This is a genomic window from Paenarthrobacter nitroguajacolicus (genome assembly GCF_031455195.1).
GTDB classification, from domain to species: Bacteria; Actinomycetota; Actinomycetes; order Actinomycetales; family Micrococcaceae; genus Arthrobacter; species Arthrobacter nitroguajacolicus_D.
The window spans coordinates 112,542-169,318 of record NZ_JAVDSH010000002.1 but is presented as its reverse complement, the minus strand read 5'-3'; the positions used below and the strand labels follow the sequence as shown (position 1 = coordinate 169,318).

52 protein-coding genes, 1 tRNA gene and 2 riboswitches (2 of these 55 cut by a window edge) are annotated in these 56,777 nt (G+C 64.2%); of the genes, 24 read left to right on the top strand and 29 right to left on the bottom strand.

Annotation, left to right across the window (positions count from 1 at the left end; all coding sequences use genetic code 11):
• The 4 genes from sucC to J2Y68_RS04580 form a co-directional block, all read right to left on the bottom strand.
• Positions 1-871, bottom strand: partial view of an ADP-forming succinate--CoA ligase subunit beta gene (sucC, locus tag J2Y68_RS04595; protein ID WP_211712897.1) — the 5' portion only. The gene continues 299 nt to the left of window position 1, outside the view; the window shows 871 of its 1,170 coding nt (coding positions 1-871); the start codon lies at positions 869-871; its stop codon lies beyond the left edge, outside the window.
• A 253-nt stretch (positions 872-1,124) separates the two neighbouring features.
• Positions 1,125-1,823, bottom strand: a complete 699-nt coding sequence (locus J2Y68_RS04590; protein WP_309990321.1) for a hypothetical protein — start codon at positions 1,821-1,823, stop codon at positions 1,125-1,127.
• A gap of 15 nt (positions 1,824-1,838) precedes the next feature.
• Positions 1,839-4,382: a DNA helicase PcrA gene (pcrA, locus tag J2Y68_RS04585; protein ID WP_309990318.1), complete on the bottom strand. Its 2,544-nt coding sequence runs from the start codon at positions 4,380-4,382 to the stop codon at positions 1,839-1,841.
• Positions 4,383-4,461: 79 nt separating this feature from the next.
• Entirely contained in the window at positions 4,462-5,130 is a 669-nt protein-coding gene (locus J2Y68_RS04580) for a response regulator transcription factor (protein ID WP_257368885.1), read from the bottom strand.
• Positions 5,131-5,202: 72 nt separating this feature from the next.
• On the opposite strand from J2Y68_RS04580, the gene J2Y68_RS04575 reads away from it, so the two are divergent.
• Genes J2Y68_RS04575 through J2Y68_RS04565 form a run of 3 tightly spaced genes read left to right on the top strand, consistent with a single transcriptional unit; the run spans position 5,203 to position 8,227 of the window.
• Positions 5,203-6,432, top strand: a complete 1,230-nt coding sequence (locus tag J2Y68_RS04575; protein ID WP_309990314.1) for a sensor histidine kinase — start codon at positions 5,203-5,205, stop codon at positions 6,430-6,432.
• 14 nt (positions 6,433-6,446) lie between these two features.
• Positions 6,447-7,592, top strand: a complete 1,146-nt coding sequence (locus J2Y68_RS04570) for a hypothetical protein (protein WP_309990311.1) — start codon at positions 6,447-6,449, stop codon at positions 7,590-7,592.
• Positions 7,586-8,227, top strand: a complete 642-nt coding sequence (locus J2Y68_RS04565) for a response regulator transcription factor (RefSeq protein ID WP_309990308.1) — start codon at positions 7,586-7,588, stop codon at positions 8,225-8,227. Before J2Y68_RS04570 ends, J2Y68_RS04565 begins: the two co-directional genes overlap by 7 nt.
• Here the strand turns inward: J2Y68_RS04565 and wsfD are convergent.
• The 7 genes from wsfD to J2Y68_RS04530 form a co-directional block, all read right to left on the bottom strand.
• Positions 8,201-9,868 carry a glycan biosynthesis hexose transferase WsfD gene (gene wsfD, locus J2Y68_RS04560; RefSeq protein WP_309990305.1) on the bottom strand — a complete coding sequence of 556 codons (1,668 nt, stop codon included), beginning with the start codon at positions 9,866-9,868 and terminating at the stop codon, positions 8,201-8,203. The genes J2Y68_RS04565 and wsfD overlap by 27 nt on opposite strands.
• Positions 9,861-10,742: a septum formation family protein gene (locus tag J2Y68_RS04555; RefSeq protein ID WP_309990302.1), complete on the bottom strand. Its 882-nt coding sequence runs from the start codon at positions 10,740-10,742 to the stop codon at positions 9,861-9,863. The genes wsfD and J2Y68_RS04555 overlap by 8 nt, the downstream gene beginning before the upstream one ends.
• Positions 10,732-11,328: an exosortase S gene (gene xrtS / locus J2Y68_RS04550; RefSeq protein WP_309990300.1), complete on the bottom strand. Its 597-nt coding sequence runs from the start codon at positions 11,326-11,328 to the stop codon at positions 10,732-10,734. The genes J2Y68_RS04555 and xrtS overlap by 11 nt, the downstream gene beginning before the upstream one ends.
• Positions 11,328-12,689, bottom strand: coding sequence for a glycosyltransferase family 2 protein (locus J2Y68_RS04545; RefSeq protein WP_309990298.1), 1,362 nt, complete (start codon positions 12,687-12,689; stop codon positions 11,328-11,330). Before J2Y68_RS04545 ends, xrtS begins: the two co-directional genes overlap by 1 nt.
• A 92-nt stretch (positions 12,690-12,781) precedes the next feature.
• Positions 12,782-12,964, bottom strand: coding sequence for a hypothetical protein (locus tag J2Y68_RS04540; protein ID WP_159703403.1), 183 nt, complete (start codon positions 12,962-12,964; stop codon positions 12,782-12,784).
• 42 nt (positions 12,965-13,006) lie between these two features.
• A complete protein-coding gene (locus J2Y68_RS04535) occupies positions 13,007-14,323 on the bottom strand; it encodes a PVV-CTERM domain-containing choice-of-anchor G protein (RefSeq protein WP_309990296.1) in 1,317 nt (438 codons plus the stop codon).
• 144 nt (positions 14,324-14,467) lie between these two features.
• Positions 14,468-15,313 carry an inositol monophosphatase family protein gene (locus J2Y68_RS04530; protein WP_309990294.1) on the bottom strand — a complete coding sequence of 282 codons (846 nt, stop codon included), beginning with the start codon at positions 15,311-15,313 and terminating at the stop codon, positions 14,468-14,470.
• Between the two features lie 33 nt (positions 15,314-15,346).
• Between J2Y68_RS04530 and J2Y68_RS04525 the strand changes: the two genes are divergently transcribed.
• On the top strand, positions 15,347-15,973 hold the full coding sequence (locus tag J2Y68_RS04525) for a hypothetical protein (RefSeq protein WP_309990291.1): 627 nt from the start codon (positions 15,347-15,349) through the stop codon (positions 15,971-15,973).
• A 66-nt stretch (positions 15,974-16,039) separates the two neighbouring features.
• On the opposite strand, the gene J2Y68_RS04520 is transcribed toward J2Y68_RS04525, so the two are convergent.
• Entirely contained in the window at positions 16,040-16,840 is an 801-nt protein-coding gene (locus J2Y68_RS04520) for a DUF998 domain-containing protein (RefSeq protein WP_309990288.1), read from the bottom strand.
• 104 nt (positions 16,841-16,944) lie between these two features.
• Here J2Y68_RS04520 and J2Y68_RS04515 point away from each other — a divergent pair.
• From J2Y68_RS04515 to J2Y68_RS04505, 3 genes are all read left to right on the top strand, one after another.
• A tRNA-Arg gene (locus J2Y68_RS04515) sits at positions 16,945-17,017 on the top strand.
• Between the two features lies 1 nt (position 17,018).
• Positions 17,019-17,462 (top strand): DUF6314 family protein, encoded by a 444-nt coding sequence (locus tag J2Y68_RS04510; protein ID WP_309990285.1) that lies wholly within the window; start codon positions 17,019-17,021, stop codon positions 17,460-17,462.
• Positions 17,459-17,857: an NUDIX hydrolase gene (locus J2Y68_RS04505; protein WP_309990282.1), complete on the top strand. Its 399-nt coding sequence runs from the start codon at positions 17,459-17,461 to the stop codon at positions 17,855-17,857. Before J2Y68_RS04510 ends, J2Y68_RS04505 begins: the two co-directional genes overlap by 4 nt.
• Position 17,858: 1 nt before the next feature.
• Here J2Y68_RS04505 and J2Y68_RS04500 read toward each other — a convergent pair whose 3' ends face one another.
• Positions 17,859-19,772 (bottom strand): ABC transporter ATP-binding protein, encoded by a 1,914-nt coding sequence (locus tag J2Y68_RS04500; protein ID WP_309990281.1) that lies wholly within the window; start codon positions 19,770-19,772, stop codon positions 17,859-17,861.
• 2 nt (positions 19,773-19,774) lie between these two features.
• Positions 19,775-21,436, bottom strand: a complete 1,662-nt coding sequence (locus tag J2Y68_RS04495; protein WP_309990279.1) for an ABC-F family ATP-binding cassette domain-containing protein — start codon at positions 21,434-21,436, stop codon at positions 19,775-19,777.
• Positions 21,437-21,657: 221 nt separating this feature from the next.
• Between J2Y68_RS04495 and J2Y68_RS04490 the strand changes: the two genes are divergently transcribed.
• The 7 genes from J2Y68_RS04490 (at position 21,658) to J2Y68_RS04460 (ending at position 27,545) form a co-directional block, all read left to right on the top strand.
• On the top strand, positions 21,658-22,380 hold the full coding sequence (locus tag J2Y68_RS04490) for a hypothetical protein (RefSeq protein WP_309990277.1): 723 nt from the start codon (positions 21,658-21,660) through the stop codon (positions 22,378-22,380).
• A complete protein-coding gene (locus tag J2Y68_RS04485; RefSeq protein ID WP_309990274.1) occupies positions 22,377-23,084 on the top strand; it encodes a hypothetical protein in 708 nt (235 codons plus the stop codon). Before J2Y68_RS04490 ends, J2Y68_RS04485 begins: the two co-directional genes overlap by 4 nt.
• A gap of 238 nt (positions 23,085-23,322) precedes the next feature.
• The gene (locus J2Y68_RS04480) at positions 23,323-24,138 is read left to right on the top strand and encodes an amino acid ABC transporter substrate-binding protein (RefSeq protein ID WP_309990272.1); all 816 of its coding nucleotides are present in this window, start codon (positions 23,323-23,325) and stop codon (positions 24,136-24,138) included.
• Positions 24,139-24,798, top strand: coding sequence for an amino acid ABC transporter permease (locus J2Y68_RS04475; RefSeq protein ID WP_309990269.1), 660 nt, complete (start codon positions 24,139-24,141; stop codon positions 24,796-24,798). It abuts the gene before it with no gap.
• Positions 24,785-25,585 carry an amino acid ABC transporter ATP-binding protein gene (locus J2Y68_RS04470; RefSeq protein WP_309990266.1) on the top strand — a complete coding sequence of 267 codons (801 nt, stop codon included), beginning with the start codon at positions 24,785-24,787 and terminating at the stop codon, positions 25,583-25,585. Before J2Y68_RS04475 ends, J2Y68_RS04470 begins: the two co-directional genes overlap by 14 nt.
• Before the next feature lie 34 nt (positions 25,586-25,619).
• Positions 25,620-26,510, top strand: coding sequence for a hypothetical protein (locus J2Y68_RS04465; RefSeq protein ID WP_309990263.1), 891 nt, complete (start codon positions 25,620-25,622; stop codon positions 26,508-26,510).
• Positions 26,511-26,513: 3 nt separating this feature from the next.
• Positions 26,514-27,545 carry a hypothetical protein gene (locus tag J2Y68_RS04460; RefSeq protein ID WP_309990261.1) on the top strand — a complete coding sequence of 344 codons (1,032 nt, stop codon included), beginning with the start codon at positions 26,514-26,516 and terminating at the stop codon, positions 27,543-27,545.
• Positions 27,546-27,595: 50 nt separating this feature from the next.
• Here the strand turns inward: J2Y68_RS04460 and J2Y68_RS04455 are convergent, their stop codons facing one another.
• The 10 genes from J2Y68_RS04455 to J2Y68_RS04410 all read right to left on the bottom strand — a co-directional run bounded on the left by J2Y68_RS04455 (position 27,596) and on the right by J2Y68_RS04410 (position 40,991).
• Positions 27,596-30,625 carry an alpha-mannosidase gene (locus tag J2Y68_RS04455; protein ID WP_309990258.1) on the bottom strand — a complete coding sequence of 1,010 codons (3,030 nt, stop codon included), beginning with the start codon at positions 30,623-30,625 and terminating at the stop codon, positions 27,596-27,598.
• 164 nt (positions 30,626-30,789) lie between these two features.
• Complete coding sequence (gene fdhD, locus J2Y68_RS04450; RefSeq protein WP_309990255.1) at positions 30,790-31,656, bottom strand: formate dehydrogenase accessory sulfurtransferase FdhD; 867 nt, start codon at positions 31,654-31,656, stop codon at positions 30,790-30,792.
• Position 31,657: 1 nt separating this feature from the next.
• Positions 31,658-33,964, bottom strand: a complete 2,307-nt coding sequence (locus J2Y68_RS04445) for an FdhF/YdeP family oxidoreductase (RefSeq protein WP_309990253.1) — start codon at positions 33,962-33,964, stop codon at positions 31,658-31,660.
• 52 nt (positions 33,965-34,016) lie between these two features.
• On the bottom strand, positions 34,017-35,375 hold the full coding sequence (locus J2Y68_RS04440) for a molybdopterin molybdotransferase MoeA (protein ID WP_309990251.1): 1,359 nt from the start codon (positions 35,373-35,375) through the stop codon (positions 34,017-34,019).
• On the bottom strand, positions 35,372-36,274 hold the full coding sequence (locus J2Y68_RS04435) for an NTP transferase domain-containing protein (RefSeq protein ID WP_309990249.1): 903 nt from the start codon (positions 36,272-36,274) through the stop codon (positions 35,372-35,374). Before J2Y68_RS04435 ends, J2Y68_RS04440 begins: the two co-directional genes overlap by 4 nt.
• 43 nt (positions 36,275-36,317) lie before the next feature.
• Entirely contained in the window at positions 36,318-36,818 is a 501-nt protein-coding gene (locus tag J2Y68_RS04430; RefSeq protein WP_039240018.1) for an HNH endonuclease, read from the bottom strand.
• A 218-nt stretch (positions 36,819-37,036) separates the two neighbouring features.
• Positions 37,037-37,816 (bottom strand): NlpC/P60 family protein, encoded by a 780-nt coding sequence (locus tag J2Y68_RS04425; RefSeq protein WP_309990246.1) that lies wholly within the window; start codon positions 37,814-37,816, stop codon positions 37,037-37,039.
• A 99-nt stretch (positions 37,817-37,915) separates the two neighbouring features.
• Positions 37,916-38,656 (bottom strand): C40 family peptidase, encoded by a 741-nt coding sequence (locus J2Y68_RS04420; protein ID WP_309990243.1) that lies wholly within the window; start codon positions 38,654-38,656, stop codon positions 37,916-37,918.
• Between the two features lie 4 nt (positions 38,657-38,660).
• A riboswitch (cyclic di-AMP (ydaO/yuaA leader) is annotated at positions 38,661-38,822 on the bottom strand.
• A 144-nt stretch (positions 38,823-38,966) separates the two neighbouring features.
• Positions 38,967-39,797, bottom strand: a complete 831-nt coding sequence (locus J2Y68_RS04415) for a M23 family metallopeptidase (protein ID WP_211712866.1) — start codon at positions 39,795-39,797, stop codon at positions 38,967-38,969.
• 4 nt (positions 39,798-39,801) lie between these two features.
• Positions 39,802-40,016, bottom strand: a riboswitch (cyclic di-AMP (ydaO/yuaA leader).
• 279 nt (positions 40,017-40,295) lie between these two features.
• A complete protein-coding gene (locus J2Y68_RS04410) occupies positions 40,296-40,991 on the bottom strand; it encodes a metal-dependent transcriptional regulator (RefSeq protein ID WP_211712865.1) in 696 nt (231 codons plus the stop codon).
• A 294-nt stretch (positions 40,992-41,285) separates the two neighbouring features.
• Here J2Y68_RS04410 and serC point away from each other — a divergent pair, with 294 nt between their 5' ends.
• Entirely contained in the window at positions 41,286-42,416 is a 1,131-nt protein-coding gene (gene serC, locus J2Y68_RS04405; protein WP_309990237.1) for a phosphoserine transaminase, read from the top strand.
• Between the two features lie 70 nt (positions 42,417-42,486).
• Here serC and J2Y68_RS04400 read toward each other — a convergent pair whose 3' ends face one another.
• Genes J2Y68_RS04400 through J2Y68_RS04390 form a run of 3 tightly spaced genes read right to left on the bottom strand, consistent with a single transcriptional unit; the run spans position 42,487 to position 44,831 of the window.
• Positions 42,487-43,797: an MFS transporter gene (locus tag J2Y68_RS04400; protein WP_309990235.1), complete on the bottom strand. Its 1,311-nt coding sequence runs from the start codon at positions 43,795-43,797 to the stop codon at positions 42,487-42,489.
• A 43-nt stretch (positions 43,798-43,840) separates the two neighbouring features.
• Complete coding sequence (locus J2Y68_RS04395) at positions 43,841-44,443, bottom strand: DUF3027 domain-containing protein (protein WP_309990232.1); 603 nt, start codon at positions 44,441-44,443, stop codon at positions 43,841-43,843.
• Positions 44,444-44,447: 4 nt separating this feature from the next.
• On the bottom strand, positions 44,448-44,831 hold the full coding sequence (locus J2Y68_RS04390) for a cold-shock protein (RefSeq protein ID WP_309990230.1): 384 nt from the start codon (positions 44,829-44,831) through the stop codon (positions 44,448-44,450).
• Positions 44,832-45,058: 227 nt separating this feature from the next.
• On the opposite strand from J2Y68_RS04390, the gene J2Y68_RS04385 reads away from it, so the two are divergent.
• The 5 genes from J2Y68_RS04385 (at position 45,059) to J2Y68_RS04365 (ending at position 52,279) form a co-directional block, all read left to right on the top strand.
• Complete coding sequence (locus J2Y68_RS04385; protein WP_309990228.1) at positions 45,059-45,274, top strand: hypothetical protein; 216 nt, start codon at positions 45,059-45,061, stop codon at positions 45,272-45,274.
• 53 nt (positions 45,275-45,327) lie between these two features.
• On the top strand, positions 45,328-47,793 hold the full coding sequence (locus J2Y68_RS04380) for a helicase-associated domain-containing protein (RefSeq protein ID WP_309990225.1): 2,466 nt from the start codon (positions 45,328-45,330) through the stop codon (positions 47,791-47,793).
• Between the two features lie 54 nt (positions 47,794-47,847).
• Complete coding sequence (locus J2Y68_RS04375) at positions 47,848-49,506, top strand: DNA repair helicase XPB (protein ID WP_309990223.1); 1,659 nt, start codon at positions 47,848-47,850, stop codon at positions 49,504-49,506.
• A 211-nt stretch (positions 49,507-49,717) separates the two neighbouring features.
• Positions 49,718-50,191, top strand: a complete 474-nt coding sequence (locus tag J2Y68_RS04370) for a hypothetical protein (protein WP_309990221.1) — start codon at positions 49,718-49,720, stop codon at positions 50,189-50,191.
• A 12-nt stretch (positions 50,192-50,203) separates the two neighbouring features.
• The gene (locus J2Y68_RS04365) at positions 50,204-52,279 is read left to right on the top strand and encodes a multicopper oxidase family protein (protein ID WP_309990219.1); all 2,076 of its coding nucleotides are present in this window, start codon (positions 50,204-50,206) and stop codon (positions 52,277-52,279) included.
• A gap of 18 nt (positions 52,280-52,297) precedes the next feature.
• Here the strand turns inward: J2Y68_RS04365 and J2Y68_RS04360 are convergent, their stop codons facing one another.
• Positions 52,298-52,522, bottom strand: coding sequence for a hypothetical protein (locus J2Y68_RS04360; protein ID WP_309990215.1), 225 nt, complete (start codon positions 52,520-52,522; stop codon positions 52,298-52,300).
• 67 nt (positions 52,523-52,589) lie between these two features.
• The gene (locus J2Y68_RS04355; protein WP_309990211.1) at positions 52,590-53,507 is read right to left on the bottom strand and encodes a LysR family transcriptional regulator ArgP; all 918 of its coding nucleotides are present in this window, start codon (positions 53,505-53,507) and stop codon (positions 52,590-52,592) included.
• 68 nt (positions 53,508-53,575) lie between these two features.
• Here J2Y68_RS04355 and J2Y68_RS04350 point away from each other — a divergent pair, with 68 nt between their 5' ends.
• The 4 genes from J2Y68_RS04350 to J2Y68_RS04335 form a co-directional block, all read left to right on the top strand.
• Complete coding sequence (locus tag J2Y68_RS04350; protein WP_309990208.1) at positions 53,576-54,205, top strand: LysE/ArgO family amino acid transporter; 630 nt, start codon at positions 53,576-53,578, stop codon at positions 54,203-54,205.
• An 81-nt stretch (positions 54,206-54,286) separates the two neighbouring features.
• Positions 54,287-54,997, top strand: coding sequence for a response regulator transcription factor (locus tag J2Y68_RS04345; protein WP_026543233.1), 711 nt, complete (start codon positions 54,287-54,289; stop codon positions 54,995-54,997).
• A 2-nt stretch (positions 54,998-54,999) separates the two neighbouring features.
• Positions 55,000-56,445, top strand: coding sequence for a sensor histidine kinase (locus J2Y68_RS04340; protein WP_309990205.1), 1,446 nt, complete (start codon positions 55,000-55,002; stop codon positions 56,443-56,445).
• Positions 56,446-56,580: 135 nt separating this feature from the next.
• A protein-coding gene (locus J2Y68_RS04335) for a WXG100 family type VII secretion target (protein ID WP_211712852.1) crosses the window boundary here: on the top strand, positions 56,581-56,777 show its 5' portion. The gene runs 94 nt beyond the window's last position; only the first 197 of its 291 coding nucleotides appear in the window; its start codon is at positions 56,581-56,583; its stop codon lies beyond the right edge, outside the window.

The window sequence follows — 56,777 nt, the reverse complement described above, 5'->3', positions numbered from 1 at the left end:
AAGCTCCACCGCCGATGTCCAGGAAGTTTGCCGGCTTCACGTTGCCGTGGTTTTCGCCTGCGTAAGCAACGACGTCCAGGGTGGACATCACAAGACCGGCGCCGTTGCCGATGATGCCTACTTCGCCGTCCAGCTTGACGTAGTTGAGGTCCTGCGCCTTGGCCTTGGCCTCGAGCGGATCAGCTGCGTCCTTGTCCTCCAGCGTGGAGTGGTGCACGTGGCGGAAGTCAGCGTTCTCGTCCAGGGAAACCTTGCCGTCGAGGGCAACGATGTCGCCTGCGCCGGTGCGGACGAGCGGGTTGACCTCAACCAGGGTTGCGTCTTCCTTCTTGAAGACGTCCCAGAGCTTCAGAATGACGTCGGCCACTTTGCCGCGCAGTTCTTCAGCGAAACCTGCTTCGGCGACGATTTCGTCGGCCTTGGCCTGGTCGATGCCTACAGCGGGGTCGATCGCGATCTTGGCAAGCGCCTCGGGACGCTCGACAGCAAGCTGCTCGATTTCCATGCCGCCCTCAACCGAGCACATGGCCAGGTAGTTGCGGTTGGCTCGGTCCAGGAGGACTGAGAAGTAGAATTCCTCGGCGATGTCAGCACCCTGCGCGATCATCACCTTGTTGACGGTGTGGCCCTTGATGTCCATGCCCAGGATGTTGGTGGAGTGCTCAAGCGCCTCTTCGGCAGTCTTGGCAACCTTGACGCCGCCAGCCTTGCCGCGGCCACCAACCTTAACCTGTGCCTTGACGACAGTTACGCCGCCGATCTTCTCGGCAGCTGCCTTTGCTTCTTCAGGAGTGTGCGCCACGATGCCGGCGAGCACGGGTACACCGTGCGCTTCGAACATATCGCGCGCCTGATATTCAAACAGGTCCACGGTTTAGTGTCCTTCTACGTCGAAGTAGTTTTCTGTTCAGCCGGGAACCGCGATGACCGCGATAGCCAGCTGCGGAGAGTACGCGGTCAACAACCGGATTGAAGCCGGTCACATTGCGTAAGGTCCTCTCGGAACTTTAGCCCTTTAGGGAGTCCCGCCAGCTACACACTACCTGTTAAGTGAGTAACCTTACACTTCTATCGGATGTAGAAAAACCGCATAAAGTCGCGGTTTTTGGGCTGGCCGGTGCAGGCTACGGCGTTTGTTTCAGCGTCCCACGGACCGTTTTGCCGCCGTCGGAAATCAGCTGGTACCCGTCCCGCGTCACGAAGAACGCCACGCCACCGGAGACGTTTCCGCAGGCGACCCCGCTGTTATAGGCCGAGCACCGAAGCCCGTTCCGCTCGATGTTCTGCCCGTCGGCCAGTTCGCGCAGCTTGGAAATGGGGCCGTTGCGGCTTCCTTTGGGTCCGAACTCGGACTCCATTTGTGTTACGCCGGAACGGCACGCGCCATAGACCGCCTTATCCGGGGACAGCAGCACTGTCCCGCCCAGGTAGCCCAGGCCGGTGCCCGCACAGTCGTCGGCAATGTCCGCAACGTCCGGCTTGCCATATTTTGCCAACTCACAGTGCACCACCGGGACGACGGCAAACTTGTTGTTCGCCGCGTCCGCATACGTATTGGCCTCGTAAGGCAGGTTGAGGTGCCCACCACGGGACGAGGTCATGGCACAGACGATGTTCCGGTCGGCAGTGACGAACGCGGTCACGTCCCCGCCCGCGGACAAGGCCGTCTGTTCAGTGACCGGAACCTGCTGGAGCTGCTGCAGTGGAGGCAAAGGCGGCGGCGGAACATAGTCCGGATCCTTGGTGGCAAAGGAACAGCCCGAGGCCAGAACCATGACCAAGGCGGCAAGAATCCCCCACACAAACCGTCGCATGCCCTTCATTATGCCGTGCGGCCCTCAGGCATCCAGTTTGGTCAGCGGGGCGTAACGCAGCAGCAGCCGCTTCTCGCCGACGTCGAACTTGACCTTCGCCACTGTCTTGTCCCCCGCGCCCTCAACGCCCAGAACCACGCCGTTGCCGAAGCTCGTGTGGTTGACTTTGTCCCCCACCACCACCGAAATGACTTCCTTCTGTGGCTGCACCCTGTTGCGTGCGACGGCGGCCGGAACGTCTGCGTCGAAACCTGCGGTGGGGCTGGCTGCCGCTCCCCGGGAAGTACCCGCACCCCAGAACGAACCACCGTAACGGTTGGAGCCGATAGGGGCACTGCCCCAACCGCCGGCCTGGCGGCTCATGCCTTCACGCTTCCATTCCACCAGCTCGGACGGAATCTCCTCGAGGAACTGACTGGCTGGGTTGTACTGGCTCTGGCCCCACATGCTCCGGACCTCGGATCGCGTGACGTACAGCCGTTTGCGGGCACGCGTCAGGCCGACGTATGCCAGGCGCCGTTCTTCGGCCAGCTCCTTGGGATCCGTGGCCGAGCGCTGGTGCGGGAAGATCCCGTGTTCCATGCCGGTCAGGAATACCACCGGGAACTCCAGGCCCTTGGCAGTGTGCAACGTCATCAGCGTCACCACACCCATCCGCTTGGCCTCTGCCACTGCGGCGTCGATGTCCGCACCCGGGGCATCAGGGATCTGGTCTGCGTCGGCCACCAGGGAGACCTGTTCCAGGAACTCACCGAGCGTGCCTTCGGGGTTGTCGCGCTCGTATTCACGGACCACGGCCACCAGTTCGGCGAGGTTCTCCACCCGGGATTCGTCCTGCGGATCGTTGCTTGCACGCAGGCCAGCAAGGTAGCCGGTCTGTTCCAGCACCGCTTCCAGTGCAGCCGCCGCGCCAGAACCGGAAGCAACTTCGGCGAGGTCGTCCAACAGTTTCACGAATCCGAGCACCGCGTTCACGGAGCGAGTAGCCATGCCCGGAGCTTGGTCTGCCCGGCGCGCGGCTGCCATAAAGGACGTCCGTTCCCGCTCCGCCAAGGCGGCGACAGCGCCCTCCGCACGGTCGCCGATCCCCCGCTTCGGTTCGTTCAGTACGCGGCGGAGGTTGACGTCGTCGTCCGGGTTCACCAGGACGCGCAGGTATGCCAGGGCGTCCTTGATTTCCTTGCGCTCGTAGAAGCGCGTGCCGCCTACAACCTTGTACGGCAGGCCCACCCGGACCAGGACGTCTTCGATGGACCGTGACTGAGCGTTGGTCCGGTAGAAGATGGCGACATCGCCTGGGCGCAGCCCATCCTCGTCCTGCAGCCGGTCGATTTCCTTGGCGATGAACTGGGCTTCGTCATGTTCGTTCTCGCCCACGTAGCCAACGATTTTCTCGCCATCGCCCTCGGCAGTCCACAAACGCTTCTCCTGCCGGTTGGGGTTCCGGGAGATCACCGAGTTGGCGGCGCTGAGGATGTTCTGCGTGGACCGGTAGTTCTGTTCAAGCTTGATGGTCCGGGCATTGGGGTAGTCGGCTTCGAATTCCACGATGTTGCGGATGTCGGCGCCGCGGAAGGCATAGATGGACTGATCGGAGTCGCCCACCACAGTCAGTTCGCTCGGTTCAACCCCGCTATCGCTTCCCAGGCCCACAATCTCGCGGACCAGCGCGTACTGGGCGTGGTTGGTGTCCTGGTACTCGTCCACCAGGACGTGCCGGAAACGCCGCCGGTAGGACTCCGCGAGCGCCGGGAAGGCCCGGAACATGTAGACGGTCTCCGCGATGAGGTCATCGAAGTCCATGGCGTTGGCTTGGCGCAGCCTTTGGGCGTAACCCTTGAAGACCTCCGCCACGGCCTGCTCAAAGGGGTCGTTGTGGTTGGCCGAGGAAATGAAGGAGTCGGCGTCGATCAGCTCATTTTTCAGGGCCGAGATCTTGTGTTGGATGGCTTTTGGCGGGAACTTCTTGGGATCCAGGTCCAGGTTCTTGGACACCAGTGTGATCAGGCGCAGCGAATCCGCGGAGTCGTAGATGGAGAAGTTTGAGTTGAGGCCGACATTCGCAGCTTCCCTGCGCAGGATGCGGACGCAGGAGGAGTGGAACGTGGAGATCCACATGGCCTTGGCACGGGCTCCTACCAATGCCTCGATGCGTTCGCGCATCTCGGCTGCGGCTTTGTTGGTGAAGGTGATGGCCAGGATCTCGCCATGGTGGGCGCGTTTGGTAGCGATGAGGTAGGCGATGCGGTTACTCAGCACGCGGGTCTTGCCCGAACCGGCACCAGCCACGATCAGCAGGGGGCTTCCGGCGTGCTTGACCGCTTCTTCCTGCTGCGGGTTAAGCCCTTGGAGGAGCGCATCCGCGGAGGGCAGGCCAGAGGCGCCGTGGTTGCTCCAGCCTCCCGAGGCAGGCCCGTCGGAAGGGCCCGATGAGCCGCCGCTGCCCTCCTGCAGGCGGGCGCCACCCGCGCCTCCACCGGGGCCGGAGAGCTCCGGGGCAGCCTTGACTGCGGCTTTGGTGCCTGCTTTGAAGGGTCCGTCTGCGTAGGGGTCGAACAACATATCCATGGTGCCTACCAGTCTAGGCGGTGCCCCTGACAGTCAGCGGCGCGTTGTCCACAGGCCCGGGTTCCACGCCTTCAATGCACTAGTGGTTTGGGTCCTCCACCAGCCAGCCTCCTGCAACCAGTCTGTCCCTGAGTGCGAGCCTGGTCAGTGGTTCGGGACCGTCCTGGAACTTGCGTCGCACCGAAGCCAGGTGCTTCTTCACCCCATCGACGGAGATCCCCAGGACGTTGGCCGTCTCGGCAAGGGTTCCGGCGGTTCCGCCCAGATAAAGGGACACCACCTGGTGTTCCCGGGCCGACAACACCGGCCCGGACCGTTCGGAATCCAGTGCCGCCGCGACTTCCGCCGTAATGTAAGGCTCTCCCAGCGCTGCGTTGCGGATCGCACTTTCCACCACCCCGGCCGCCACGGTCTTGGGAATGTACGCCAGGGCGCCCGCCGCTATGGCCTGCCTCATGACAGCTGGATCCAGGACTGAGCTGCAGACCACCACTTGGGGTCCGGCGGACAGGATTGCCTGGATTTTTGCGCGCAGCGGCACATGGTCGCCCAGCAGGACGTCCAGGACCACGACATCCGAGAGGGCTCCGATGTGGGCGGCAGCCTCGGCCCAGGAAGCGAATTTTCCCACAACCCGGATCCCTGGGGCATTGGCTTGGATCCACTGGGCGAGGCCCTCCCGCAGGACCGCGTGGTCTTCGACGATGTCCACTTCGATGGTGGGTCGGGATAGTGGGTAGCGCAGCATTTCAGACCTCCCCACATATGATTCTGCCTAAGTCGTCACCATATTAGGTGACACGTTTCGGGGGAGACATTCATGGGGGCATGGATCGACCGACCGGTGGCCAGCCGGGAGGCTCTGGGTAGTTCGGATTTATTGGCCCGTGGCGGGGCCGTGGTCAGCTTCGTTTTCGTCGCGGCCGCATGGATCTACGCCGGGCCGGTCAGCGACGGGCCCGCTTGGCGAAGCCCCGCCACCACCGCTGTTGTGGTTGTCCTCGTCACCTGCCTTGCTGCGATGCTCCGCACCGATGCGTGGCCCGTCCGGCTTGTCACCGTCCTGGCCCTGATCACCTTGTCCGAGCTTCTGACCGGGGTCACGTTCCGGCAGGACTCCGACTCCCTGCTCCTGGCACATTCGGTTCTGCTGGCTACAAGCTCTGTCCTGGTCCTGGCGTTACGGAACACGTGGCGCTCCGTTCTGTTTACCGCGTTCCTCGGTCTGTTGGTATTCGGGCACACCTACGCTGTGTCCGTGATGCACCGCTTGGGCCCCACCACCGCGTTGACGGTCCTGGGCGCCTGGTTCGTCATGCTCGTCATCCGCCATTCAGCACCAAAGGCAGTGGCCATCCACTGCGATGACCAGGCGATCCGGCAGGAATCCGCCACGGCCCAGGCCCTCGCGCGGGATGCGGCCGACGCCGCCATGGCCCAGGCCCGGCTCCTCCACGACACGACCCTGAGGACGCTGACAGTGCTCGCCCGCGGCGGGGCGGGGGCCGACCCTGACGAGTTACGTGCCCTGCTGGCCTCCGCCACGCACGACGCCGGCGGGCTGGCTTCGGGACCCACCGCAGCTGCCGCTGCCGTCTCCTCGGCAAGCAGCGGCGACGGCGGGCCGCGCACCCAGGCCCGGGTGGCCGTCGTCGAACCTTCCAGTGTTCCTGAACTTGCCGAGGCGCTCAGGGACCGGGCCGGCCGCCAAAGCGGCAAGCTTTTCACGGTCGAAGTCTTTGGTGAGGCCGGTGCCCTGCCGGACAACCTTCAAAGGGCGCTCGTTGACGCGGCGGAAGAGTGCATGGTCAACGCTGCCCGGCACGCGGGCACGGACCACGTCGATGTCCTCGTCTCAAGGTCGGGCTCAGCGGTTTCGGTGCTGATCAGCGACGCGGGCTCCGGCTTCAACGCAGACGCTGTGCCAGCGGAGCACTTCGGCCTACGGCAATCAGTGGTGCAGCGCATGAACGATGTGGGCGGCCACGCCAGGGTGTTGTCCGCCCCCGGCCGTGGCACCACCGTGGTCCTGGACGTGGATACAGCATGAGGAGCGGACGCAGCATGAAGCCGGAACGTCCCTATATCTCGGGCAAGGCCGGTCCGCTGTTCCTTTCCCGCAGCATCCTTATGGCCGGGACCCTGACCGTCTGGTCGGTTTCCTTCGTCACGTCGGCCAACTCCTTGGACGGAAGTGACCGGGACCTGATGAGGCTTGGCGCTCAGGCCTTCGACCTGCTGGGATTCACTCTTGCGATGTTCGCTTCAGATCCAAAGACCCGGGCCTCCTATTTGCCTTGGCTGCGCCTGGGATGGCTAGGTTCATCCGTTGCCTCCGGATTCGCGACGGCCAGTACGGTCACCGTGGACTCCGGTTATGACGCGTTGGCGTTCAACGTCCTCATGGGGACGGCCCTGGTTTTTCTGTTGAGCATGCGGTGGGACCTGATGGGTTTCCTGTTCCTGGTGGGAGTCAACGCGGTCCTCAGCGGCGTCTACTACGCTACGACGCCTCGTTTTGGGTCCGGGGAAGGGCTCTTCATCTTCTTCATCACCCTCATTCCGGGCCTTCTGGGAGCCTTGGCGGTCGTCGGCATCCAAAGCCGACTGGAACAGGCCGTGTCCCGGCAGGGAACCGCATTGCCCTCCCCGGAAGAACGACCCGCTGATGTGCACTTACCCGCGCCGTCCGACATGTTGGCACAGACACGTCACCAAATACAGGAACTGTTCGCCAAGGTGGCCAGGAACCAGCACCATCCCCTGGATCCAACGGTGGCCGAAGAAGCACAGGCTTTGGCCTCACAACTAAGGGGGCAGTTGATGCTGCTGCAATCCAGTACGTGGCTCGTCGCCGCGCTGGGCTTGGCCAAGATGGAGTCCACGGTTGCCGTGGCTGCCCAGCCGGACCTCGCCGAGCGCATCCCGCAGGCGCAACGATCGGCGGTCCTGGCGGTGACCATGCTTCTGGCAACCCCCGTCGGCGGTCCCGAGCGCGGCAGCGCGGACGCCGGCGGCGCGCTCCAGGTCTTCCTTGAGCCTGACCTGGATGACCGCATCCTGATCACGTGGAGGGTTCGCAACCTTAATCCCAGCCGATGCACCCCCGCCCTGTGGAGCGAACTGGAAACCCTGGGTGTCCCCCGGGTTCAAACGGACCCCAGCGGTGCCAGCATCATGGTCCACGTGAAAGCGCCCCGGCAATGGTGACGCGGGTGCTGGTGGTGGATCACCACCAATTAATGATCGACACCCTGGATGCCTGGCTCCGCTGCCACGCGCCGGACCTGGTGATCAGCGCCAGTTCCACCGCCCTGCCGCCCGGGAACCAGGGCGAAGGCTGGGCCGCGCAAGGGATAGATGTCGCTGTGCTGGGCACCGTAGACAGCCACGAGGAGCTGGTACCAGCAGTGCGCCAATTGGTGGGGGCAGGCCTCCGCGTCGTCGTCCTTGCCACCGCCTTGGATGGGTGGGACGCCGGGGCTGCCTGCGCCGCAGGGGCCCTCGGGTACGTGCCAAAGGCCGCCGGACCCCAGTACATAGAGCACGCCATCCGCTCCGTTGCCGTGGGGAAGCTCTATGTGCCCCCGGAAGTCGCGGCCGTCATGGTGGACACGGCACCGGTTCGGATCAAGCTGTCGCTTCGTGAACAACGCCTCGCGGAACTCTACCTGGGCAGCCAAGCCATGCCTGTGCGCGGCGTGGCAGATGCCATGGGAATCAGCGAACAAACCGTCAAGGCCCACCTGCACCGGATCAGGCAGCGGTACGCAGCCGCCGGGATAAGGCTCGGCAACGTGATCAGCCTGCGCAAGCAGCTAAGCACTGACGGCTGGATTACGTAGCTCCTCCGGTCCCGCCTCCGGCATGGCTTGAGGTTCCGTTTGCTGCAGCGCCTTCTCCGGCCCGGACGCGAGGATGCTGATCAGTGCAACCAGCAGCGGCACGCATAGTGCCGCGTGGAACCCGGAGACCAGGAGCTGCCGATAGATCTCGGGCTGCCCGGACCCCAGTACGACCACCCAGAACTGCAGCCACCCTGCCACGACCACCACCACTGCCACGCGTCCCACGGCGGCCTTCTTGCGGAAAGCCACGGCGAGTCCAAGCAGCAGCGTCAGCAGTTGCATTGCCACTAAGGCAACGGGTGCCGACTTCAATGCGGTGAACAAGCCCAATACCACCGGGAAGCGGCGGTCCTTGGCGAACGGCTCGTGGCCCTGGCCCTCCATGAACGAACCGATGTAGCTCAGTTCAGGTGTCAGCATGGCGGTGATCCCGCGTTCGCCCATTCCAATGAGCCGTTCAGGATGGGTGAGGTAGAAAGCTGCAAGCCTGCCGGCGCCCACCTGTTCCTGGAATTCGTGGAACCTCGGGGTCAGCGCAGCCGACCTCGACGACGCCACGGTAGTGCCACTCGCGGCAACAAATCCCGGGTCAAGCCCCAACCACTTCAGGTCCTCCTCCGGGGTGGGGCTGTGGGGCAGCAGTTCAGCGAAGACCGCGTTGTAGATGTTCAGGTCGGCGGTGCGCTTCGGTTGCACCGCCATGAAGGCCACGGTGAAGGCTGCAATGGCCATGATCGCCACCAGCGGCATCGCGAACCGACGCCATCGGCTTCCTTCCGGCGCGCGGCGGCCTGAACGTCGCGTGCTCCCCTGCGGCAACCACAACAATGCCAACGCCAGCACAGGCAGCCACGACACCATCTCGGGTTTGGCCGCGATGGTGAATACGCCGGCACCGACCACCGGCAGGATGGTCAGCCAGCGGCTCCGGGCACCGTTCCAGTAGTTCAACAGGGCCACCAACAACCCCAGCGTTCCCAGGAAAGCCGCGGGTTCGGGGTAGGGAGAGATGAAAAAATCAGCAAAAACGCCGTCGGCCATCACCACGGTCACCAAGGCGGCGATAAGGACCCGGAAGCTGGCACGGCCCGGGAGCACAGCAACCAGCGCGGCGATCAACAGGCCGAAAACCAGGCAGCAGACGATGCCCACTGCGCGCATATCCAGACCGCCACCCCAACCAAAGAGCGGGGTAACCAGCTTCCCCAACCACAGGAAGGCTAGCTGGGACGAGTACACCGGTTCACCGGATCCGGCGGCACCGCATGCTTCACCCACCAGCGGATGGGGTGTCCAGCTGGGGTAGATGAACCGCGTGAAATCTGCGTAGTCCCAGGGCCGGACGTTACTTACGCCCAGGGAACAGACCAGGCCATTGCCATCTCCTTGGTCGGCCACCCCCACCGGACCCGGCACAAACAGCCGCACCAGCATCGCAATGGCGGACACCAGCCCTGCAACGATGGCCGGGGTTCGGACTCCCCCCAGGGTCAATTCTCCAGGACCGAACGTCCGCGCGAGGAACCTCCCCGCCATGCGCAGCGGGCCCGACCGTGGGCCCATGCCGGACCTCACAGGAACAGGAGCGAACTCCTCGACGTCGGACTTGGCTGATTTTCCAACCGTCGTCTCAACCATTGGCCACTTCCCCACTCACCGTGCCCGCAACGGGTGCAAGGGTCCCGGTCCAGCGTTCCGGACCCGCTGACTGCCGCAGTGCCACGCCACAACGGACAGCCCGCGCACCGCCGTCGACGCGCACTATCGGTCGAACTTCCACATCTGCGGGGAGAACATCCACGTTCAGGAAATCGAGCACGAAAGGAAGGCAGCGTTCCTGCTGCGCGACCAATGGCACCAGCGAAGCGTCCTGGCCAAACCAGGCACTGACATCCTCAGTAGTATGCGGCTCGGAACAGGACGTGTCCGTACCTTCGGAACCCAGCACGCCGTCTGTGATCTCCTGGACGTAGCAAAGCCGGATCGGAGCGGAGTCCGGCCCAGCCAGGGCGTCCTTGAGGTCGCCCCTGCTTTCCCTGGGAGCCATATCAGCTGTGGTTGTCAGGACGTCGCAACGGACGGTCCTGCTACCGGCCGACCAGTCAGCGCGGGTGGGATAGTAACCAGTGATTGCCATTCCTGTGGTGGCATCCCGCTCCGTGCCGCCAAGGTACCTGCGCAGTTCCGCAGCCGGGCACAAACGGGCGGTGAGGTTCTGGAGTTGCTCGTGCAAGGGACGCTCCGTCTGCTCGGACAGCGGCTGGGGCACAGTAGCCACCAGGAAAGTCTGAGTGGTGTGCGGCTCAGAACAGGCAACCGCCGGACCGGTATGGCTACTGGCTCCATATTCCTCTGGAGTCGAAATGAGGTAGCACTGCCCCACGCGCATTCCACTGTCCGTGAAGCCCGTGCCAACCTCCGCGTCCACCGCAGCACCGGCGCCGCAGCCGGTCAGGGCCAGGGCCGAAGCGAAAGCGAGAGCCGGGAGCACGGCCTGCCGTCTAGGACGCACGCCGCCCCCTCCGCTTTGCAACCGGGCGGTTCTTGCGGACGACGGCGGCACGCACCAGGACGATGATTGCGGCCACGAAACCGAAGATCACTACGAAGGAACCCAGGAAGTGGTGCATGAGGTCAAAGCCCTGCTGGCCCCAGCTCTGTTGGGCGGCAGCGATCATGAAGTACCGGGTCGCGTTGCTCAGGCACACGATAGCCAGGGCGGTAAGGGCAGCAGGCATGAGCCGCGACACGGGAATCCGCCCCATCAGGAACAGGATCCCCGCCAAGGCGGCGATGGGCGTAAGGAGAACCGCGCTGGAGCACAGTCCTGTCACCATGAGGGCATAGGGCTGGCCCGCCCCCACGTTGTGGAAGATGATGTCGTCCACGCTGTAGGACGCCCCGCCCAGGATCCCGTCGAAAACCGTAGCCATGAGCCATGCTTCCGCTGCCCTGATGTGGTCCTGCTGCAGCATGGCCACTGTGGCAGCGGCCAGGAACAGCAACCCGAGCATGCCTCCGCCACGGGCCTTCTGCGCAGGGATGGCGCGTGGCCCCCGGGGAACGTTGACATCACTGAGGTTGGCGCTCGCAGCCACTAGGCTTCCTTCGCTAGTAGTTTGACGTCGGCCTCATGGTTGCGGCGTGTTTTCGCCCACCCGTGGCGGCCCGTGATGAGGCGGTACGTTGCCCTCAGCACGGTGACGTAGTTCTGGTACATGTAAAGCCAATAGCCAAGGCCCCACGCGACCCCGGTCATGAAGTTCTTTTCCGGAGTGACTTGCCGCCTGTACACGAGCCCCCACAGGGCGAAAGGCAGGACGCCCGTTGCGAAGATCAAGGGGATGATGAACCACGCGGCCGAGATCCACGCCGCGAAACTGCCCATGGTCAGGGCACCTTGGGCCACCATGGTGACGAACAGGGTGGGCCACAGCACCAGGCCGATGATCTGGATGAAGGGCTGAATGAGGAAGTAGCTGGATTCGATGGCACCAACGTTGCTGAAGTACGACGACTCGAAGATCCGTTTCAGGTAGGTGCTGCACTGCATCCCGCCGTGGCACCAGCGCGTCCGTTGTGTCAGGAGCCGCCGCAGGTCCGGCAGAGCTTCCTGGGCCACGTGCGTGTCATGCATGTAGACCGTCTTATAGCCGCCCAGCATGATGTGGATGGCCAGTTCGTAGTCCTCCAGCAAGGCACCGTGCCATGGCTGGCCTGAGGTCCTGGCGATGGCATCGAGCGCAGACAACCGGGTGAATTGGCCGTTGCCGCCCAACCCGACCGTCAGCGTGTGGCGCCTCAGGGACTGCATGGCAGCGATGGTGGTCCTGAATTCCATGTCCTGCATCAGGACCAGGTAGCGGCCGAACGAGCGCTTGATCCGTTCCCGGCCTGTGCCGCCCTGGAGGTCGGGATCGTCCAGGTTGGACATCCAGACGGCGGTCTGTGCGGCACCTACCTCGGGGTCACCGAAGGCGAGCGGACCGGCCGCCTGCCGGAAGGCATTGCCGGCAAGGTGACCATCGGCGTCGACCACCAGGACGATCACCGAAGAACGGTCGACGCCGGCGGGCAGCCAGGAGTCCAACGACCGGTAGGCGGCGTTTAGCGCGTCGCCCTTACCGGTGCGGGCGAGCGGACGCCGGCGGCGGACCAGGTGGATCATGTCGTCCTGGTGGGAGGCGGCGCTGACGAGGTCCGCAGTGGCGTCGTCGCTGTCGTCGTCGACAACCCAGACGTGGGCCTGCGGGAATTGCGCCCGGAGCAGTTCAAGGGTCTTGCCGATCACCACTTCCTCGTCACGGCACGGGATGAACACATGCCACGAGAAACTGCCGGGATCGCCTTCGGGATCAGGCTTTCGCCGAAGGAACGGGACCAGGATCACCAGGATGTACGACAGAAAAACCACCAGCAGCACAAAAGCCAATGCCTGGGCGGATTCGAGTACTGACATGTATTTCCGATGCTTAGGGCTTGGCCGATCGGCCGGGATGGGAGGTAAGGGGTGGCGGGACGGCCCTTGCAGGAGCCGTCCCGCCGGTGGTGCTACGGGTTGGGGCCCGTATCCCGCTTCGCAGCCTTGAGCCTGCTGTTACGCAGGACCACGAAGCCGGTAATCAGCAGTGCGACACCCACCAGGATGACCCAACCAAGGGTTGGGGCACCGGTAACAGCGAGGGCGGTACCGCCGGCTGCCGTGCCGCCTGCAGTCCAGTTATGGCCGTACATGAGGCGTTCTCCTTTCGCTGTTGCTTGATGCGCTCACAGCGATCAGGCAGCAGCTACCGCAGTCTGGCGGCGCGAGCGAACGAACAGCCAGGTGAGCAGTGCCAGGAGTGCCACGCCACCGCTGATGGCCATGGTGTCGGTGTTAACCAGCGGGATGGCCGCCGCGTCCAGGTTGGGACCAACTGTGGCGCTGGCGAGGTTGACGGTGGCGATGGAGCCACCCGCAATACCAACCTGCAGGGCGCGCTGGGTGAAGGCACCCGACGGAGCTGTTTCCTGGACGTTGACCTTGGCCGAAACCAGGGCCGTCAATGCGTTGCCCAAGGGAGTGACCAAGCTTGTCGCCAGGCCCCCTACCAAACCGTTGACTGCCGTTTCCAGGGTGGTGACTGCAAGCAGGGCCGTGGTCTTGGCGACGTTCGGCAGGCCGAGCGGCGGGAGGGTGTCAGGCAATGCCTGAACCGCGGCGCGGGTGCTGGACAGGGTGGTGGCCAGGATGCTCTGGATCTTGGTTGACACGGCAGCCGGCAGGAACGAGACGAGGTCGGTCCCGGCAGGCAGCGAGTTCAGGTCCGCGACACCGGCCGCAGCCAACAGGTCAGCCTCGGTTATCTCGATGACGCCGCTGGCAAGCGGGTTGGTGATGGGCAGGCCAACAGCGGACAAAGCCACGTTGGCGGTGTTCAGCAACGGAGTGAGTGCTGTGGAGACGCCCCCCACCAAGGTGCCGCCAACGTTCGCCGAGACGCCTGCGACGGCGTAGGCACCCTGCGGTGCAGCGCCCTGGTCCTTCTTGGCTGCTGCGGCAAGGGTGGTGATGTCCAGGTTGAGGTTCACCAGGTCGGTGCCACCGAGGATGGCGGCGGTACCGGCCGTGATGCGGGCCGCGGGGATGGATGGGTCACCCGAGGTTGGGAGGCCCGCGGGCAGCGTGACCAGTCCGGGGGCGCCGCTTACGGTACCAGAGAAGGCTTCCGAGGACCCGTCGTTGACGGCCTTGCCGTACTGGCTGACCGCGCCAACCTGGATGATGCCGTTGTTCTGCAGCAGCGGAATGTTGCCCGCGCCGACGTTGACGACGCCGAACACGGCGCTGAGGTCGAGCGGGTCGCTGTCCTCGATAACCGCCGGCCCGGTGGGCGGAGTGCCGATCTGCTGGGCGGTTGCCGCGCCGTTGGCGGCGAGGTTGGCGAAGTTCGGGATGGCCAGGACGGAACCATCGATGATCTGGCCACTGCCGAGCGAAATCACGTCAGTGGGTGCTGCATTTGCCGCGGGTGCGGCTACGAGGCCGATGGCCAAAGCCGAGACGGCGGTAACGCCGACGGCTGTGGGCCACAGCTTGCTCTTGCTGTTCAAGTACTTCCCCCTTGCGAACGCTGCAGGACAGGGCTGTTCTGCAGCTGAGACCGTGGGGGCAGTCGCCCCCCGGTGCAAAGTAACAAGGGCAAGCGGTGGCAGTTCGCGGTGGTACCCGAAGGGGTTAACGCCGCTTTCGGGCCCCTAGGCGAACTGGGGAACGGAGGCGAGGGCCGCGCTTAAGTCGCGGACCGCCGTCGTGCCTCCAGCGACGAACCAGTTCATTCCGTTGACCTTCACGACGGCGGTGTCCCCACCGGCCGCACGTACGATCGCCTTGCCGGGGAGCCAGTCCCATTCGGGGCAGCTGTGCTGGAACCAGCACCCGAGTTCGCCGTCGGCGACGCGGCCGAGGTCGCAGGAACCTGAACCGAACATGCGCAGCGACGCGGCCGTGATGGCTGCGGCGTGCCAGGGCATGGCCGTGCGCGGATCGGCCAGCCACGTGGGGTGGATGTAGGTTGCGGCGCAGATCTCGCCCACCGCGCGGTCTCCGGAACCTGAAATGGGATCGCCGTTCAGCGTGGCGGCCTGTTCGTGTCCGCCCAGCCACAGCTTGTCCAGTTCGGGCTGGTAGATGGCGCCGAGCAACACCTCGGGGTCCACCACAGGGTTGCCACCGTGGTCCGAATCGTCACGCTTCAGGGCAATGGCCGAGCACCAGTAGGTGGAGCCGTGCAGGAAATTGTAGGTTCCGTCCACGGGGTCGATCACCCAGGTTCGGCCGCTGGTGCCGGCCACTGATGCGCCTTCCTCGCCCAGGATGCCATCTTCCGGGCGGCAGCGCCGCAACTGTTCCAGGACGTAAGCCTCTGCCGCGTGGTCGGCTGCCGTGACGACGTCGGACACCGACGTCTTCCGTTCACCCTGCAGGCCGCCCATCCGCATGAGCAGTGCCAGTTGGCCTGCTTCGCGGACCAGGGCGCTGGCCAGTTGGTAATCGTCGAGTGCGGGATCGAGTTCAGTTGCGGTGTGCCTGCCGGTGGTCATGGGTCCAGCTTATGTGGCGGGATAATGAATGACATGGCCAAGACACCAGCGCAGCGCATCAAGAAGCACGGAGCAAAGGCAGTGGTTCCCGATCACTCGCTGCCTCCCGTGATCAACACCACCACGCAACGCACCCCGCAGAAGGCCCAAAGCAACTCCAAGCTCATTGTGATCGCGGGCGTCGTGGCCAGCCTGTTCCTGTTCTGGTACCTGCACCTGCTGACCCTGAACCAGATGACGCAGCTCTCCGGAGGCCTGGCCATGCCGGACTCGCTGATCGGCGGGTTTTCGCAGGAGTACGTGGGGCAGCTCCGCGCCGCGATGGACGAGTCCGCGCGCGGCCAGTTGAACTACGTCCACAAGACCGCAGGTACGTTGTTCCCCCTGATTTTCGGGTTTAGCTGGCTGCTGCTGATCGGCACCAACGTGGCCCGCAAGTCCTGGCGCTGGGCCATGTGGGCCGCTCCGCTGCTGTTCGCAGTGGCCCACCTGTGGTCCAACGTGGCCATCGATTCGATGCTGGCCGCCGAAACGCCCGACGCCGGTGCTGTGGCTTTGGCTTCCGGCCTCACCATTGCGTCCTGGGTCCTGTTCCTGGTCAGTCTCCTTTGCGGCGTGGCTGCCGTGTTCCTGGGGCGGAAGGGCGCAAAACCCGCCTGATTTTCCGTGCTCCTGCCCGCCCAACGCGCCACCTGTTCGCGAGGGGCGACCGAAGACCGGCCCACCTCACCTTGCTGCGCTTTTCCGTGCCGTAAGCTCCCTGCGATGCCGCTGCACGCGCTGGGCGATCACCAGGCCCGCCGCTGCCAATCCAACAGTGACGGGGTAGCCCATCAACCGCTCCAGGGTTCCGGGCTGGGGCACATCCATTCCGGTGATCCCGCCAATAATGAGCGCAGAGATACAGACCAGGCCGCACGCGCCGAGGAACCAACTCACCGGGGTCTGCCGGAACCACAGCACGGCAAGCAGGATCAGGGCGAACCCTCCCCCGATGAAAAACATGAGCGCCCCGGCGAAGTGCCACGGCGAATCCAGGTCCTCTGGTACCAGGCCCACCAGCACTGTTCCCACACCGGCCACCCCGGTCAGGACGCGGACACCTACCGCCAGGAGCCACGGGACTGTGAGCACCCGCACCGGAGCGGGGGTGTTGGGTGCATCCCGGAACCGCCGGGCAGGCATGCCTGGACGCGCCGCGACGTACAGCAGCCCGGCTGTGAGGAACAGTGCACCAAGGACCAGTCCCAGGCCTTGGACCACAAACGATGCGTTCATGAGCAGATGCAACGGCGAGCACACCGACCTGTCCTCGTACATACCGCAGGACACCGCCCCGAGGTCGCTGATGTACCCGGTTGCCCTGCTGTAGGGCTCGGGACCAGCCCAGGCCTGGATCGCCGCAGCCTCGGCCACGAAGTACTGGACTACGCTCAGCTGCGCCCAGCCGCCGATGTTTGCGCGGACGCTTCGCACGTCGGGTAGGAACGATCCGGCTGGAGCCGCTGCGGTCAGGTGCCCTTTCATGGTCGCCAGCCTAGCCGTGTTCAGGCACTGCCCTGGCAGCTTGTATGCTTGTAGTCGTGTCCGGGCCGTGAGCTCCAGAAATGGGTTTCATGCCGTGGACGCAGGCCCTCGTAGCTCAGTGGATAGAGCACGGCTCTCCTAAAGCCGGTGTCGTTGGTTCGATTCCAATCGAGGGCACTTGAACCACCAGCACCCCACCCCGGACCTGCGGGCCTACCTGGCCGGCAGCTGGAACGTGGAGCGGACCCTCCTTGACCGGGCTTCCGGCACCCGCGGTACCTTTACCGGCGTCGTGCGTTACAGCGGGAACGCCGACGGCGGGCTGGACTACCGTGAAGACGGAACCATGCATTGGCCCACCCATTCGGGCGCGGCATTCCGCGAGTACCTCCTCAGGCCCGGGGCCGGTCCGGAGTCGATGGACGTTTTCTTTCCCGACGGGCGGCCCTTCCACGTCATGAACTTCTCCGAGCAGGGCCATGAGGACGAGCACTGGTGCGATCCCGACGACTACCGCGTCAGTTACACCTACGAGGGGCCGGATTCGTTCAGTTTCGCCTGGGATGTCCGTGGTCCTGCGAAGGATCTGCTGCTCGAATCGCATTTGAAGAGGCAAAAATGAACCTGATCATTGTCAGCGCCGTCTGCGTCTATAACGAAGCCGGGCACCTCCTGACCGTCCGGAAGCGCGGAACGGACAAGTTCATGCACCCCGGCGGCAAGCCCGAAGCCGGCGAAACCGCGGCCCAGGCTGCTTCCCGTGAGCTGTTGGAGGAAGTCGGGATCGACGTGCCGCCCGAGGAGCTCCAACCCGTGGGTGTCTGGCTGGCTACGGCCGCCAACGAGGCTGAAACTACCATTGAAGCCACCGTGTTCACGGCCCCCGGAACCTGGCTGGCACACCCTTCGGCGGAGATCGCCGAGATCCGCTGGCTGGACCTCCATGCGCCGCTGCCCGGGGACCTTGCGCCGCTCCTGACCGACCATGTGCTGCCCGCCCTCACAGCACTCAAGTAGGTCAGAGCTCCGGGACTGCTTCCTGCGCCACCGCCGTGGCTTCCGCGAACTGGGTCTGGTAGAGCTCGGCATAGCGTCCCTCGGCAGCGAGCAGTTCAGTGTGCGTGCCACGCTCCACGATCCTGCCATCCTCCACCACCAGAATCGCGTCGGCTGCCCGGATGGTGGACAAACGGTGCGCAATAATGACGGCGGTACGCCCCTCGAGCGCCTCCCCCAAGGCCGCCTGGACGGCGGCTTCGTTGGTGGAGTCCAGCGCGGCCGTTGCCTCATCGAGGATGACGACGCGCGGCTGCTTGATGAGGAGCCGGGCTATCGTGAGCCGCTGCCGTTCGCCGCCGGAGAGCCGGTAGCCCCGCTCCCCTACCACTGTTTCCAAGCCGTCGGGCAGTGATCGGATCATCGGTTCCAGGCGGGCCCGCCTAAGCACATCCCACATGTCGTCCTCGGTGGCGTCGGGACGGGCAAGGCGAAGGTTGGATGCAATGGTTTCGTGGAACAGGTGGCCGTCCTGGGTGACCATGCCCAGGGTGTCACGCAGTGAATCGAAGCGGACATCGCGGACGTCCACGCCTGCCCCGGGAGCCTGGCCGCCCAACCGCACGGCTCCGGAATCGACGTCGTACAAGCGGGACAGCAACTGCGCCACCGTGGACTTGCCCGCCCCGGAGGAGCCAACCAAGGCCACGGTCTGGCCGGGCTCCACCCGGAAACTGACGCCGTGCAGGACTTCCTCGCCGCCGCGGGTGTCCAACGTGGACACCTCCTCGAGGGAGGCCAGGGAAACTTTGTCCGCTGAGGGGTAGGAGAATCGGACGTTGTCGAATTCCACCGCCACCGGACCCGCGGGCACGGATACCGCGTCCGGCTTCTCGGTGATGAGGGGCTTGAGGTCCAGGATTTCAAAAACGCGCTCAAAGCTGACCAAGGCGCTCATGATCTCAACGCGTGCGTTGGACAGGGCAGTCAACGGAGCGTAGAGGCGGGTCAGCAGGAGCGCGAGGACCACCACATCGCCCGGAGCCAGTTGGCCACCGATGGCCAGCCAACCGCCCAATCCATAAACAAGTGCCAGGGCCAACGCCGAGACCAGCGTCAGCGCGGTAACGAAGGTGAACTGCAGCATGGCGGTGCGGATACCGATGTCCCGGACGCGTCCGGCACGGGCTGCGAATTCCCGCGATTCTTCATCCGGCCGGCCGAACAGCTTCACCAAGGTGGCACCTGGCGCGGAGAACCTCTCCGTCATCTGGGTGCCCATGGCGGCGTTGTTTGCGGCAGCTTCACGGCGGAGATCCGCCAGCTTCGAACCCATCCGGCGTGCAGGAATGAGGAAGATTGGCAGCAGCACCATGGCCAGCACCGTCACCAACCAGGACGTGTTGAGCATGACAGCCAGGGTCAGGGCCAACGCCACCACGTTGCTGACCACGCCGGACAGGGTGCCGGCGAACGCAGACTGGGCCCCGATGACGTCGTTGTTCAAACGGCTCACCAACGCACCCGTCCGGGTGCGGGTAAAGAATGCAATGGGCATGCGCTGAACGTGGTCGAAGACCCGGGTGCGCAGATCCACGATGACGCCCTCGCCAATGATCGAGGACAACCACCGGGTCAGCAAGCCAACACCCGCTTCACCCACCGCCACAATCGCGATCAGGACAGCCAACCAGATGACCGTTCCTACACCGGCGTTCGCGATGATCGCATCAACCACCTGCCCGGCGAGCACCGGGGTGGCAACAGCCAGGAACGCTCCCACGATCGAGGCGATGACGAAGGCAATGAGCTTGCCCTTGTGCGGGGCGGCAAAAGCCATCACCCGCTTCAGCGTTTCCTTCGAGAACGGCTTGGAACCGGACTTGGCAGTGGTGATGTTGTACAGCGAGCTCCAGGCCACGCGGTCCATGCTCATGGTTACTTCTCCTGGCTTGGGGTGTGATGGAGCTCCTGGACGTGGCCGTTGTCCACGTGCCAGCGCGAATCGAGCCGTACGTTTTCCAGCAAGCGACGGTCGTGGGTGACCAGCAAGAGGGCGCCTTCGTAGTTTTCCAGCGCCTCTTCAAGCTGCTCGATCGCGGGGAGGTCCAGATGGTTGGTGGGTTCGTCCAGCACCAGCAGGTTCACGCCGCGAGCCTGCAGCAATGCGAGCGCGGCACGGGTCCGCTCCCCCGGTGACAACGAATCCACTGTCCGGGAAGTGTGGTCAGCCTTCAGGCCGAACTTGGCCAGGAGCGTGCGGACGTCCGCAGCATTCCAGTCCACCAGCACAGCTTCAACCGCGTCCCCAAGGTTGCTGCCGCCGTCGAGCAGTCCGCGGGCCTGGTCAATCTCGCCGACAGCCACCGAGGCACCCATGGAAGCGTCGCCGTCGTCCGGTTCCTGCGTCCCCAACAGCAGCCTGAGCAGTGTGGACTTGCCTGCACCGTTGGGACCTGTGATCCCGATGCGCTCACCACCGTTGAGCTGGAGGCTCACCGGCCCGAGCGTGAAGTCGCCTTGGCGCGCGACGACGTTGCGCAGGGTGGCGACGACGGCACTTGAGCGGGGCGCCTGGCCGATGCTGAACTGCAGCTGCCACTCCTTGCGGGGCTCTTCCACCTCGGTGAGGCGGGCGATGCGGGACTCCATTTGGCGGACTTTCTGGGCCTGCTTCTCGGAGGATTCGGTGCTGGCGGCACGACGGATCTTGTCGTTGTCCGGGTTCTTCTTCATGGCGTTCCGGACGCCCTGGGAGCTCCATTCACGCTGCGTGCGGGCACGGGAAACGAGGTCTGCCTTGGTGTTTGCGTAATCCTCGTAGCGTTCGCGGGCGTGGCGTTTGGCGATTGAGCGTTCTTCGAGGAAGGCCTCGTAGCCGCCGTCGTATACGGCAACGGAATTCTGGGCGAGGTCCAGCTCCACCACAGCCGTAACGCACCGGGCTAGGAATTCGCGGTCGTGGGAGACCAGCACCGCGCCGCCGCGCAGGCCTTGGACGAACGACTCAAGCCGGGCCAGGCCGTCCAGGTCAAGGTCATTGGTAGGTTCATCCAGCAAAACCACGTCGAAGCGGCTGAGCAGCAGCGCGGCCAATGCCACGCGCGCCGCCTGTCCGCCGGAGAGCCCCGTCATGAGCGCGTCGGTACCCAGTTCCAGGCCGAGGTCGGCCAGGACGGCCGGGATCCGGTCTTCGAGGTCTGCGGCCCCGGACGCCATCCAACGGTCGAACGCAAGGGAGTAAGCGTCGTCGGCTCCTGGAGCACCGGATCCGAGCGCTTCAGCGGTGGACTCCATCTCCGTTGTGGCCTTGGCGCAGCCTGTCCTGCGGGCAATGTACGCGGCGATGGTCTCGCCTTCCGTGCGTTCATGTTCCTGCGGCAACCAGCCCACGAAAGCGTCCGACGGCGCAAGGCTGACGGTACCCTCCTGCGGTTGGTCAACGCCGGCCAGGATGCGCAGCAGCGTCGATTTGCCCGCGCCGTTCGCTCCCACCACGCCAACGACGTCTCCGGGCGCTACGGTGAGGGAAAGTTTCGAAAAAAGGGTGCGGTGGCCGTGACCACCGGCAAGATCCTTGGCCACCAAGGTTGCAGTCATTGTGTCTATCCTCCAGCAAGGAAACGCAGGGAATCAGGCTGCGATTCCCGCAGGCATGGAAAAACCCGTTGGTCCGGACTTGGGGGGTGTACGGACCAACGGGTTCAATCATCAAGCATAATTCAATGTGGCGTCAGCGTAAAATCGATTCGTACTCCCACTTCCGGTTTCCCGATGGGCGAAACCGGGCTGCCCCTGCGATACGTTCCTGAAAGTTCCACATGCCCTTACAGTCCAAGGCGTTCCAGCGCTGGCTTCACGGCGTTGCGCCCGATGCCAGCACTGCAGACGTCTGCAGGATCGCCGGCATCAAGAGGACAACCCTTGCCCAGCAGCTGGTTCGCGGCAAGGTGGCAGAATCCACCCTGGTCAGCATCAGTCGCGGCTTCCACATCAATCCCGTGCAGGCGCTCTCCACTTTCGACCTCTACTCAGAGCTTCGTGGCGACCCCGTCCCGCCGACGCCCTGCGAACTTGTGAGCCAGGTGGCGACCATCGATCTGTTACGGGCCGTGGTGGACCGTAGCGAGCCGGGTTCCACCCCTGCCCCGCACCTTTCGGAGCCGCCGCACCCCACGTCTGTGCGGAACTGGGTGGACGCGATCGACGACGGCGAGTTGCGGCACCGCGTCAGTCTCGCCACCGGGATCGCTCCGCAGAACTTTTCGGCCCATCTGACAGCCAACAGGCTTCCGCCCGAACTCGCTGTGGCAACCTCGCGTGCCGCCGGGGTGGGGCCCGCTGGAGGGCTCGTGGCCGGCGGACTCATCACCGAGGCGGAGGCCGGGTGGCCACCGGATGCCCGCAGGAGAGCCTTGGACGCCATGTCCCAGAGTTCACTGGTGACCCTGGCCGGCGAACGGCTCCTGGCGCTCGGTAAAACTCTGCGCCGCCAAGAACAAGACCACGAACGTACTGAAAGAATTTGGGAGAACCTCGGATGACGGCTGTCCTGCCCTGGGTCACGCTGGTTGTTTGCCTCGCGACTACCCTCGCACGAATCCCCAGCGCGTTGCGCGGCGAGAACAGGGATGTGTTCTACATCTTCTCGTTGATCACGCTGAGCATTTTCATCAGCATCGAAGCGCCGTACCTGGTCATTGACGGCTGGCTTGGCGGGATGAACATCGGCAACCTGGTGCTGCGCTTCCTCTTGTATGCGACGTTCTACTTCATGGGCATCAAGATCGCCATGGCGTTCGGATCAGCATCAGCCGTGCGCGCAATCCGCGGACCCATCGGTATCACCGCGGCGGTGCTGGTGGGCGCCTTGACCATCTACTTCTTCGCGATCACGGACACACGGGGTTCCTCGGCCGGCATGAGCGGCCTCACCTGGGGCCCGTCCCTGGATGGGTACGCGGCCATGGGCCGGCTGTATCCGGGATTCGTCGCGGCCTGCCTGGTGCCGGCGATCTGGCGGACAGTGGCCAGCACGGCTCCCGTGCTGCTGCGTGTGGCTTCCGGGTTCCTGCTCCTGGGTCTCTGCCTGCTGCTGCTCTCCCAGTTCTTCCCGCTGATTCCTTTTTCAGAGGCCTGGCTGCGGGTGCTCATCAACTACTCGGCGGCCATGGCCACGTGCATTGGGCTGGCCGGGATCTGGTTTTCGAAGGCTTACGCCCGTCGAAAACAACGACTCTTGGCGTAAGACTTTCACAAAAGCATTAGATCGTGGCACAATCATGAATGTGTGAAAGCGGCTGCAGCCTGACACCGGAATCAGAGAACGGGTTTCCGGTGGATGTGGCGCCCACCGGATCACAATTGGGGGGATGAGTGGTGGCGGGCTGTTGGGGACCGCCCCCACTCAGCCTTTTTAACGGCCAAATCACCGCCCCCACCGGGGATCCCCAAGCCGGGCCCCGCGTGATGGCTAAGATGGCACCATGAACAGCCTTCGCACCCGCCGCACAGTCCTCGCTGCCACCCTGGCCTCGGTCGCCCTCGCACTTTCCGCCTGCGGTGGCGGGTCCACTCCTGCCCAGTCCGGCGGAGACACCTCCCTCTCGGACGTGAAGTCCAAAGGCGAGCTCGTTATCGCCACCGAAGGCACCTACCGCCCGTTCACTTTCCATGCCGAGGGCGCCGGGGACCTGACAGGGTTCGACGTCGAGATCGCACGGGCAGTGGCCGACAAGCTTGGCGTGAAGGCAACGTTCCAGGAAACCCAGTTCGATGGCATCTTCGCGGGCCTGGAAGCCAAGCGCTTCGATACCATCGCCAACCAGATCTCCATCAATGACGAACGCAAGGCCAAGTACGAGTTCTCTACGCCGTACACCGTGTCCACCGGCGTGGTGGTCACCAAGTCCGATAACACCAGCATCAACAGCTTCGCCGACCTCAAGGGCAAAACCACCGCCCAGTCGCTGACGAGCAACTTCTACAAGATGGCCGTCGAAGCCGGCGCGAACGTCCAGGCTGTTGAGGGGTGGGCCCAGTCGGCCACGCTCGTGCAGCAGGGACGCGTGGATGCCACTGTGAACGACAAGCTCACCTACCTCGATTATGCGAAGACCACCCCCGACTCTGGTTTGAAGGTCGCAGCTGAGGCGCCGGACAAGACCGAGAGTGCCTTCGTTTTCCGCAAGGGATCGACTGAACTCAGCACAGCCGTGAATAAGGCCCTCGCCGATCTCCAGACCGACGGAACGCTGGCGAAGATCTCCACCAAGTACTTCGGCGCGGACGTCACCAAATAGATGAACTGGGACCTCATCTGGAGTTCCTTCGGTCCCCTGATTACAGGGGCCGTGACGGGGACCATCCCCCTGACGCTGGCGTCCTTCGCTTTTGGCCTGGTGCTGGCCCTGCTGGTGGCCCTGCTTCGGCTGAGCCCCAACGTGATCCTCTCGGGGATCGGTCGCTTCTACGTTTCCGTCATTCGCGGTACTCCCCTGCTGGTTCAGCTTTTCGTGATCTTCTACGGCCTGCCCAGCATCGGCGTCAAGCTGGATCCGTGGCCCAGCGCGATCATCGCCTTCTCCCTGAACGTGGGCGGCTATGCTGCCGAAATCATCCGTGCGGCCATCCTCTCAGTGCCCAAAGGCCAGTGGGAGGCCGGCCACACCATTGGCATGTCACGTCCGCAGGCGCTGCTGCGCATCATCCTTCCCCAAGCTGCCAGGGTATCCGTCCCACCGTTGTCCAACACCTTCATCTCCCTGGTCAAGGACACATCCCTCGCATCGTTGATCCTGGTCACCGAACTGTTCCGCAATGCCCAGCAGATTGCTGCTTTCAGCCAGGAGTTCATGGCCCTGTATCTGCAGGCAGCCCTGGTCTACTGGGTCATCTGCCTGGTCCTCTCCACCGCGCAGTCCGCCGTTGAGAGGAGATTGGACCGCTATGTCGCCCACTAACACCCCGGAACCGCAGGCCGCCCCGGTACTGGAGGCGAGGAACCTCGCCAAGGCCTTTGGCAGCAACCAGGTACTGCGTGACATCGACATCGATATCCGCCGAGGCCAGGTGGTGGCCCTGATCGGGCCTTCGGGCTCGGGTAAAACCACGGTCCTGCGTTCGCTCAACGGGTTGGAAATTCCCGACGCCGGCACCGTCACCTTCGGCCAGGGTGATGCCTCCGGTGAGCTTGCCATCGATTTCGGGGCCAAAGTGGGCAAGAAGGAAGTGGCCGCTCTCCGCGACCGCAGCGCCATGGTCTTCCAGCACTACAACCTGTTCCCGCACATGACCGTGCTGAAGAACATCATCGAGGGGCCCGTCCAGGTACAGAAGCGGCCCAAGGCCGAGGCCATCGCTGAGGCCGAGCGCCTCCTGGAACGCGTCGGACTTGCGGACAAGCGCGACGCCTATCCCTTCGAGCTTTCCGGCGGCCAGCAGCAGCGCGTTGGCATCGTACGGGCCCTCGCCCTCAAGCCGCAGCTCCTCCTGTTCGACGAGCCAACGTCCGCCCTGGACCCCGAGCTGGTGGGTGACGTCCTGGGCGTCATCAAGGAACTCGCCGAAGAGGGCTGGACCATGGTCATCGTGACGCACGAACTCGCCTTCGCCCAGCACGTCGCCGACGAGGTGATCTTCATGGACGGTGGCGTTGTGGTGGAACGGGGCCCAGCTGCCGAGGTGCTGCGCGCGCCCCGGCAGGAACGCACCAAGCTCTTCGTGAAGCGGCTCCAACACGACGTTTAGCCTTTTCAAAAATATGGGGGATCAGACTTTGGAAGTGACAAACAAGGACTCCGGGCGAGGCAAATCCCGGCGGACAAGCATCATTGTGGTCGTGGTGGTCCTGGCGTTGGCGGCCGGGGGTTTCGGCGCCTGGTTCGCCTTTCTCCGGCCAGCCGGGGTGCAGCGTGCGGACGTGGAACGGCTGGATAAGCAACGGGGCATCGTGGATCGCTCCATGAACCTTTACAACCCCCTGCTTGAGGAGTTCACGGCACCGTACACCAACGTGGTCGCCGAGGAAGAGGGCGAGCAGGAAAAAGAGCAGGTGTTCAACCGGGAAAGCGATCTGATCAGACGCGAGTCGGCCGCCAACACCGGCAGGCTCGAAGCCATGGCCGCTTCCCCTGTGGCACAGGAGGCAGGGATCGCCGAGCCGTTCCGGCGGTTCAAGGACCAGTACGGGGCCGTGATCGCCTACAGCGACCAGCGGCTCATCAATACGGCCAGCATCACCCGTTCTGTGGGTGGACCGTGCGCCCCGCTCCACAGGGACCTGAACGTCAGCAGCGGGGACTATGCGCAGGACTACGTCAAGACGGCCGATTCCTGCCTGCAGGCCCTGGCGGGCGCAAAAGACAAGGCAGATGCGGACACGGTTCAACTCCTGCAGGGAATCGAAGGCATCGTCAAAGGACAACGCGACAAGCAGCAGGAAGTCCTGGACGCCACGGATGACCTCGGACGCCTTGCCAAAAGCACCACCGCGGGTGTGGCCTTGCTCGACATCAATGATGCCCTGAACAAGGTCCGCACCACGTATGAGGACGCCGTGAAGGCCAGCTCAACCAAGATCGTCGACGACGCGAATGCCGCCAACGCCGAGCTCGAACGTGCCCTCAAATCCCGGCTGGAACAGTTCGAGGCCGCCGGCCAGGAGGGGAAATAGGCCATGACATACGAGAACCCGGGGGTCGCCCCCGAACCCGCCCGCTCACGCCGTCGCCCCGTCATCCTGGTGACCGGCATAGTCCTTGCCGTACTGGTGATGGCCATCGGTGCCCTTGTTGCCGTCAACAACTTCACCGGACAGCAAAAGACCGAAAGCCTCTCCGCGCTGAAGGGAGACCACCTCAACGCACTGGGTGATGCCAGGGGCAAGGTCCAACCGGCAGCCAATGCATACCTGGCCGCCTACAAGAAGGCCCGGAACGCCCCTGCCTCGCGGGACCAGGCCATGAAGGACAGCCAAAAGGAAAAGGACGAATTCCAGCAGGCATCGAACTCCGCCCGCTCTGCGCTGCAGGAGCTGAAGTCGGGGCATGACTCCGCCGACACCCCCGTCGACGTGGCTGTTCAGCAGCTGATCGAATCCCACGAGGACTACTTTGACTACATGGACGGCCTGGTGGAGTCCTACCCGCAGTTTGAGGGCCTCTTCCGCGATGACGAGGCGGCCCGATGCAACGGCCTGTTCGTCGGCTCGAAAGCATCCACCCTGCGGGAACGCCAAACCCTGCTTGCCCAGGCTGCGGAGCCTTGCCGGAAGGCGGCTAGCGATCTGTTGCAGTCAAAGAACAACGCCTACGTGGAGTTCGCCCGGACCTTCGACAACAAGGTCGCTGAGCTGCAGGAACGCGCCGAGGTTACGGCCAAGGGCGAAGAGAACTACACCGAGTTTGTCCGGCTCAAGGACGACCTCGTCAAAAGGGCAGCTGACGCTGAGGCCCGCAACGCCCCGGAGGCGGAAGTGCAGAAAATTGCCGACGACGCCAAGGCCGTCAACGCCCGGATACGTGCGAACCGATCCGAATTCGACTTCGCAGCCAAGCGCTACCTGGCCGGCGTGAAGGACATGCCCTCCACGGTGGAGAACGTCTTTGCCAAAGAGATCTCAGCCGACATCAAGCACTTCGACTCAGTAATTCCCACCCGGGAACAGATCCTCAAAGACACCATCGACGTCGAGTTGACCGCCAAGTAGCACCCGGTTTGAGGGTCCTGCGCTTCGGCACAGGACCCTCAAACCGCTGTCTACCTGGAAAAACGAAGCGTGACCAGCTGGAACGGGCGCAGCACCAGACTGACAGTGGAGTCGTCATGTACCGTCACGCCAGGGGCGTCTGTGCCGCGCTCCAGCAAATCGGTGGCGTGGATAGCCGTGGCGTCAAAGCCCGGCTTCACGACGGCAGATGACCTCTCCCCCAGGGATTCGTAGAGCCGGACCACCACATCGCCCGATCCGTCCTCAGCCAGCTTGACGGCCTCCACCACAATCGCCGGATTGGTCACTGAGACCAGCGGCTCCACGGCGTGCCCTCCTGTGATGTACCGCGGCGCCAGGTTGGTGCGGTAACCCTCCTCCACGGCGTCAGCTATCCCTGCACCGGGCCTGACGGACAGTTCAAGGGTGTGTTCGCCCCGGTCCGCTTCCGGGTCCGGGAAGCGGGCGGAGCGCAGCAGCGAGGTGCGCACCGTCGTCGTCGTTCCGCCGTCCTCACGGACCGCCCTGGTGACGTCATGGCCATAGCTGGAGGAGTTGCTGACCGCCACCCCGTATCCGGGTTCGGCGACGTGAATCCAGCGGTGGGCGCAGATTTCGAACTTGGCGACTTCCCAGGACGTGTTGGTGTGGGTGGGCCGGAAAACGTGACCAAACTGCGTCTCGGACGCAGAGCGGTCAGCACGGACGTCCAGCGGGAAGGCGATCTTCAGCATCTTTTCGCGCTCTTGCCAGTCCACCGTGGTGGCGATGCCCAGTGACTTCGAGCCGGCGTCGAGCGTGATGCGCTGCGTGATGGTGGAGGCGCCCACCTTGCGTTTGACAACCACGACGGCGCCCGCTGCGGTGCGCTCGAGGTCGGCGCTGTCCGCCCGGGTCAGCGGGGTGACGTTCCGACGGTAGAACTCCTCGATGTCCCAGGCATCCCACTCGTTCGGGGTGTCGCGGAACAGCTCCAGCAGGTTGCCCACCTGGCCCGGAGCGATGGCCTCACGGCCACTGGCATGGTCCACCAGCGACGTCAGCAGGCCGTCAGGGCTCAGGACTGCGCGGATGACGCCGTTGTCGAGCACGAAACCCTGGACGTCGCCCTCCGCCCGCACGGTCGGATCCGAGATGCGTGCTTCGCCGACACCCAACGCGGGCACGCCGGCGCGCACGTGCGGGGCAGCGTTGAGCAGGTACTCAGTGTCGCCTGGTCCCACCAGGGCCTGCGCAGCGGCACTGATGATCCCTTCAAGGTCGCGCGCAATGGCCTCGTAATTACGCTCCGCGTCCTGATGGACCCATGCGATGGAGCTGCCCGGCAGGATGTCGTGGAATTGCTGCAGCAGGACCAACCGCCAGAGCCGCTTCAGTTCTTCGTAGGGGTACGCATAATCCGCACCGAGGCGGACGGCGGCCGTGGAACACCAAAGCTCTGCTTCGCGGAGAAGGTGCTCGCTGCGGCGGTTTCCGCGTTTTGTCTTGGCTTGGCTCGTGTACGTTCCACGGTGCATTTCCAGGTACATCTCCCCCACCCACACCGGAAGGTTCGCGTACTCGGCCTCGGCTTTGGTGAAGAAATCCCGGGCCGTGCCCATTCGCACCTTTGGCGATCCCTCAAGGTCTGCGGTGCGGTGGGCGGCGGCGACCATTTCGCGCGTGGGCCCGCCACCGCCGTCGCCGTAGCCGAAGGGCACCAGCGACATGGTGCCACGGGCGTGGTCGCGGTAGTTTCGTTCAGCGTGGGCCAACTCCCGGCCGTGCAGCTCGGCGTTGTAGGTGTCAACGGGAGGGAAGTGCGTGAACAGCCTGGTCCCGTCGATCCCTTCCCACGAAAACGTGTGGTGCGGCATCTGGTTAACCTTGTTCCAGGAAATCTTTTGCGTGAGGAACCAGCGCGAACCGGCTGCCTTGACGATTTGTGGGATCGCCCCGGAGTAGCCAAAGGAATCGGGCAGCCATGCTTCCTCGCACTCCACGTCGAACTCTTTGAGGAAGAAGCTCTTGCCCTCCACGAACTGGCGTGCCATGGCCTCGCCACCGGGCATGTTTGTGTCGGACTCCACCCACATCCCGCCCACGGGAACGAACTGTCCGGCTTTGACTTTCTCCCTGATCCGGACAAAGAGCTCTGGGAAGTACTCCTTCATCCATGCCATCTGCTGGGCGGAGGAACAGGAGAAGACGAAGTCCGGGTCTTCGTCCATGAGGGCCACCACGTTCGAGAATGTGCGGGCACATTTGCGGATGGTCTCGCGGACCGGCCACAGCCAGGCCGAGTCGATGTGGGCATGGCCTGTGGCCAGGAGTTGATGAGCTGACGCATACGCCGGCCTGCTGAGGACTTCCCGGAGGGCTTCACGGCCAGCGGCGGCGGTACCGGCGACGTCGTCCGGGTCCATGATGTCCAGCATGCGTTCCAGGGCGCGCAGGATCTCGTTGCGCCTGGGCAATTCGGTGGGCAGCTCATGCATCAGGCCGCTGAGCGTCCAGATGTCCTGGTTGAGTTCCCACACAGTTTCGTTCAGCTCCGCCATGGCGATACGACCCAGACGGTAACGGGGTTCATCACCGGACGTCGCTTTGTCTCCCAGCGGAGTGGGCGCGAAGGACCAACCCTGCGCTACGTCCGGGTTGGCCGCTGCCTCCACATAGAAGTCCACTGAGTGTCCGCCGCCGAGAAGTTTCAGGGGTACGTGGTAGTTCCTGGGCGAGATGGCTTTGATGATGCTGCCGTCCGCACGCCAGGCGGTACCTTCGCATTGGAATCCGGGGACATCGCTGTTGAAACCAAGGTCCACGATGATCTCCACCTCAGTGGAATCCGCCATTCCCCAGTCCTGGGGCACCTCGCCTTGCAAGCGCAACCATTTGGTGCTCCAGGCCTTGCCCCATGCGGCGCCCTGCTCCTGCGGGGTGAAAAGCTGGCGCATGGCCTCGGCGGCGGGCACCGGCTCACCGGGAGCATCCCAGCTGCTGAGCTCCAACGGTATGGCCCTGCCATAGATGGCCGGAAGAATGCGTTCCCGAACAAATCGATCGAGACGCTGTTCAGTGATCCGGCGGTCGTCGTGCAATTAATTCCCCTTTGGGCGTCGGCTTTAAGGACACGGCGTGATGGCAGGTTCCCCACAGGCCGTTTTTCAACGCCTGTTCCTGATACCCACGGTTCCATTCGATGGATAAAATCTACGTTGTTCCAGCTCAATAGCCAAGTGACCGGCGAATTGCCAGGGTGGCCCTACGAACCCGTCTCTCCCGTAATCCTGTCCCGTCCCGCGTACACGTTGAGGCTGGAACCCCGGCTGAACCCCGCCAACGTGATGCCCGATTCCACGGCCAACTCCACTGCGAGGCTGGATGGAGCACTGACTGCGGCCAGCACAGGTATGCCCGCCATCGCAGCCTTCTGGACGAGCTCGAAGGACGCCCTGCCGGAAACCTGCAGGACTGTCCCCCGCAACGGGAGCATGCCGGCGCGCAAAGCCCAGCCAACCACCTTGTCCACCGCGTTGTGGCGCCCCACATCCTCCCGCAGGCAGAGCAGCTCTGAAGTGCCGTCGTCGTGAATCCTGAACAGTCCGGCGGCATGGACGCCGCCTGTCTTCTCGAACACGGCCTGCGCCTCGCGGAGACGGTCCGGGAGGGCGGCAAGGACGCCTACCGGAACGGTGACGTCGTCCTCCTGCGGCGTGTGGTGCGAGGATTTGCGGACCGCCTCGATGGAGTCCGTGCCACAGATGCCGCACGAGCTTGAGGTGTACACGTTCCGTCCGGTGTCCGGGCGTTCCACATCGGGGCGCAACTGGGCGTCAACGACGTTGAAGGTCTGCACGCCGTTCTCGTCCTCCCCCGAGCAGAACCGCTCGGAGATCAACTGCGAAGGCTCCCAGATGATGCCCTCGGAGACCAGGAATCCTGCGACGAGGTCGAAGTCGTCTCCCGGCGTACGCATGGTCACCGAGAAGGACATGTCGCCGAGACGGATCTCAAGGGGCTCCTCCACGGCAAGGACATCTTCCTTGAACCGGACTGGGTGCTCCAGCGCCTGGGGAGAGCCGTCCAGGACGAACTTATGCACCTTGCGTCGCTGGGTTACGCGTCCCATGTCAGGCCACCTCGCTTTCGTGCCGGACGAAGCGCACCGTCATCGCTTTGTAGCCCGGGGTGTTGGATTCCCTGGCCACCAACTCGCGATGTACCAGTGCGTTGGCTTCCGGGAAATAGGCGGCAGCGCAGCCCTTGGCTGTGGGGTATTCAACGAGCCGGAATTTGTTGGCCCGCCTTTCCGAGCCGGCATAGGTGGAGATGACGTCCACCAGGTCTCGGTCCTGGAAGCCAAGCTCCACCAGGTCAGCGGAATGGACGAGTATCACGCGACGGCCCTCCGAAACTCCACGGTAACGGTCATCGAGCCCATAGAACGTGGTGTTGTATTGGTCATGGCTTCGCACGGTCTGCAGGATCAGATGGCCCGCGGGGGCTTCCAAATACTCCAGTGGACGAACGCTGAAGCGCCCCTTGCCGATGTCGGTGGCAAAGGTACGGGTATCGCGTGGCGGGTTGGGCAGCACGAAACCATTCTTGGTACGCACGCGGGCATTGAAGTCTTCAAATCCAGGAATGACACGCGAGATGTGGTCCCGGATCACGTCGTAGTCATCCGCCATGGCCCGCCAGTCCACGCCATGGTCATCGCCAAGGGTTGCCTGAGCCATGCGGGCTACGATCACCGGTTCACTGAGCAGGTGCTCCGAGACCGGTTCCAGCCGTCCCTGCGTTTTGTGGATGACCGACATGGAGTCCTCCACGGAGAGGAACTGCTTACCCTTGGGGTGTTTGTCGTCGGTGTCGGTACGGCCCAGGGTGGGCAGGATCAAGGACGTCTTGCCGTGGACCACGTGTGCGCGGTTGGGCTTGGTGGAAATGTGGACCGTCAGCCCGGCACGTTTCAGGCCTTCTTCCAGTGCCGCCGTGTCCGAACCGGCCGCGGCGAAGTTGCCGCCCATGGACACGAAGACATCCACTTCACCCTTCTCCAGGGCGTGCTGGGTTTCCACCGAATCGTAGCCGTGGTCGCGCGGCATCCGGAAGCCGAACTCCTCGTCCAGGGCCGCAAGGAACGACTCCTTGGGCTTCTCCCAGATGCCCATGGTGCGGTCACCCTGCACGTTCGAGTGGCCGCGGACCGGGCAGGCTCCGGCGCCCCGCTTGCCGAAGTTGCCCTGGAGCAGCAGGAGGTTGATGATTTCACGCAAGGTATCCACCGAGTGGGGCTGCTGGGTCAGGCCCAGCGCCCAGCAAATGATGGTCGCCTTGGAGGCAGCCATCATTTTCGCAGCCTTGGTGATCTCCGCGCGGGTCAGGCCCGTGGCGCGCTCCGTCTCATCCCAGTCCACCACGGACCGGGCCTCCGCGTAGGCAGCGAAGCCTTCGGTCTGCTGCGTAATGAAGGAATGGTCGACGACGTTCCCCGGGTTGAGCTTCTCCTCCTCCAGGAGCAGGTGGCCCAGCGCCTGGAACAGTGCGAGGTCTCCGCCCACCTTGATCTGCAGGAACTCGTCGGCGATGGTGGTGCCGCCACCGATCACTCCGTTGAGGGACTGCGGGTCCTTGAAGTTCAACAGTCCCGCTTCGGGAAGCGGGTTGACGGCAACGATCTTTCCGCCGTTGTTCTTGCAGTCCCGCAGCGCTGACAGCATCCGGGGGTGGTTCGTTCCGGGGTTCTGGCCAACCACCAGCACCAGCTCCGCATGGTGGATGTCCTCCAGGGACACCGTGCCCTTGCCGATTCCAATGGTGGGGTTCAGCGCGCTGCCGGAGGATTCATGGCACATGTTCGAACAGTCCGGGAGGTTGTTGGTGCCAAGGCTGCGGGCGAACAACTGGTACATGAATGCGGTCTCGTTGGCGGTGCGGCCAGAGGTATAGAACACGCACTTGTCCGGCGTGGTGGCGTTAATGTGTTCCCCAATGAGGGCGAAAGCATCTGTCCAGCTGATGGGCGAATAGTGGGTGTCACCGGGCTTGATCACCACAGGCTCGGAAATCCGGCCCTGGCTCCCCAGCCAGTACTCGGTCTTGCCTTCGAGTTCCTTGATGGAGTGCTCGGCCCAGAAAGGCGCGCCCACTGTCCTGGTGGTGCTTTCCTCGGCGATCGCCTTGGCGCCGTTCTCGCAAAACTCTGCCGGGCTTCGCCTTCCGGTAATGGATTCCGGCCACGCACATCCCGGGCAATCGAAACCGCCATGCTGGTTGACCCGCAGCATGGAGCGGACCGTGCGGGTGACCCCCGCTTGGGAATAGCCACGTTCAAGGGCCACTGTGACGGCCTTGACGCCGGCTGCGGCTCGTTTGGGCGGGTGGATCTGCAGGTCATCTTCGTTGATGTCCTGTTCGGGAGCGTGCCTGTTCATGAGTCCATCATTGCATCTTGGCCGGACACCCGGTCTACAGTGCATGCGCCGTTCAAGCGTCCAGCGCACTCCAGTCCACCGGACCGGCAGGGGCCTTCTTCGCTGGCCTGGCCGGTGCCTTGCGGGGCTTGTCATCCGCCGGCTTGGGTGCGGGCAGCGGCTTGCCCCAGGGCAGCGCGAACGCGGGGACCAATTCCCCCATCTGTACGCCGTGCGGCGGGACCACCATGACCCCATCCGCAGCTGCGAGCCCGCGCATCATCCCAGGACCCGCATGCTGGGCTGGCGACGCCAGGCCGTACATCAGCCTGAAGGGCATCAAGCGGGTCCGGCCGGGATCCGCGTCAATCATTGCGCCGCAGGGCACCTCGGCTACGTCTTCGAGTTTGCCGTGTCCCAGGGCCGCCAGGAGGGGCCCGCCCACCGTAAACAAGGCCATCATCGCCGCGAGCGGGTTTCCGGGCAGTCCCAGCACGAAGCGCCCGTCCGGCAGTTCGGCCAACACCGCCGGATGGCCCGGACGCATGGCGATGCCATCAATCAGCAGCTCACCACCAAGCTCGGCCACCGCCTTCCGGAAGTGGTCGGTCCCCGAACGCCCGGTGCCACCAGTGGTAATAACGACGTCGGCTGGCGGCTCGGCTTCCACGTCAGGTCCGCCAGGCAGCGGCTCCGTATCCTGGAAATCCGTGTCCTGGAAGGCGGCCAACCATTCCTCGTAGCTGTCGCCCACCCTGAGGCGCTCGCCCGCGATGCCGCCCAAAAGTTCCACTACGGACCCCAGTTGCGGACCAAAGGTGTCCCGGACCTGCCCCGGCCCTGGAACGCCGTGGACAACTACCTCTGAACCCGTCAGGAGGAACCGGACCAGGGGTTTGCCCAGGACATTCAGGTGGTCCAGTCCGGCAAGGGCCGCCAACGCTATGTGCGCCGGATTCAGCACCGTCCCGGCCTTGAGCAGGACCTCCCCCTCCGTGGCCTCTTCGCCGGCCCTGCGGATATGTTGGCCGTTCCGTGGCTCCCCCGGCTTCGCCCTGCCGCCGAGCGCAAGTATCGGCAGCCCGTCGTCGTCCGTGGTGATATCGCCGCTCTCGCTGCGCAGCACGGCTTTGGCGCCGGGCGGTATCAGGCCACCAGTAACAATGGGGCTCGCCTGGTGCGGTGCCAGCCGCTGCCCTGGCTCGCTAAGAATCCACGGACCGCTGCCGTTGACGGCCCAGCCGTCCATGGCCGACGACGCGTAATGGGGCATGTCCTGGACGGCCAGGACGTCCGAGGCCAACGTGCGGCCGATTGCGGAACTGATCGGGACCGGACCGGGCGGGATGGGTGCAGCAACCTCGAATGCCCGGCTGCGAGCCTCCTGCCACGTGTGTGCCGCGTGATGGCCCTCCCTGGGGGCCTCCGTCATTCGGCGTCAGTCCCGGTCTCCGCGTATTCCTTGGCTACCTTGCGGGCCAGGTCCAATGCCGCGTTCATGGAGGCATCGTCGCTTGCCTGGCCAATCCCCCGGGCCATTCCGGCCGCGTACCCGGCTATGAAGGTGGTCAAGGGAGCAGCGGGCCGCACGACTGAATGCGCGGCTACTCCGGCGACTGCGAGGACCTCATTGACGTCCACTTCGACGCCTTCCAGCTCGAACGCCTGCAGCAGTGTGCGGCACCATTCCTCGAGCGTCTCTTCCTGGCTCTTCACGTCCGCCTCCAAGTCGTAGTCAATGCCCAATGCCGTGGCGTCCTCCCACGTATCCACATCATCCGTGGCCCCGGCGGGGACGTCGACATCCAGCAGGTTCAGCCTAGCAAGCAGCCGGAACACAGAAGAGTCCGTTAACCCGGACCCGCTCGAAGCTTCCGCCACTTTCCGTTCCAAGGCCGCGGTGCTGTACACCCCCAGCAAGGGCTGCTTACGGCCGTCAACAGACACCGCCATGGCACCATCCACCTCCGGATGCATTTTGAGCGCCGCCCAAAGGGCACCGACTCCGCGAGCAGCGTGTGGCATGTCGCAAGCCAGCACCAACGTCCACGGGCACGGCAAGACCCGATCCCTTAGCGCGGCCAGCCCAGCGGCTATCGCAGCAGCAGGCCCTGCGAATGGCGGCTCCTCCCGCGCACGGAGGAAGCCTTCTTGTGACGCTGGAACATTGCCTGGACCGTAGGGGCCCACCACAACCACCGCTGCTGCACCGCTCGACGCCTGCAGGGCATGCGAAAGGAGGGTGGCGCCGTCGTACGTCAAAGACGGCTTGGGCACGCCACCGAGGCGGGTGGCCCTGCCACCCGCCAGGACGACGGCGTTGAACTCCATCCGCCCAGATTACCCGGGGCGGGCGGAGTCCGGCAGAAATCGATCAGGCAGCGGATTCCGGCAACAGGAACGGGTCCCAGTCCGGCGCAGGTTTCTCGAGTTCCTTGATCTGCCACATGGTTCCCTGGGGCACGCCGGGCTTGAAACGGAGTTTCCAACCCATCTCAGCCAGCGTGTGGTCGCTCTTGGCGTTATTGCATTTCAAGCACGCCGCAACCAGGTTTTCCCAGGAATCCGCGCCACCCCTGGATTTGGGGTGGACGTGGTCTATGGTGTGCGCTGTTTTCCCGCAGTAGGCGCAGCGGTGGCCATCGCGGCGAAGCACGCCACGGCGGCTCACGGCGGTGATCTTGTTGTACTTGGGGCGGATGTAGCGGTTGAGGAGGATCACGGATGGTCGTCCGAGAATCTCCTGTGGCCCGACGACAGGCTCGTCGCCTTCGGCCACTACGCTCGCTTTCCCAGTCAGCACAAGGACCAGCGCCCGGCGGAATGTTATTACCGCCAGCGGTTCATATCCAGCATTCAGAACGAGTGTGCGCATGCACGTACCTCTTCACGGCCGCACCCGTCAGGGGCACGAGGGCCGGCTGCCCTCTGCATGTACGGGCTGTGGATCGACAAGATAAGGGTAAGCACTTATATGCCGTATCAACGAATCTTTCTGTCGTTTCCCGTGTGGTGTCGGCAAAAGTTCATGCGTGGTTAAAGCGGAACACCCCGCCGGCCTCAGCCTGCGGGGTGTTTCGGGAAGTGCGTAGATCAGCCGTTGACGCGGATGAAAACCGGCCCGGAGCCGACGTTGACGCTGAACAGTGCCGTGGTGGAACCGTTCCATCCACCGTGGACTGCCATGCCGTTGCCGACGTAAACAGCGATGTGGGCCTGTCCAGCCAATCCGCCGTTGGCGTAGTATGCGAGGTCACCGGGCTGTGCTTCTGCTGCACTGACGGTACGGCCCAGGGAGAGGTAGCCGGCCGGCCAGTCATGGAAGTGGATGCCCACGGCTGCCAGGGAGTTGGTCACCAGCATGGTGCAGTCCTGGGTTACGCCGAGCTGGGCGTACGCTGCGGCGGCAATAGCTGCACCGAGGCCGCTGGAAGCTGCCGGAGCCTTGGCGGCCGTAGCCGAGCTGTTGACGGCAAGCGTCGCGTTGCCGGCGGGAGCAGCCGTGGTGCCGCTCTCTGTTGCCTTGGCTTCAGCCTTGGCAGGGGCCTTCTTCTCCACGGGAGCCGGAGCTTCCACCGTGGTGACGACGGGACGTTCGTAGGAGATGGCCACCGTGGAGTCCGCGGCGATGGTGGACTGGACCACTGCCTGGACGTCAAGGGCGGAGGTCGCCGTGGATTCGCGGTCAACGTTGGTCTCGGCGGCGTTCGCTGCGACACCGCTGGTCAGGACCAGACCGGAAGCCGCTGCGATAACGGCCGCCTGGCGGCCTACGGTACCGGCGTTGCCACCGACGGCCTTGGCAATAATGGCAAGCGAGCTGGTCTTGGGGGCCGCAGCGCGATGCCGTGCAACCTTGTTTGCACTGGTCATGATTTTCTCTTTTCGTATCCGCGCGCAGTGGGGTTACACGCGGGTAATGGGCAGCCAGCACTTGGGGGGTATGCTGGCCGGCCCCGAACCGGATGTTTTCTAGCGAAGGGTGAAGAAGGAAGAGGTGCCCGTGGAGGCTGCCGAGTGCAGGAGGGTGCCCTGGCTCGGGTTCAGTGCGCTGATCATCATGCCGTTGCCGACGTAGATGCCGACGTGGGCTCCGCCATTCTGCATGACGAGGTCGCCGGGGGCCGGAGTGCTGGTGGGCTTCATGGCCGTCCAGGCGTTGACGCGGGGAATGCTGATGCCAGCCTGTGCGTAGACCCACTGGGTGAAGCCGGAGCAGTCCCAGCCGTTGGGCGTGGTGCCGCCCCACACGTAGGGGTGGCCGATGCCGGTGTAGGCGATAGCGGCAAGGCCCGAGGCAGCTGCGCTTGCCGCGCCGTCCGTAGCTTCGGAGGACTTAGCGGTGACCGCTGCTGCGGCATCCTGCGAACCGGCGGTGCGCTGGGTAACCTGCGATGCACGCTGGACAACCTTGGGGGCTTCCTTGGTGGCAACGACCGGGCTCTCGAAGGCCACGGTGGCGGTTGGCTCTGCGGTGACGACCGCGGTCACTACCAGCTGCTGGGTGCTGGAAGCTTCAGACTTGGAGACGTCCGTGTCAGCTGCGGTAGCCGGAAGACCGGCGGTGAGGACAAGGCCCGAGGCTGCTGCCAGGACGACGGCCTGACGGCCAACCGAACCGGCGTTGGACGAAACAGCCTTGGAAAGAGTGTTCAAGGGGTTCGTACGAACCGTTTCAGCGCGGTGGCGCGCAGGGGTAGTGCGTGATGACACGTAGGTAGCCTCTCCCAATGCCTGCGAGGTGAGCTGTCGGATTCGGATGGGAGTCATCCGGCCGCGCTGCTTCAAGGAAGCTTTTGCGACTTAACCCCAAGGCCTTCTATCAAAGACCAGAAGTGGTTCCCCCGCCCCTGCCAGACGATTTATGCGAACGGACCTTGAGTGGTGGCAGAGCTAGGCAATCCACTCAAGTGCACCGGCCCCCTAAAAAGCCGATGCGCTTTGTACGGTACAACAGTTGAACGCGAATGTCACATTCAGGTCACGGGGTGTCGCGAAATGCGAGAGGCGACCATCAAGTGGCTTAGAGCCAACCCATGGGATCGACAACTTCTCCGTTGACCTGGACCTCGAAGTGGAGGTGGCAGCCCGTGGATGCGCCCGTGGTGCCGCTCAAAGCGACGGTGTCGCCACGGGTGACCGTCTGGCCAACCTTGACGGTGAAGGACGACAGGTGATTGTAGGTGGTCTCGAGGCCATTGCCGTGATCGATGACCACGCGGTTGCCTCCGCCGTACTCGTGCCACCCGGCGAAGGTGACTTTGCCCGTGGCAGCCGCATGCACGGCGGTGCCGCACTGGGCAACAAAGTCCTGGCCGCGATGGAAGTCGCCTGTGCCGCCGGTGAGGGGGCTGACCCGGTAGCCAAAGGGCGAGGCCGTCGTCAGGGTGTCCAGGGGGCTGGCAAGGGTTCCTACGGATGAGGCGCGCTGGATACTGCCGACCGACTGGGCGCTGAGCAACTGCTTCAGCTTGCCGTCAGGGTCAGCTGCGGTTGCGACGGCAGCGCGGCTGAAGTCGATCTTTGCAGACGCGGCCGCGGAAACCTCTGGCTGGCTGCCGCCGGATACGGCAAGGGCGGACTCAGTTTGGCCCGACTCCGACGTTGCCATCACGGGGCTTGTGGCCGGCAGTCCGACAGTCAGGGCCAAGCCGGTGGCGGCGAGTGCCACTCCGGCTTTCTGCCCGACGCCACTGGCTGCGGCAAAGTCGGCAACCTGGCGCAATGGGCTCTTACGGCGGCGGACCTGACGCTCAGTGTCGCGGGGCCGGATCTCCATTGTGGCGCGGGCTGGCCGCAGCTCAACAGCGGGGCCGGTCGCGCGGCGACGACCCCTGACGTTCTGCGATGTCAAACTCTGTTCCTCTCTGAAAAGCCTGCGAAGTTAGCTGTCGGATTCGGGTCAGAGAGTTCAAAGACCCGGTCCGCACGAAGCGCTCACGGCACACAGGTATCCCAGGAGGGACTTGCGTAAATGGGCACTTCTGCTGCGGACTTCACCCCAAGGCTGCTTCTTTAGACAGCCGCTTGTGGTTCCCCCGCCTCTGCCAGTGGTGGATGGCACACCTGATCCGCTGGCAGAGCTCGGCTCCGGATCAGGTAACGCTTTGGTATCGGCGCTAGTAGATAACTATAGGCGATTAAAGCCTGCAGTAATAAATTCGTTATCAACAGGAAAGCGCGTGATGCCGGGGGCCCTTATCATCAATCCCGGAAAACCGCAGGTCACACAGTCGCGCAGGGCGCCAAAGTGAGGTTTGACACGGCTCAGTACGTTGCGCGGCGAAGATCCCGTCGCCAGGACCCGTCACCCGGCGACACGTCCGACCGGGACGCGCGAGCCCAGGGTGCGTCAGCCCAGGGAGACGAACACGTGGGCTGCAACCTCGGGCGGCAGCTCGAGCGCTCCCTCGATGCCGGGAACCCGGACGGAGATGTATTCGCCTACGCGTTCCAACGACACCGCCGCACCGGGGCGGATGCCGCCCTCGTCCAGTTGGGTGAGGAGTTCCGGCTCTACCTGGATGGGCTCGGCAAGGCGGCTGACAACCACCCGGGAATCGGACGCGTAGCCGTCCATGGCCTGCAGCAGGTTGACGTCGAGCCGCGGGATGGTCTGCGTCGGCAGGCCGCCGAGGGCTTCAAGTCCTGGAATTGGATTGCCATAAGGGGACTCGGTGGGGTGTTCAAGGAGTTCGTAGAGCCGACGTTCAACCCGCTCACTCATCACGTGTTCCCAACGGCACGCTTCGTCGTGGACGTACGCCCAGTCGAGGCCGATGACATCGGCAAGGAGCCGCTCTGCAAGACGGTGCTTACGCATGACCTCGGTGGCGCGTTTGCGGCCCATCTGGGTCAGTTCAAGGTGGCGGTCGTTGGATACGATCACCAGGCCATCGCGCTCCATACGGCCGATGGTTTGTGAGACCGTGGGGCCGGAGTGCCGCAGGCGCTCGGCGATGCGGGCCCTGAGCGCCACAATGTTTTCTTCTTCAAGCTCCAAAATGGTCCGAAGATACATCTCAGTGGTATCGATCAGATCCGTCATCCAGCTCAGCTCTCCTCGAACGCAGTTTCCTTGCGTAATCTCCACCGTACCGCGTCCCTGGCCAGGGCAGCCGGTGTGCACCGCTGCCCCTTGAACGCCAACCCCCAGCCTAGCTTATTTGGAATTACTCTGGATAATTCCGGTCGCATCCGGTTGCTCCGCGTCCCACGTGGCGGACTATGACGGATGCAGGTTCCTGCCCCCGGGGCGTGTCAGGCAGAATTGGGGAGTCGAAGGGGCAGCGGATGCCACCTGCCACGACCCATCTCTAGCCGATACCCATTGGAGCCACACGTGAGCGACAACAGCATCACCATTCCCGCCGATCTGCTGCCCAAGGACGGACGCTTCGGCGCAGGACCGTCCAAGGTCCGCCCGGAACAGATCGAGGCGTTGTCTGCCGCATCGGCCACCATCCTGGGCACATCCCACCGGCAGGCCCCGGTCAAGAACCTCGTCGGATCAGTGCGGGAAGGACTCAGCCAGTTCTTCCGCGCGCCCGACGGATACGAGGTTGTCCTCGGCGTCGGCGGGTCAACCGCATTCTGGGACGTCGCTGCCTTCGGCCTGGTGGAGAAAAAGGCTCAGCACCTTTCCTTCGGTGAATTTGGTTCCAAGTTCGCTGCTGCCACCAACAAGGCTCCGTTCCTTGAGGCTTCCTCCATCATCAAGTCCGAGCCCGGCACCCGCCCCGTGGCCCAGGCCGAAGCCGGCGTCGACGTCTACGCGTGGCCCCAGAACGAAACCTCCACGGGTGTCGCTGCTCCCGTGAAGCGGGTCCAGGGCGCGGACGAAGGATCGCTGGTCCTGGTGGATGCAACCTCCGCTGCCGGCGGCCTGGATGTCGATGTCTCGGAGTCGGACGTCTACTACTTCGCCCCGCAGAAGAACTTCGCCTCGGATGGTGGGCTGTGGCTTGGCCTCTTCTCCCCCGCAGCCTTGGAGCGTGCTGCCCGCGTCAAGGCATCCGGCCGCTGGATCCCGGATTTCCTGGACCTGCAGACGGCCATCGACAACTCCAAGCTCAACCAGACGTACAACACACCGTCGTTGTCCACGCTGGTGACCCTGGATGCCCAGGTTCAGTGGTTGAACAGCAACGGCGGCCTGGACTTCGCCAGCAAGCGCACGGCGGACTCCGCCAACCGCATCTACTCCTGGGCAGAAGCCTCCGAATACGCCACGCCGTTTGTTGCCAAGGCTGAGGACCGCTCCAACGTCATTGCCACGATCGACTTCGACGACTCCATCGACGCCGCTGCGATCGCCAAGGTCCTGCGCGCCAACGGCGTGGTGGACACGGAGCCGTACCGCAAGCTGGGCCGCAACCAGTTGCGTATCGCCACGTTCGTTGCCATCGAGCCGGACGACGTTTCAGCACTCCTTGCCAGCATCGACTACGTCGTGGGCGAACTCAAGAAGTAATCCACGGCGAGGATCCAGCTGGACCCGGGGGTCGGCGTCGTTCGGTAAAGCCGGACGGCGCCGTCTCCGCTCAACGCCCGGGCCCGGAACCGCGGTCGTCTTCTTCCGTGCCGGGAGGGGCAAGCAACGACTCCACCCGGAAGTGCTTCAGGCCGCGCGCCCGCCGATCAAAGCGGAGCCTTAATTGCTTCGCGCGGATGATCCACACCAAACCGACGACGGCGGTGCTGACGCCGGCTATCGCGGCGACGCTCACCGCCCAGCGCGGACCGCCGACGTTCGCCACCCACCCCACCAGTGGGGCACCAATGGGAGTCCCGCCCATGAAGATTGCCATGTACAAAGACATGACCCGCCCCCGCATGACGGCCTCCGTGGTTGATTGCACGTATCCGTTGGCACTGGTGATGAGGGTCAGCGCGAACAGGCCGCACGGAACCAGTGCCAGTCCGAAAAGCGTGGCGTTGGGCGCCAGCGCAGCGAGCGTGCTGGAGACACCGAAACCTCCGGCTGCCAGGAAGATCAGCCTCAGGCGGGGCCGGCCGCGTCGGGCAGACAGCAGGGCTCCGGTCACCGAGCCGATGGCCATGACTGAACTCAAGGCCCCAAAAGCGCCGGCGTCCATACCGAACTGGGTGCCTACCATCGCAGCGATGAACAGCGGAAAATTGAGGCCGAACGTGCCCACGATGAAGATGGCCACCAGGACCACCTGGATATCAGGCCGTCCCCGGACGTACCGAAGGCCTTCGCGGATGCGGCCCTTACCTGGAGCCGCGCGCGGTTGTGCCCTCAGTGACGACGTCGGTATCAGCTTGAGCGCCCAGAGCATCGCGGCGAAGGACACCGTGTTGATGAGGAAGACCCAGCCGGGCCCCACCACCACCGTGAGCACGCCGGACACAGCAGGACCGATCATCCGGGCTACGTTGAAGGATGCGCTGTTGAGTGCCACCGCGTTGGGCAAGTAATCGTCCGTCACGAGTTCCGAAACGAACGTCTGGCGGACCGGGGCGTCCAGCGCCGTCACAAAGCCCAGCAGCAGGGCAAAGATGTAGACGTGCCATAACTCCGCGACTCCCAAAAGCACCAGGATGCCAAGACCTGTGCTGAGCAGGGCCATGGCAACCAGGGTGAGGAGGAGCAGCTTCCGCCTGCTGTAGCGGTCGGCAAGCAAACCCGCCCACGGGGCAAGGAACAGCTGCGGACCCAGCTGGAGGGCCAAGGTAATGCCCATGGCACCGGCGTCGTGCGCGGTCAGGTGGTCAAACACCAGCCAGTCCTGCGCAGTGCGCTGCATCCAGGTGCCGATATTCGAGATCAGGGCACCGAAGAACCAGATGCGGTAGTTGGGAATCCCCAGCGACTTAAAGGTGGACATCAGTGTCCACGATCGCTTGGTTCACCCCGGGTTTCCGCAATGCTTATTCAGCCCCGGCTTCTTCTGTGTCCGCGTCGGGGTCGTCCGCTTCGGCGTCCGCATCGACGGGCCCGGTAGCGTCATCCTCGTCGGCCTGGACGGATTCCTCCGTGACATCGCCGACGGTTTCCTCCACCAACGGAGTCTCGTCCTCGGGGCGGACACGCTTTGCCCACGGAACCCATTCCGGGGCGAGGATGGATTCCTCGGACGGGAGCAGGCCGAGCTCGCTGACGGTCACGATCTTGGAACGCGAGTTGCGCGTCACCACCGCATACCACTGCCAGCCGCCGTAACCGGCGAGCTTGGACTCGAACAAGTGCGTGACTACGCGGTCGCCCTCCGACTTGGCGCCGAGGTGCGCACCCACTTCGCCCGGGTTGGCTATGCCCTGAACTGCCTCACGTGCAGTATCGACGGCGGCAGCCAGGAAAGCGTCCGGCTTGCCGGTCCGCCAAACAGGCAAACCGGCCCGCGGCTTCTCCGCGGCCGGCTTCCGCGCGGGGGCTTCCCCGTTTCCAGGAGCCTGGGCAGCGTCAGGGGACGAATCAGGGCTTCCCTTCGCGCCCCTTCCGGCCTTTGTGTCCTGTGCGGATTCCGATGCCATGGGCCTAGGCTTCCAGCTCGTCGGCAACCTTGCGCAGCGCCATGCTGATGGCTTTGGCCTTATTGCCGTCGGGGTACTTGCCCGACGACAGCGAGCCGGAGAGGTTGTCCAGCACCGTGACGAGGTCCTGCACCATCGGTGCGAGATCCTTGGCGTTCATGCGCTTGGCCTTGGCAATGGAAGGCGTCTTCTCCAGGATGCGAAGTCCCAGTGCCTGCGCACCGCGGCGACCGTCAGCCACACCGAACTCCACGCGCGTGCCGGCCTTGAGTTCCGTTACGCCCGCGGGCAGGGACGTCTTGGGAAGGAACACTTCCTGGCCGTCTTCGGCCGCGAGGAATCCGAAGCCTTTTTCCTTGTCATACCACTTGACCTTGCCGGTAGGCACGTAATCAACCTTCTTCGTTTATTGCTTTGGGAGACACGTCGGGCCGTTACCGCATCCACAGGGTTCTGCGGGATCGAGGGTGACAGCCCGGTCCGTGTTGGTCTGTTCCTTCAAGGTTATCCTGCCGGACCCCCTAATCCCGCTTTGGGGCGCCCACGCGCGTACCTGCGCGGACCCATGATGTGCAACGACTGTCACGAAGGCATGCTCCTGCTAGCGTTGGTGGCATGAATTCCCCGGGTTACCGCCGCCCCCTCGTGATTGCCGCCGCCGTCATTGCCGTGTTGTCGCTGGCGGCTGTCGGCACCGTCATTGCGATTGCCTCGACGGGCGCCGCCGCCCCTGTTTGGGTCACCTCCACTGCCCTTTACGGGCTGCCCGTGGCGTTCATGCTCGCTGCTGTCCTGGTGGTGGACGCCATCCGCCTTCGTCGCCGACAGTAACCGTCCCTCCTCCTGGCAGGCACGAGCGGCCCAAGGGCGGTACCGTTGGATTGATGTCCCTTATTCGCGCGCTCAGCAAGGAACTGGAAGCGCGCAGCGATGATTCGCTGCGGGCCTTGTTTGCCGCGCGGCCAGACCTCATCTCGCCCATGGCGCCGGACTTCGCAGCCCTGGCAGCCAGGGCGAGCGCCCGCGTGAGCGTCCAGCGGGCCTTGGAACGCTTGAACAAGCCCGAGATGCAGGTGCTCGAAACCCTCCATCTCTGCACCAATACCGATACCGGGCACAGTGTTTCGGCGGCCGGACTGAAAAAAGTCATTGCCGGTTCCACCCTCGCTGCCTTGGATCCCATCCTTGCCAAACTGCAGGAACTGGCCTTGATCCATCGGGCGGACCCGCCTGTCGGTTCACCGCCGACCAGCTCACGGCAGCGCTTCTATCTCCCGGTCGGCAGCCTCAAGGACGTCATCGGTATCTACCCCGCGGGACTCGGCCGAAGCTATACGGAACTGGTCCGGCTTCAGCCTGCCTTTGCCCAGCGGGCGGTCCAGTTGGTGGCCGAACTGCACCAGAGCGGACTCGGCATCCATCCGGCAAGCACGCCCATGGACGCGGCGCTTGCTCTGCAGCGGTGGACCTCCAATCCGGCGGAGCTGCGGGCCATCCTGGCAACAGCCCCGGAACGCACCGTCGGCCTCCTGGAGAAATTCGGGAGCTGGGCCATGGGCGCAGTGCCCCAGGCCCAGCGGCGGGCGTCGGTCACCCACGAGAGCCGCGACGTCGGACCCATCGACTGGCTGTTGGCGCGAGGGTTACTGGTCCCCTTGGACGCCAGCCACGTGGAACTGCCCCACAGTGTGGGGCTTGCCCTGCGCGGCGGCGCGATCGTGGACGACTTCACGTTGGCCCCGCCGGTTCCCGAGCTTGGCCACACCAGTGCCGCACTCCGCCGTAATGCCGCCATGGGAGCTATCGCCGAGACCTTGCGGCTGACAGGTGAGCTGCTGTTTGCCGTCCGCGAGCAACCATTGGCCACGCTCCGGAGCGGTGGCGTGGGCGTCCGCGAACTCAAGCGCCTGGCAGAATCCGTTCGAAACGGGGTGCACGAAACTGCCATCCTCCTCGAACTGGCCGCGTTGGCAGGACTCCTGCGCCTGGACGTGGACAGCTCCACCTGGGTACAGCCGCCGTCATTGGAGTGGCTCAACCTGCCCCGCCAGGAGCAATGGCTCTGGTTGGTCAATGCCTGGTTGGCCAGCGAGCGCGCACCGTCCTTAGTGGGGCAGCCGCTCACCGGTTCGGCATCCTCGCCCACCCACCAGGGCGCTGCCGGCACCACCATTAACGCCTTGTCCGCGGAGGCTCAACGGCCAGACGCTCCGGTGGTCCGGCGCCGGGTCCTGGAAATCCTGAATGAGCTGACTGCGGAAGCAGCCGCGCCGGACGGCAAAGCGCCCGTCCTTGATGCCAGGGCCGTGCTGCAGCGGGCCGAGTGGGCGCAGCCTCGTATGTCCAGGCGTTTCAGTTCACTGGTCCGCGGCATCCTCGAGGAGGCGACGCTCCTGGGCCTGATGGGCTCGGGCGCACTGACCCAGTTGGGTTCGGCGATTGCCGATGCACAACCGGAGCAAGCCATGACCATCCTTGGCGAGCATCTGCCCGCCGCGGTGAACCACATCCTGCTGCAGGCCGACCTGACGGCTGTTGCGCCCGGTTACCTCGCGCCGGAACTCAGCGAGACACTGCTGTTGATGGCCGACGCCGAGGGCCAGGGCCCGGCGTCGATCTACCGGTTTTCTGCCGCCACCATCCGTAGGGCGCTCGACGCCGGACAGGATGCGGAATCGCTGTTGGCGTTCCTCCGTGAGCACTCAGCCACCGATGTGCCCCAGCCGTTGGCGTACCTGATCCAGGACACAGCATCACGGCACGGCCGTCTCCGGGTTGGCACCAGTGCCAGCTTCATCCAGAGCGACGACGAAACCGCCATCACCGACCTCCTCCAGGAGGCCAGGACATCCGTGTTGAGCCTGGTACGGATCGCACCCACCGTTCTGACGTCGTCCGCGAGCCCACGGGAAACGGCGCGGGTGCTGCGCGAGCTGGGACTGTCGCCTGCGGTGCAGGAGGCCGAACCCGCCGTCGTGCGTTTCAAACGGACAACAGCGGTTCCCGGGAGCGCTCGTCCCGTCTACACGGCACCTCGAACCGCTCCCCCGGACGAGGATGTCGAGGCGCAACTTTCGGTCCTGCGCCAGCACCGCGGGGTTCCGGCGGAAGCGGCTGGGGAGGCGTCGACGCAACTCGGGTTGGAGACCTTGCAGACGGCCATCCGGTTGAAGCAGGCAGTGATCATGAACGTGGTGGACAGCCTGGGGAATGCCAACACCGAAACAGTTGTTCCTGTATCCGTCTCCGGCGGACGCGTCAGGGTGTTCGATCCCGCCAAGGAAACCGAACGGGTGTTGTCCATCCACCGGATCATCGATGTGGAACCCGCCAAAGAATTGCGTTCGTGAAACGCACAGATCGTGTAAACCGCGCCGTGAAGCTGCGCAAGTGAGGATTCAACAGTGACCGACGGTCCGCTGATCGTTCAAAGCGACAAAACCATCCTGCTGGAAGTCGACCACGAGCTCGCCACCGAGGCCCGGCATGCCATCGCCGCGTTCGCCGAACTGGAACGCGCCCCGGAACATATGCACAGTTACCGCCTGACGCCCTTGGGCCTCTGGAACGCCCGGGCTGCCGGGTTGGACGCAGAGCAGGTGCTGGACACCTTGCTGAAGTACTCGCGCTTTCCTGTGCCGCACGCCTTGCTGATCGATATCGAAGAGACCATGTCGCGCTATGGCAGGCTTCGGTTGGAGAAGGACGCCCAGCACGGCCTGGTGATGCGGACCGACGACTACCCCGTGCTGGAGGAGGTCATCCGGGCCAAGAAAATCGCACCCCTGCTGGGGCCGCGGATCGATGGCGAAACAGTGGTGGTCCATTCATCCCAGCGCGGCCAGTTGAAGCAGTTGCTCCTCAAGCTGGGTTGGCCTGCCGAGGACCTCGCCGGCTACGTGGACGGGCAGCCGCACCTGATCATGCTGGACGAGAGCGGCTGGCAGCTTCGCCCGTACCAGAAGCTGGCCACGGAGAACTTCTGGGCTGGCGGCAGCGGCGTCGTCGTGCTTCCCTGCGGTGCCGGAAAGACGCTGGTGGGCGCGGCTGCCATGGCGACGTCTTCCACCACCACGCTGATCCTTGTCACCAACACGGTTTCCGCGCGGCAGTGGAAGGACGAGCTCCTGAAACGGACGTCCCTGACAGAGGACGAGATCGGCGAGTACTCCGGCGCGGTCAAGGAAGTCCGGCCCGTCACCATTGCCACGTACCAGGTCCTGACCACCAAGCGCGGCGGGCTCTATCCGCACTTGGAATTGGTGGACGGCCACGACTGGGGACTCATCATCTACGACGAGGTCCACTTGCTGCCCGCTCCGATCTTCCGGATGACCGCGGACCTGCAGGCCCGGCGCCGGCTGGGCCTGACGGCAACCCTGGTACGGGAGGACGGCCGCGAAGGTGAGGTCTTCAGCCTGATTGGTCCCAAACGATATGACGCTCCGTGGAAGGACATTGAAGCCCAGGGCTACATCGCACCTGCGGACTGCGTGGAAGTCCGGGTGGACCTCCCCCGTGACGAGCGCGTGGCTTACGCCATGGCTGACGACGCCGACAAGTACCGGCTATGCGCAACGTCGGAAACCAAAACGCAGCTGGTGGAGCAACTGGTTGAGGTCCACAAGGGTGAGCAGTTGCTGGTGATCGGGCAATACATCGACCAGCTGGATGAGATTTCCGAGCGTTTGGACGCCCCTCTGATCAAGGGCGAAACCAGCGTCAAGGCACGGCAAAAACTCTTCGACGCCTTCCGTAAGGGCGAGATCCACACCCTGGTTGTGTCCAAGGTGGCGAACTTCTCGATCGACCTTCCCGAAGCTTCGGTGGCCATCCAGGTGTCAGGCTCGTTCGGCTCGCGCCAGGAAGAAGCCCAACGGCTGGGACGGCTCCTTCGTCCCAAGCAGGACGGCCGCGCCGCCAGGTTCTACTCCTTGGTTGCCCGCGACACCCTGGACCAGGACTTCGCAGCCAAGCGCCAACGGTTCCTGGCCGAGCAGGGCTACGCCTACCGGATCATGGACGCAAAGGACGTTGGAAATGACGTCGGGCAGGAAAAATAGGGTGGCCCGCACAGACTTTTAACGTCAGGACCCTTGCAGTTAATGTCCAGCAACTTTACGATTCCTAGTGAAGCTCTCCGCCCTTAAGTTTTGCCCCTGGTCCAGGCAATCCGGCGGCCAGCCGTCGGCGGTGGGGGGAAATCCCGCAGCCAGGGAGCCGGCGGTTCGAAGGCCTAGAAGAATCTGAGCATTTTCATCCAGAGGATTCCCCATGCGTAAAGCCCTCCTGGTCCTTTCCGCGATCGTCCTGCTGTCAGCACTCGCACAGTTACTGTTCGCCGGATACTTCCATTTCCAAAACACCATCGAAGCCCAGCGTGAAGCGGGCGTCTACCACGTGATGAACGGCCAATACGTGCTCCGTTACGGCGCACTCCTGGCCGCCATTGTCGCCGCTATCGCCCGGGCGGGATCCCGGACGATCTGGCTGGCCGCAGGGATCTTCCTGCTCAGCTGGGTCCAGTTGTTCATCTTCATCATCGGCGGCATGCTGACTGGTTCGTCCGAGGATTTCATCACCCCCGCCGGCTCGTGGGTGGCCGCCATCCACCCCTTGACCGGTGTCCTGATAATCTTCATGTCCTACTGGCTCTTCAGGCGTGCCCGTGCGGTCGCCCTGAACCCCCAGCCGCTTCCTCCCAAGGCCGCATCCTCGGATGCCCCAGCATCCCCCAGCACGGCCTGACCAGCGGCAGCTGTGAACATATCGCAGCTGCTGGCGGTGGATCTGGTGCTGTCCATCCTCGCGGCCGGCGCCTGGGTCGCCGCCGTGTGGATGACTGTTGCCGCGACCACTGATCGGAAGCAAGCCCCACCCCGCGCAACCGATCTGGCCCTCTTGTTCATAGGGGTGGCCGCCGCTGCGACGGTGGCCCGATATGCCCTGCTACCTGCTTTGGTGGCCGGCAGTTGGTGGTTTGCCAGCGAACGCATAACCATCAGCTTGCCTCTGACCGCCATCCCCGCGGCTTGGGCCGCGATGGCCGGTGTTCCGTACTTGCTGAGGAGGCGGAACACCGGCTCCAACACTTCCCGTCCGAGGGGCTGGTGGCGGTCCCGTGAGGGGGTTGTCCTGGCCTTGGTGGCCGCGGCGGCGACGTCCGTGGCCTCCCTGGCGTTATTGCTCCTATTGGGGCCTTTCCCGGCCCCCTGGACCATGGTTGTCCTTCTGTTCATGGTGGGCGGCACGCTGGTCCTTGCACGGCTTGCGCTGCTGGGAAGCAGTTCTGTTCGGCGCAGCTCCCAGGGGACAGCCCCGCACCCCCGCAGGCGTCCGACGGCGGCTGCCGCAGTTGCCGCCCTCATGGCCTGTACCGCTTTGGGCTCGGGAGTCTTTGCCTGGCTGGGGAGCCGGTCCGCTGACGGCGCGGCGATCGCTGCCGCCGTCGCACATCACGGCAACCCGGCCACGTACCGGAAGGAAAAGCCCACCCAAGTAACCGAGCTGCTGGGCGACGTGCCGACGGACGCTGTGGTCCGGCATTATGAGCTGACTGCCCGCGTGGAACAGGTGACCCTGCCCTCGGGCCGGACCATTGAGGCATGGACCTTCGGGAGCGTCCCGGGACCAACGCTGGAAGCGCAGTTGGGCGAGGTTATGGAGGTGGAACTCAACAACCGTGACGTCGCCGCAGGCGTCACCCTGCACTGGCACGGTTACGACGTCCCCAACGCCATGGACGGAGTGGCCGGCGCCACCCAGGACGCTGTCATGCCCGGACATTCCATGACGTACCGCTTCCAGGCCAAACAAGCCGGCACGTACTGGTATCACACACACCAGGATTCAGCCGAGGGCGTCCGTAAGGGCCTCTACGGCACATTCGTCGTGCACAATCCCGCCACGCCCCGCGCTGAGACGGACATTGTGGTGGCTGGGCACGACCTCGGCGGTCTGGGGTTGCTGGGCTCCTCAGACCGCATCAGCCCGCACTCTGCCGCACAAGGCTCCTCCGTGCGTGTCAGGCTGGTCAACACTGATTCATTGCCGCAGCGGTATTGGGTGGACGGCACCCCTTTCAGGACCGTTGCCGTGGACGGAACGGAGGTAAACCAGCCGGAGGAGGTCGCGGGCAAACTTCTCAGGCTTGGTGCCGGAGGCAGGATGGACGTCGCTTTCACCATGCCGGCGTCCCCGGTAACCGTGCGTTCTGACTCCGCAGCCGGCGCCGCCGTCGTCATTGCTCCGCCGGGTTCCACTGCCCTGGCTGCTGCTTCGGCCGCTGCTTCGAGCGGGGACCCGGACAAAGCGCCGGCAGGCATCTTCGCCACCACTCCTGCGCTGGACCTCCTGGCGTATGGCAAACCAGTGGTCAATGCCGGTTCAGCGCAGCCAACAATTACCCGGGATGAGGTACTGGTGCTGGACCGGCAATTCCGTTTTGTCGACGGTGTTCCGCGTTTCGCCTTCACCGTCAACGGGGCCGCGTACCCCTTGGTCCCCTCCATCGAGGTGGCTCTCGGCGACACCGTGAAGGTGACGGTGGTTAACCGCACGGCCGAACCACACCCGATGCATCCTCACGGACACCACGTGCAGGTCCTCAGCCGGAACGGCATGGCCCCCACAGGCTCTCCGCTGCTGCTCGATACCGTGGACGTCTCGCCCGGCGAAGTCTGGGAACTTTTGCTGCACGCCGACAACCCGGGCATCTGGATGGACCACTGTCACAATCTGGATCATGCGGCCGAAGGGATGATGATGCTCCTGAAGTATCAGGGCGTGTCATCGCCTTTCATGCACGGGGGCCACACCCGCAACCGGCCCGAGTGACGGGCCTCGGAACGGGGGTCAGGCGACCATCCGGCTGGTTGCCGAGATACCGACGTGGTCCACGACGGCCCAGCACTCTTCATCGCGCAGTTGTGCACTGGCGAAGCGTTCGGCCGCGGCGAGATCCTGGAAGTCCTCGCGGCGGACATGGCCTGTATCCGTGTCCAGGTACGTCACGTGGAACTCGACGTCGTCCCTGTCGCGGAGCTGGTGGACGGTGTTGGGAGCTGCTGTGTTTGCCATGTTTTAAGTGTGGGACGGGGCACTGACATTATTGGAAGCATCGGCGGGCGTGTCCCGTTTTAGCCGTTCACGCCCTCCTCAGATACTGCGCAGAAACATCCCGCACCGTCTCGCTGAGGATGTCCAGGCCCCTGGATGCCGTGCGCCACCGTTGCCAATAAAGCGGAACATCGAACGGCCGGTCCGGGGCCAACTCGACCAGCCGGCCGTCCGCGACGTCCTGGCCACACTGCGCTTCCGGGATCAGGCCCCAGCCAAGGCCAAGGCGGATCGCCTCGCCAAAATCGTGCGAGGCAGGAACGAAATGGCGGGGGCCCCGGCGTTCGGGCACACCGCCGGTCCCAGTCCACGAACGTACGAAAGCCCACTGATAGGTGTCCTTGCGATCGAAGTCCACGGTAGGCGCAGCGTTGAGCGAGACCCCGTTGAGGCCCTTCGGGAAGTCGGGGAACCATCGCGCCAGATACTGCGGTGCAGCAACTGGAAGGTAGCGCATCACTCCCAGGCTCTCGACGCGGCATCCTTGAACTGGTTCAGGAGTGGCGGTGACAGCCGCCATGACTGTCCCGGATCGCAACAGGGACGTTGAGTGCTGTTCGTCATCCCGATGGAGGTCGAACGTCACGTTGAGGTCCTGCGGAACCTTGACCAGCGCCTGCAGGAACCAGACGGCCAGCGAATCCGCGTTGACGACGATCGGCACGGCAAGTTCCGCCCCTTCGGAGCCCAACCCCAGTTCCCTGCCGGCATCGGCCTCGAGTTGGGCCACCTGGCGGGCCAGCCGCAAAACGACTTCTCCGGCTTCCGTGGCCTGCACGGGGTTGCTCCGCCGCAGCAGCACCCGGCCTGCCGACTGCTCCAGCGCCTTGAGCCGTTGGGATACTGCCGACGGCGTGACATGGAGTTGGCGGGCAGCGGCATCCAACGTCCCCTCGGAGAGGACGGTGGCGAAAGTAAGCAGCTGGTCAGACGGAAATTGGAACATAAGAGAAGCTTACGTGACCTAAAAATCCTTAGCTGGTTTAATGCTTGGTCCATCCGTAGTTTCAAAGAGTGACTATTACTGATTTCTCCCACTCCGCAGGCCTCGGCCTCGCCACAGGCCTGGCACTCATCGTCGCGATCGGGGCACAGAATGCGTTCGTGCTTCGCCAGGGAATCCGCGGCGAGCACATAGGCCCCATCGTCGCCGTCTGCGCGCTCTCCGACGCCGTTCTCATCGCCGCCGGCGTGCTCGGCATGGGTGCCCTGGTCACCGCCGTCCCGGCCGCCGTCGTCGTCCTCCGTTACGTGGGCGCAGCGTTCCTGGTGACCTATGGCCTGATGGCCGCACGACGGGCCTTCCGTCCACAGTCGCTGACCGGCGACGCCCCGGACGACGGCGGGGCGAAGCGCGGCCCTGCCGGCGCTGTCGCCACCGTCCTGGCCCTGACGTGGCTCAACCCCCACGTCTATTTGGACATCGCCTTGCTCGGCTCCCTGGCCAGTGCACAAGGGACTCCCCTGCAATGGTGGTTCGGCGCTGGGGCGATGCTGGGCAGTATTCTTTGGTTTTGCTCGCTGGGATTTGGGGCGAGGTACCTTCGTGGCTTCTTTTCGAGTCCGCGCTCGTGGCGGATCCTGGACGGTGGCATCGCCGTGACCATGGTGGCCCTGGGTGCAGGCCTGGTCATCGGTGCGTGACGCAGTCCGTGGACTTCGCGCGCAGTTCACTCACATGCAGCATTCAGAAAACTCCCAGTAACTGGGAGGATCATGGGTGACATGAAAAAGAACGGTCCCGAAGCCAAGCTTCTTGTGGTTGATGACGAACCCAACATTCGTGAGCTGCTGTCCACGTCGCTGCGTTTCGCAGGCTTCGAGGTGGTGGCCGCGTCCAACGGTCGCGAAGCCCTCGCGGCGGCCGATCTCCACGCCCCCGACCTCGCCGTCTTGGACGTCATGCTGCCGGATATGGATGGATTCACCGTTACGCGGCGCCTCCGCGCGGCCGGCAAGCACTTCCCCGTCCTGTTCCTCACTGCGAAGGACGACACCGAGGACAAAGTCACGGGCCTCACCGTGGGCGGCGATGACTACGTCACCAAGCCTTTCAGCCTCGACGAAGTGGTAGCCCGCATCCGAGCCGTCCTCCGCCGTACCCAGCCGCTGGAAGACGACGACGCCGTTATCCGCGTCGACGACCTCGAACTCGACGACGACGCCCACGAGGTCCGCCGCGGCGGCACGGTCATCGAGCTGTCGCCCACGGAGTTCAAGCTCCTGCGCTACCTCATGCTGAATCCCAACCGCGTCCTGTCCAAAGCCCAGATCCTGGACCACGTGTGGGAGTACGACTTCAACGGCGACGCCTCGATTGTTGAGTCGTATATTTCGTACCTTCGCCGCAAGGTGGACATAGATCCCGACGCTGCGGCGCTCATACAGACCAAGCGCGGCGTGGGCTACGTGCTCCGGACGGCAGAGAAGCGCTGACCTTGCTGCAACGCTGGAAATCGGCCTCGCTGAGGTCGCAGCTCGTCGCCATCATCATGGGTTTGCTCCTGCTGGCCTTGGCAGCGACGGGCGCGGGAACGCTGACCCTGGTCAAGAGCTACCTGCAGGGTCAGGTGGACGACAAGCTCAAGGCTGCAGTCGCGTTGGCGCAGGACCGCCAGTCCTTTGACAAGTTGTCCGAACCCAACCCTGCCGTACCCACGGACTACTCCCTGACGCTCTATGTTCCTGGACTCGATCCGTATCCCTTCGCCGGGAACCAGAGCGACCGGCCAGCGATCGCCAACATCACCGCGGCCGAAGCCAAGCTGCGCGGCAATGCGCCGTTCCAGGTCAAGGGAACGGCCGGTACCAACTGGCGGGTCGTTGCCGTTGGCGTGATCGCCAACGGGCAGAACGGCGTCGTGATTATCGGCCTGCCGCTCACGCCAGTGGACAAGGTCATGGAGCACGCCGTCCTGGTAGTGGTCGGCGTGGGCCTGCTGACGCTGGTGCTGGCATTCTTCATCGCTACGTGGACCGTGGCCCGCTCCTTCAGGCCCTTGGCCAAAGTGGAAAAGACGGCTGCTGCCATCGCGGCCGGCGATTTGTCCCGCCGTGTGGAAATCGACAATCCGCATACCGAAGTAGGTCGTCTCGGCGGATCGCTGAACGCCATGCTGGCGCACATTGAGGCCTCGTTTGCAGCCCGGGCTGCTTCTGAGGGGCGCATGCGGCGCTTTGCGGCCGACGCCTCCCATGAACTTCGCACGCCGTTGGTCACCATCCGGGGTTTCTCGGAGCTCTACAGGCATGGCGCCCTGACCACTGAAGAAGATGTGGCCATGGCCATGGGCCGGATCGAAAGCGAAGCCAAGCGGATGGGCTCCATGGTCGAGGACCTGCTGCTGCTGGCAAGGCTGGACGAACAGCGGCCACTGCAGCTCAAGCCAGTGGACCTGCACCTCCTGGCCCACGACGCCATGGTGGACACCAAGGCTTCCTCCGGCGACCGGACCATCACGCTGACTGGACTCGACGGCGGCTCCCCCGCTCCTGCACCCGTACAGGGCGACGAAGCCAAACTCCGGCAGGTCATTGGCAACCTGGTGGGCAATGCCCTGCGTTATACGCCCGAAGGCAGCCCGATCGAACTTGCCGTGGGTGTCCGGAACACGCCCACAGGTGCCGAATCGGTCATCGAGATCCGCGATCACGGACCGGGAATCCCGGAAGCCGAGACCAACAAGATTTTCGAACGCTTCTACCGCGCAGACACCTCGCGAACACGCGAGACGGGTGGCAGCGGACTTGGCCTGGCGATTGTGGCTGCGATCGTGGGCTCGCACGGGGGAAGCGTCCGTGTTTCGGAGACCGACGGCGGTGGGGCCACCTTGGTGGTCAGCCTCCCCTTCCATGAGGAACCTGCCGAGCTTTTGTCGACGTAGCGCCGGACTTCGAAGCCGTTTTCCACATAGCGGGAAACGTCCGTTCCGCGGTTGAAGCCTCCTACCTAGGCTCGATGTTGTGGCCCACACTTCCCGCCGCAACATGCGGAACATCTTCGTCGAAAGGCACAACCCATGACCGTCATCTCCGTCGATACCGAGATGCTCCAGCTCAAATCCGACAACGTTCGGGGCACTATCGACCGCATCAGTTCGGACGTCCACACCATGAAGCGTGGGCTTGAGGAACTCCAGGCAACATGGAAAGGAACGGCGGCCGCGAACTTCCAGTCGCTCGTACTGGAATGGTCCCTGACGCAAAGCAAGGTTGA

What these genes read in the sequence shown, in the direction of transcription:
- J2Y68_RS04590 (WP_309990321.1), bottom strand. Translation starts at nt 1,823, where the DNA reads ATGAAGGGCATGCGACGGTTTGTGTGGGGGATTCTTGCCGCCTTGGTC.
- pcrA (WP_309990318.1), bottom strand. Translation starts at nt 4,382, where the DNA reads ATGGATATGTTGTTCGACCCCTACGCAGACGGACCCTTCAAAGCAGGC.
- J2Y68_RS04580 (WP_257368885.1), bottom strand. Translation starts at nt 5,130, where the DNA reads ATGCTGCGCTACCCACTATCCCGACCCACCATCGAAGTGGACATCGTC.
- J2Y68_RS04575 (WP_309990314.1), top strand. Translation starts at nt 5,203, where the DNA reads ATGGGGGCATGGATCGACCGACCGGTGGCCAGCCGGGAGGCTCTGGGT.
- J2Y68_RS04570 (WP_309990311.1), top strand. Translation starts at nt 6,447, where the DNA reads ATGAAGCCGGAACGTCCCTATATCTCGGGCAAGGCCGGTCCGCTGTTC.
- J2Y68_RS04565 (WP_309990308.1), top strand. Translation starts at nt 7,586, where the DNA reads ATGGTGACGCGGGTGCTGGTGGTGGATCACCACCAATTAATGATCGAC.
- wsfD (WP_309990305.1), bottom strand. Translation starts at nt 9,868, where the DNA reads ATGGTTGAGACGACGGTTGGAAAATCAGCCAAGTCCGACGTCGAGGAG.
- J2Y68_RS04545 (WP_309990298.1), bottom strand. Translation starts at nt 12,689, where the DNA reads ATGTCAGTACTCGAATCCGCCCAGGCATTGGCTTTTGTGCTGCTGGTG.
- J2Y68_RS04540 (WP_159703403.1), bottom strand. Translation starts at nt 12,964, where the DNA reads ATGTACGGCCATAACTGGACTGCAGGCGGCACGGCAGCCGGCGGTACC.
- J2Y68_RS04530 (WP_309990294.1), bottom strand. Translation starts at nt 15,313, where the DNA reads ATGACCACCGGCAGGCACACCGCAACTGAACTCGATCCCGCACTCGAC.
- J2Y68_RS04525 (WP_309990291.1), top strand. Translation starts at nt 15,347, where the DNA reads ATGGCCAAGACACCAGCGCAGCGCATCAAGAAGCACGGAGCAAAGGCA.
- J2Y68_RS04520 (WP_309990288.1), bottom strand. Translation starts at nt 16,840, where the DNA reads ATGAAAGGGCACCTGACCGCAGCGGCTCCAGCCGGATCGTTCCTACCC.
- J2Y68_RS04505 (WP_309990282.1), top strand. Translation starts at nt 17,459, where the DNA reads ATGAACCTGATCATTGTCAGCGCCGTCTGCGTCTATAACGAAGCCGGG.
- J2Y68_RS04500 (WP_309990281.1), bottom strand. Translation starts at nt 19,772, where the DNA reads ATGAGCATGGACCGCGTGGCCTGGAGCTCGCTGTACAACATCACCACT.
- J2Y68_RS04495 (WP_309990279.1), bottom strand. Translation starts at nt 21,436, where the DNA reads ATGACTGCAACCTTGGTGGCCAAGGATCTTGCCGGTGGTCACGGCCAC.
- J2Y68_RS04490 (WP_309990277.1), top strand. Translation starts at nt 21,658, where the DNA reads ATGCCCTTACAGTCCAAGGCGTTCCAGCGCTGGCTTCACGGCGTTGCG.
- J2Y68_RS04485 (WP_309990274.1), top strand. Translation starts at nt 22,377, where the DNA reads ATGACGGCTGTCCTGCCCTGGGTCACGCTGGTTGTTTGCCTCGCGACT.
- J2Y68_RS04480 (WP_309990272.1), top strand. Translation starts at nt 23,323, where the DNA reads ATGAACAGCCTTCGCACCCGCCGCACAGTCCTCGCTGCCACCCTGGCC.
- J2Y68_RS04475 (WP_309990269.1), top strand. Translation starts at nt 24,139, where the DNA reads ATGAACTGGGACCTCATCTGGAGTTCCTTCGGTCCCCTGATTACAGGG.
- J2Y68_RS04470 (WP_309990266.1), top strand. Translation starts at nt 24,785, where the DNA reads ATGTCGCCCACTAACACCCCGGAACCGCAGGCCGCCCCGGTACTGGAG.
- J2Y68_RS04460 (WP_309990261.1), top strand. Translation starts at nt 26,514, where the DNA reads ATGACATACGAGAACCCGGGGGTCGCCCCCGAACCCGCCCGCTCACGC.
- fdhD (WP_309990255.1), bottom strand. Translation starts at nt 31,656, where the DNA reads ATGGGACGCGTAACCCAGCGACGCAAGGTGCATAAGTTCGTCCTGGAC.
- J2Y68_RS04445 (WP_309990253.1), bottom strand. Translation starts at nt 33,964, where the DNA reads ATGAACAGGCACGCTCCCGAACAGGACATCAACGAAGATGACCTGCAG.
- J2Y68_RS04440 (WP_309990251.1), bottom strand. Translation starts at nt 35,375, where the DNA reads ATGACGGAGGCCCCCAGGGAGGGCCATCACGCGGCACACACGTGGCAG.
- J2Y68_RS04435 (WP_309990249.1), bottom strand. Translation starts at nt 36,274, where the DNA reads ATGGAGTTCAACGCCGTCGTCCTGGCGGGTGGCAGGGCCACCCGCCTC.
- J2Y68_RS04430 (WP_039240018.1), bottom strand. Translation starts at nt 36,818, where the DNA reads ATGCGCACACTCGTTCTGAATGCTGGATATGAACCGCTGGCGGTAATA.
- J2Y68_RS04425 (WP_309990246.1), bottom strand. Translation starts at nt 37,816, where the DNA reads ATGACCAGTGCAAACAAGGTTGCACGGCATCGCGCTGCGGCCCCCAAG.
- J2Y68_RS04410 (WP_211712865.1), bottom strand. Translation starts at nt 40,991, where the DNA reads ATGACGGATCTGATCGATACCACTGAGATGTATCTTCGGACCATTTTG.
- J2Y68_RS04400 (WP_309990235.1), bottom strand. Translation starts at nt 43,797, where the DNA reads ATGTCCACCTTTAAGTCGCTGGGGATTCCCAACTACCGCATCTGGTTC.
- J2Y68_RS04395 (WP_309990232.1), bottom strand. Translation starts at nt 44,443, where the DNA reads ATGGCATCGGAATCCGCACAGGACACAAAGGCCGGAAGGGGCGCGAAG.
- J2Y68_RS04385 (WP_309990228.1), top strand. Translation starts at nt 45,059, where the DNA reads ATGAATTCCCCGGGTTACCGCCGCCCCCTCGTGATTGCCGCCGCCGTC.
- J2Y68_RS04380 (WP_309990225.1), top strand. Translation starts at nt 45,328, where the DNA reads ATGTCCCTTATTCGCGCGCTCAGCAAGGAACTGGAAGCGCGCAGCGAT.
- J2Y68_RS04370 (WP_309990221.1), top strand. Translation starts at nt 49,718, where the DNA reads ATGCGTAAAGCCCTCCTGGTCCTTTCCGCGATCGTCCTGCTGTCAGCA.
- J2Y68_RS04360 (WP_309990215.1), bottom strand. Translation starts at nt 52,522, where the DNA reads ATGGCAAACACAGCAGCTCCCAACACCGTCCACCAGCTCCGCGACAGG.
- J2Y68_RS04355 (WP_309990211.1), bottom strand. Translation starts at nt 53,507, where the DNA reads ATGTTCCAATTTCCGTCTGACCAGCTGCTTACTTTCGCCACCGTCCTC.
- J2Y68_RS04345 (WP_026543233.1), top strand. Translation starts at nt 54,287, where the DNA reads ATGAAAAAGAACGGTCCCGAAGCCAAGCTTCTTGTGGTTGATGACGAA.